The following is a 56,014-nucleotide window of genomic DNA, read 5'->3' on the forward strand; positions in this document are numbered from 1 at the left end:
GACACCGCGAACGGGTCCGGCGGCGAACCGGACGGCGACGACGGCGCCGGGCTGGGGCAGTACGGATCGCCACCCGACCCCTGAGGCGGGATCGCTACGACCCCCGGCGGTAGAGCTCGTCGAGCTCGCGATGTGCTGCGAAGAAATGTCCGAGTTCGGCATGGCGATGCCGGACGATGGCCACGATCTTGATCACGGACAGGCCGCAGACGAGGAACACGATCACGGTCACCCCGAGCAGCAGCGCGAAGTCGTCGCCGTCCACGGGGCGCTCACCGACCACGCCGACGAGGTGATGCGCGAGGAGGAGGATGGTGACCGCGCCGGACAGCACGGCGAGTGCTACCTGGCGGGAGAGCAGCTTCGCCCACTGCCGCTTGCGCTCCCGTGCCCGTTCGATGACTTCGGGGTCCAGCGGGTCGTAGCCGAGCTTGCGCTTCAGCTTGGCCGCTCGTTTCACCACGGTGGCGCTGCCCCGTAGCTCGGGCGGGGGCGTGCCTTCCGGGATGGGGAACGAGTCGTTGTCCGGCACTGTCGGTGCTCCTGCGCCCGTGGGTGTCGTGGAGTTCCGATCCTAGCCGCGTTGATCGTCATGGCGTGCGTCCTGACGTCCTGCCACGGCAGAGGTAGCGAGGACACGAGCGCGATCGCCACCGTGCGCGCTGCCGCGGCGGAAAGCATGCCCTCGATCGTGCCTGGAAGTCTCCGTACGCCGTGTCGAGCCGCTCGGTGCCGATCGTCCCGGTGGGGTGTGGCGGGATCGGTGAGGATCAGGCCGAGGGGGTGGTGGAGTTCTTCCGGCGCCGGATGCCCTTGCGCGGCTTACGCAAGGCATCGAAGTCGATGGCGACTGCGCCGACCGCCATGGCTATCAGGATGGCGATACCGAGTAGAGCCCCCACCCACGTCGCGACAGTGGTGAACATTCATGTGCTCCCTGCGCTTGGGGTATGTCAGTCCCAGGCTGACCGCGACGGGTTCGCGGTGCCATAGGCCAACTGGTTGGAACTGCCGCGCTCGCGTCACTCGAATGGAACAATGACACGGAGGTAATCTAGTCAAACCGTACATTCCACTACGAGGTTGCGCTTTGCGCGAGTTCACGCACAGTCTGGACGACCGCGGTTCCGTGGAGCAACACGCGGTCGTTGTGGTCGGCGCCGCCGACCACGACCGGTTCGGTACCGGCAGCCTCGGCGACCGCGCGGCTCTGCTCGGGAGGGATGATCGAGTCGGCGTCTCCGTACACGACGCGCACAGGTGTAGCGGACAGCGCACGAACGTTGTCCACCACCGGGTAGCGATCCTTGAGCAGCGTTCGCACCGGCAGGAACGGGTAGTGGTGCGCGGCAGTCTCGGCCAGCTCGCTGAACGGGGAGCGCAGCACCATCCCCGCCGGCGGGTGTTCGGTGGCCAGCTCGCTGACCACACCACAGCCCAGGCTCTCACCGAAGTACAGCAGCCGGTCCTGGCGCACTCGCGCCTGCTCGACCAGGTACCCGCGCGCCGCCCGTACGTCCCGCGCCAGGCCGTCCTCGCTCGGTTTGCCCTCGTTGGCCGCGTAGCCGCGGTAGTCCATCAGCAACACCGACATACCGCGCCGGGTCAGCTGCTCGGCGAGTGGGACGCGCATCGACCGGTTACCGCCGTTGCCGGGAGCGACCAGGACGGCGGGAGCTTGCGGATCGTGGTCCTGCCTGCCACCCGCCGGGAAGAACCACGCCGACAGCTCCAACCCGTCGGCGGTGTGCAGCGTGACATCCTGCCCGCCGGGGAGCACGTCGGACGCGGCAGGCAGGGGACCGGGAGTGGGGAGGTAGATGAGGTTGCGTTGAAACACGTAGCCGGCTCCCACGGCGAGTCCGAGCACGGTCGCGCCCACGATGGCAATGCTGAACACAGTCCGCATCCTGCCTCACCCGGTCAACGCTGAATGACGCTTTCACTCCTTACGGGTGGTTGAATGACGCTTTCGGTCCCGCTGGTGGACTGACGGCGTCATTCAGCCCGACCTTAGAGCTTGCGGAGGCGGACGCGGTTGATCGAGTGGTCCGAGTCCTTGCGTAGCACCAGGGTGGCGCGCGGCCGGGTGGGCAGGATGTTGTCCACCAGGTTGGGCTCGTTGATCGTCGACCACAGGTGCTGCGCCTCGGATCGGGCGTCCTCGTCGCTGAGCCCGGCCAGGTGATGGAAGTGCGACTCGGGATCGGCGAAGGCGGTGTCGCGCAGCGTGAGGAACCGCTCGATGTACCAGCGCCGGATGTCCTCGGTATGCGCGTCCACATAGATCGAGAAGTCGAACAGGTCCGACACCGCCAGCCGGGGATGCGGCTGCAGGACGTTCAGCCCCTCGAGGATCAGGATGTCCGGCTGGCGCACCACGTGCTCCTCGCCCTCGACGCGGTCGTAGAGCTTGTGCGAGTAGACCGGGGCACTGACCTCGTTCGCGCCGGACTTCACGTCGGTGATGAAACGCAGCAGCGCACGGCGGTCGTAGCTTTCCGGAAAGCCCTTCCGGTGCATGATCCCGCGGCGGATCAGTTCTTCCCTCGGGTAGAGGAAGCCGTCCGTGGTCACCAGGTCCACGCTCGGATGGTCCGGCCACCGCGCGAGCAGCGTGCGCAGGATCCGCGCCGTTGTCGACTTGCCAACCGCCACGCTGCCCGCGATACCGATGACGAACGGCACCTTGGTGCCGCGCGTGTACTCGCCGAGGAATGTCGTGGTCACCTCGTAGAGTTGCTGACGCGCGGCGACCTGGAGATTGATCAGCCGCGACAGCGGAAGGTACACGTCGGCGACTTCGGCGAGGTCGATCTGCTCACCGAGACCGCGGAGCCGCACGAGCTCCTCTGCGGTCAGCGGCAGTGGCGTCGACCTGCGTAGCTCCCGCCACTGCTCACGCGCGAGCTCGACATACGGGGTGAGTTCCCGGACCTTCGCCATCGCTTGACTCCTCAGGTCCAAGGTGCAGGACGGGCAATAGCCACGAAATAAGATGTAAACAGTAAGCGGCGCCGTGTGGGCATGCGCTGTGACCTAATCCACCGACATTTCTAGTTTCCGCCGGCCCCGCCCGCACCGCCAGCGGGTTCGGGCGCCGCCGATCACTGCTCCTCCCCGTTCTCGTCCCGGTCGGAGTCGTCACCGAGCGGGCCCGGCAGGTCGGTGCCCCGGTAGCGCAGCACGATCAGGGTGCCCGCTGCCAGGATCGCAGCGGCCAGCACCGTGAGCACGGTGGCGGTCACCACACCGAACCGGTCGAGGATCCACTCGGCGATCTGCCTGCTGCCCGAGGTGGGGTCGGTGAGGACGACGGCGACGAAGGCCGCGGCGAGCACGGTGACCGCCGTGAAGACGATCCTGCGTGGCCACGTGGTCAACTGGGCCTTCTCGTGCAGCACTCGGCCCGCCCGCAGGATCCGGCCGACGCGCAGGATGCGCAGCGCGCCGATGGCCAGGATCACCCGCAGGATCTGCACGGGGCCGATCACGAAGATGACGGCCGGGACGGTCAGTAACGTGATCCCCACGGTCCACTTGTGGTTACGAACCCAGTCGAGGATGTCCCCGCTGAGCAGCATCAGAATCAGTGACTCGCCGACGAGCACGCACATCGACGCCCAGTTGAGAACGGTGCCGACCTGGGCGGTGAGTCCGTCACCCATGGCCAGGAACACGGCCGGGACCGACACCACGGCTGCGAGGACCACAGGCAGCGCGAGCTGCCGTTCGACCCGTTCTGCCCGGGTCTTGCGTGCCGATCGTCCGGACGTCGTCATCGACAGCATCCTAAGCGGGCCGGACATGGTGTGCCCGCAGTGTAGGTGTGTCAGGCGGAGCGCTGCCCGAAGCAGTCACTCCAGGCCGCGGAGACGTGCCGGGCACAGTTGAGCGGCTCCACCCCGCCGACGCCGGTTCCGAGCCCCGGCATAGCGATGACGTCGATGGCTTCGCGCGCCGGGACATCGAGCTCGACGTCGCCGGTGCGCCAGAACTCGAACACGGCACGCGCTGCCAGGTACGGGTGGACCGTGTCCGTGGGCAGCTGCTCACCGGGCTCGCGCACGGTCGGTGCGCAGATCAGCCACTTGGGCATCGGTTCGCCGGTCTGCGCGGCGACAGCCTGGCCGACCGGGAGCTCACCGCCGTGATAGCTGAGGATCGCATTGCGTACGTGCTGCTCGACGCCGGGAAACGCGCGAGCGTAGACACTGTCGATGCCGCCGCGCATCCATCCGTAGGAGTTCGCGGGACTGACCACGGCGTCGGCATGCACGTCGAGCACGGAACCGTGGTGCACCCGGACGCTGTCACCTGCTGATTCGGCGACCGTGTGCCATGCCTCGGTGAGAGCATCATCCACCGAACACAGCACCACTTCCGGCGTGTGCTGCGTCGTCGGCGCCGTCGAGCCACTGCGGGCTGTACCCGATTCGGTGGTCACATCCTTAGTGTGACAAAGAAGCCAGAGTAGGTTAACCGACGCGCCCATCCGGCATCTGAGTGAAATCGATAACAGGATGCAGCCCGGCGTGCACTGGGGGTGTTCGGTAGTGACGTGGACCACGTGTGCCGCGAGCAGGGACGATTGCGTACTCTGCTGTCGTGTACAGGATTGCATACTTCGGTCCGGAAGGGACCTTCACCGAGCAGGCGGCACGTTACCTGGCCGGCGGCGACACCCACGCCGAGCTCGTACCGTACGAGACGATCGCGCAGGCCATGGCGGCAGTCCGTGACGGTGAGACGTCCGCGGCGTGTGTTCCTGTGGAGAACTCCGTCGAGGGGCCGGTAACGGCGACGCTGGACGAGCTGGCCGAGGACGAGCCCCTTGTGGCCACGGCCGAAGCCCTGCTGCCCATCCATTTCACCGTCCTCGCGGGCAGCGGTGTCCGGGCGGAGGAGATCGGTACCGTCGCCAGCCATCCCCATGCCTTGGCGCAGGTACGGCACTGGCTGGACGTGAACCTGCCGTCCGCCCGGCATGTCGCGACATCGTCGACCGCCGCGGCCGCGCTGGCGGTGCAGCAGGGCGAGTACGACGCCGCGGTGGCTGCCCCGGTAGCCGCGGAACGCTACGGCTTACCCAGCATCGCCACCGAGGTCGCCGACGTCGAGGACGCCCGCACCCGCTTCCTGCTGCTCACCCGGCCAGGTACGCTGCCGGAGCCGACCGGTTGCGACCGCACGTCGGTCGTGGCCGCGGCAGCGAACCGGACGGGAGCGCTGTCCGAGCTGCTGACCGAGCTGGCCTTCCGTGGCATCAACCTGACCAGGCTGGACGCGCGGCCGATCAAGGGTGGCTTCGGCGAGTACCGGTTCTTCATCGACTTCGAGGGCCACGTCGCCGAGCCGCGCATCGGGGACGCTCTCGCCGCCTTGCGCAGGCGATGTGCGGTCCGGTTCCTGGGGTCGCACCCGCGTGCGGACGGGGTGCGCGCGAGCATCCAGCCGTCCGCGGGGAACGAGGACTTCGTCAGCGCGGCGGACTGGGTGGAGTCGGTCCGGCGCGGCGACACGGCCTGAGCTGCGTGCCTTTCCTGCGGGAGACCGGCCGGCGCGTTCACGTAGTGAAACGGTGCGGGGCCCGGTAGCGACGTTACGGCAGAGTGGAACCAGTGGCGTATCCACGTGGCCGGTACGCGGCTGGACGCTCGGGCCTGGGGTCGTCCTGACAGAGATTGGACAGTTGACGTGAAATTGAAACTCGTTCGGCACGCGGAGAGTACCGCCAATGTGCGGAAGGCGATCAGTACGAAGCTTCCGGGCCCGCCGCTGAGTGATGTGGGCAGGCAGCAGGCCGACGAGCTCGCCGCTCGGCTGCGTGCCGACCCTGTTGTGGCCGTGTACAGCTCGTTGGCCACACGCGCCCAGCAGACCGCGACGCCGGTGGCGGCGGCACACGGGGTGGATCTTCAGGTCATCGACGGGGTGCACGAGGTGTTCGTCGGTGAGCTGGAGGACCGCACCGACCGGGAAGGGATCGAGGCCTACGCGCAGGTGTTCTTCCCGTGGATTCAGGGCGAGCTGCACCATGCGATGCCGGGTGGGGAGAGCGGCATCGAGGTTCGCGACCGGTTCGTGGCCGCGATCTCCGAGGTCAGGGCCAAGCATGAGGAGGAGGACCCGGACGGCACCGTCGTCATGGTCAGTCACGGCGGCGTGATGCGTCTCGGTGTGGAGTTGCTCGCCGACAACGTTCCACGGTCGGCCCGGCTGTCCGGGTTGATCGCCAACACCGGAGCCGTGGTGCTGGAGGCGCATCGCGACGGTCGATGGCGGTGTGTCGCCTGGGACGGTGTCGAGCTGCCCCGTCACGGTTGATCGTTGCCGGGCCGCTCGGCCTGTGCCTGGGCCTGCGGCCGCTCATGCACGGTCGGCGCTGGGGTCGGTGCCTGCCGCGTCCACCTCGGGACGGAAACGGCGCAGCATGAGCACTACGGCGGCGGCAAGGAGCAGCTGGCTGCAGCCGGAGACGACGAACGTCATGCTCGGGCTGTCCAGCAGCTTGGTGAGAACACCACCGATCATCGCGCCAGCCGGGATGGAGCCCCACACCAGCGTGCGCCATACACCGATGATCCTGCCGAGCACGCCGTCGGGTACCAGTAGTGCGCGCAGTGTGGCCAGGATGACGTTGACCGTCACCACCGCGGCCGCGAACAGGCCGAACAGCATGGCCCCCACGACGGGGTCGCTCGTGAGGCCCATGGCGGCGAAACCGGTACCGGCGGCGGCGACACCACCGACGAGCACGGGTACGCGACGGAATCGCCGGATCATCCTCGGGGCGATCGCCGCTCCGCCGAGCCCACCGAGCCCACCGATGAAGGCGAACATCCCGAATGCGGCCTCGCTGAGCTCGAGGTCTTCCAGCGCGTACAGCACGAGCTGCGCCTGGGCGAGCTCGGCGAGCAGGTTCAGTGCCGTGGCGATGAGGACGAGCCGCAGCATCAAGGGGCTGCCCAACAGCCAGCGCATACCGTTGCCGAGCTCACTGCGCAGGCGAGCGCGGGGCCCGTCTTGCCCGGATCCGTCGTGCTGGTCCGCTCCGGCCGCGCGCTGCGGGTGGTAGGAACCGAGCAGTCCGAGCAGCAGCACAGCCGCGATGCCGTAGGCGATCGAGTTGAGCAGGAACGGGAAGGCAGCGAACAGCGCGAACGTCAGGCTGCCGACGGGTCCGCCGGCGAAGGTCTGCCCGACGATCTCCACGGACTGCAGCTTGCTGTTGGCGCCTTCCAGCTTCTTGCGGGGCACGACCGCGGGGATCAGCACGTTGCTCGCGGTGTCGGCTACGGTCTCGGCGGCGCCGATCAGCAGCGCGGCCGCGTACACCGTCCAGATGGAGATGGCGTCGACGTAGACGAACCCTGCCGTGAGCCCCACGACGAGCGCGCGGGTCACGTTGGCGATGATCATCGCCTTCTTGCGGTCGACCCGGTCGAGGACCGTGCCTGCGAGTACCCCGAACAGGAGCCACGGGAGGAACTGCGTGGCCGCCAGACCCGCGATGAGCAGGGGGTCGCGAGTGAGAGTGGCTGCCAGCAGCGGGAAGGCCACCTTGCCTATGCCGTCACCCAACTGGGAGAGCGTGCTCGAAGACAGCAGCCAGTTGAGCCGGTTGTCGCGCTTACCACTCATTGCCGTGTGGCCAGCCTGAAACGACAGGTCTGCCTCCCTCTCCAACAGTCAATCTCATCATCGTGTCACGACGAGGGGTGATTGTGCACCGTCGGAACGTAGCGACGCTAAGGCTTCACTAGAGGCGCCCGCACGGCCAAACGGGGACCTATCGTTCGTAGCTTTCCGTGGGGGAGCTCTCGCCGATCACCGGAGGGACGATGGGGTTGCCGGTGTCCGGGTCGCGCTCGATGTCCCCGTCGTGCGTGGTCTCGAAGAGATGCTCGTTCTTGAGGATCTCGGCCGCCCCGCGTTCGGTGCTGTCGTCCTTGCCTGCGCCACGGCCGGCCCCGCCACCAGCCATTCCTCCGGCGCGCGACCCGCCGGCGGCCTGCTGCGCGGCCGCGGCACCACCGCGGGTGACACCGTCGCCCCGGGCCGGTGCCCCCTGGCCGCTGGCCTGTCCTGCGGCGCGGCCGGACGCGCCGCTCCCGGGGCGACCCCCCGCGGTCTGCCCCCCGGAACCCCCCGAGACCCGTTGCCCCGCATAGCCACCGCGCGGGGTCCCGGCACGTGGCCCGCCTCGGGTGCGATCCCCGTCTCCGCCGCTGGTGCCCGCACCTCCGAGCGGCATACCCCCCATGGCACCCGGGCGTGCGGCCCCCGGTGCACCCGAGCCGGTACCGGCGCCCTGACCGGTACCGGAACCGGCGAGGTGGCTCGCGGCCGACTGCGCACCCGGGGCCGGTGCCGCACCTGCGCCGCCTGCCCCCGACGCGACACCCGCACCGGGCGCCGGCACGTTCCCACCGGCCGCGGTCGGCACGCCCCCGCCCGCGGTGCCGCCCGCGAAGCTGGAGTGGGTGGCTCCGTCCGTGCCTCCCGCCAGGTCCGGTGGGGCGGTGAAGGCCGGTTGTTGCGCCGCGGCCGCCTGGTACCCGCTGTCCAGCTCGTGCATCACCCGTGCCGCCTCGGCGTGCTTCTCCTGCGCCTCTTCCTGCTTGCGCTGCAGTTCCAGGTAGCGGGTCGCCGCGCCGACGGCGTCGCCCGCGCTCGCCTGCTCCCGCACCGCGGAGAGCTCCGCGCTCTGGTCGAATCCCGTCGGCTCCGGCATCGCGTTCTTCCCGGTTGATGCCGCCTCGGCCTCCTCGGCCAGCCGGTTGGACCCCAGATGTATGCCTTGCGCGGTTGTGTCGCTCCACGTCGCCGCGGAGCGGAAGAACCCGTGCGCGGCGTCGGCGGCCTCACCCTGCCACAGGCCCTGCTCGGCGTTGGCGGCGTCACTCAATGCTTGTGCGACGTCGCTGAGCCAGTTGCCGAACTCGTTTGCCACGCGCCCCTTCTCGTGTATGTCCTCCGGGGACATGTTGTGGTGCGCGAACTGGTACAGCTGCTCGTGGGAGTAGCCCTGGTAGTCCGACCCGGCGTACGGTGCGTCGTCCCGGGTGTCCTGGCCCTGCGCCAGGGACCGTTCCTGCTCGTCGCGGTACCGAGCGGCTTCCCGCTGCGCCAGGTGCTCGGCGATGACGGGGCCGCCGAAGGAGGGGCTTTCCTCCAGGGCTTCGTCGTGGGCCTGCTCCTGCACATCCGCCTCGTACTCGCGCGGACCCGGCTCCTGCTCACCCATCAGCACTCACCCCTACCGCGTCCCTTCGGGCAGCAACGGCTCGAGCCGTTCGGCCAGCTCCTCGACGAAGCCGCAGGCGTCGTCCGTGTCACCGTGCCGCATGTTCGCCCCGACGATCGCACGGGAGTCAGGCTCGATCTCCATGGAGACGTCGCAGCTGCGGCCGGCATCTAATGCGTCCCGAATTTGCACTGCTCGACGTTGATTAACCTCACCAGGAAAAATCTTGTCCGAGTCATAGGTGAACTCGTCGTATTGGTACTCGGCTTGGAGGTTGACACTGACTGAACCGAAGCCCTGTTTTGTTGATTGGCACGCATTCTTTCCGCCCGCGGAGGATTTCTCACCCGGTGGGAAGTCCTCGTCGTCGAGGATGTCGTCGAGCAGGTCGCAGGCTGCCAGATCGGTGAACGGGTCGTTCGGTTCGCCCGCATCGGAGGGCTGGTGCTGCTGGGTCGGGTCTGGCTGTGGGGTGCCCTCGCTGTGCTGGGTGCAGGCGGCAAGGGTCGACGAGAGCACGGTTGCTGTTACCAGTGACGCCAGTCGCGTCCACGTCCTTCGCATCAGCCCAGCCCCAGGTTCCGGAAGGCCATGCTGTGCGCTTCCTCGGTCTCGTCGTAGTTGCGGCGCGCGGACATCAGCGCCTCTCGGGCGTCCTCGAAGGCCGCCCTCATCTTTCGCAAGTTCGGGATCAGTGACTTCTCGTCCCCATCGATTACCCGCAGATTGTGCTCGGCGACGGTGTGGGCGAACGGGCTCGAACCGAGCTTTGCCCTCTGCGTTAGCTCGTAAAGGTTGCGCATCTGCTCGTGGTACCCATCCAGGAACAGGTCGATGGCCTTGAGGTAGTGCCGCATGCCTTCCTCGTTGATCGCGAACTGCCCACCGGCCGCCATCTCCTTCAGCCGGGTGGCGCCCGACTCGAAGCGTTCCACCTGTTCGCTGTCGGTGACATCGGTGGTGAACCCCGAGGTCAGGAAATCGGCACCCGCGCTACTGCCGGAAGCCGCGCTCCCGCTCCCGGCAAGCGACTCGTCGGCGAAGCTCGCCCCGTCCGCCATGAACCGTCACCTTCCCGGACACAACACGAACCGTGCCCCGGCCGGGTCGCTACGCTGCGCGACCAGCCGGGCAAACTCCGTCACTACTGTAATGGCTCCGGGGTGTCCCTTGGGAGGATTCGCCGAACTCGCCCGGTCAGCCCCAGCCCAGCTCGTGCAGGCGCTCGTCGTCGATGCCGAAGTGGTGCGCGATCTCGTGCACGACGGTGACGACGACCTCGCGGACGACCTCGTCCTCGGAGTCGCACATGGCGAGGATGGGGTCCCGGTAGATCGAGATCCGGTCCGGAAGGAACCCCCCGTAGTCGTGCATACGCTCGGTGAGCGCCACACCGTGGTACAGGCCGAGGATGTCCGGCTCCTCCTCGTTGCGCTCCTCCACGAGCACCACCACGTTGTCCATCGCCTCGGCGAACTCGCGCGGCACCCGGTCTAGCGCCTCGGACACCAGCTCCTCGAAGCGGCTTCGCGGCATGTCGACCGGCATGGGTGTTACCGGGCCATCGGCACGTAGCGGGCCGGCTGGTCACTCATCGCCGGACTCACCATCCTCATCGGACTCGTCGCCCTCGCTCTCCTCGCTGCTCTCGCTGTCCTCGGCGACGCTACCGGTTACCGGCGCCAGGCCGGAGCCGTCGTCGAGGACCGCCCCCACCTTGCAGTTGACCAGGTGCGATCCTACGTCCCAGCTTTCCTCCTCGCGGGTGTCCCAGGCGACGATCAGGTCGTTGTCCTCGAGATCCTTCCCGCCCGTGTAGTCGTCGGCCCGGTCGGCGCAGACGGTGTCGAGCCATTCCATCTGCTCGTCCTCGCTCGGGTACTCGTCGAACTCCTCGGACAGATCGACGACGGCGATCATCTCGTAGGCATGCTGCTCGGAGCAGTCGATCGGGTCACCCACGGCCTTGTCGTCGAGCGCGAGGCATGTCCCTTCTTCCCACACGTCGGACTGGTCCTGTGACGCGATGGACTCCGTCAGGTCCTGCAGCTCCCCGCCCGGGGCGGGCCGCCACAGGCCGCAGTGCACCTTCCGCTGACCGGCCTTCCAGTCGGCTTCGTTCGGGAAGATCGCGCTGACCTGGAACTTGCCGAACGGGTCCAGCCCGCTTTCCATGTACTCGTCCGCGGGCCCCGTGCATCGCTCGTCGACGATGTCCTGCCACTCCTCCAGATCGGGGGGTGGGCTCGACTTCGGGTAATCGGTCGATACGTCGATCACCGCGGTAACCTGGAACTGGTGGGGTTCGTCACACTGCACGGTTTCCATATCACGCGCGTCACCGGCCGACCACGCCACGCAGCTTCCCGGATGGGCGGAGAACTCCGCCGGGACGTGTGTGCCGTCTTCGTCAGGTTCGCCGCCCGCCCCGGGGTGGGGTTGATCGGGGGCCGGGGACTCGGGTTCGAAAGGCGCGCTGAACACGAAGGTCGAGGTCAGGGCAAGCATCGCCCCGAGAGTCGCGCCGACCATCAACAGCCGGGCGTACGTCAGCCGGTTCCGCGCCTGGAACCGATCGGTCCCGGTCCACATCGCTTCCATCATGCCTCACGCCTCGGTCATGCACCTGCACATGCGCGGATCGGACTCGGATGCGCGCACGGTGTGGTAGCTCCGGCATTCCCGCTAGCCTGAGGAAATGCGCTCAGTAAGAACTCCCGCCGCGCGGTTCGCCGACCTGCCCGACTTCTCGTACGCACCACGCTACGCGGGGGTCGCCGATGGCGAGGGTGGTTCGTTGCGCATCGCATATGTCGAGGCGGGTCCCGCGGACGGTCCGCCTGTCCTGCTGCTGCACGGTGAACCAACCTGGTCGTACCTGTACCGCAAGATGATCCCGATTCTCGCCGAGGCGGGCCTGCGGGTGATCGCTCCCGACCTGGTGGGTTTCGGTCGCTCGGACAAGCCGACCGAGGTGAGCGACCACAGCTATGCCCGGCACGTCGAGTGGGTGCGAGAGCTGATCTTCGACCACCTCGATCTCCGCCAGGTCACGCTGGTCGGGCAGGACTGGGGTGGGCTGATCGGGCTGCGCCTCGTCGCGGAGCACCCGGACCGGTTCGCTCGCGTCGTTGCGGCGAACACCGGCCTGCCCACCGGGGATCACGGCATGCCCGACGTCTGGTGGGCGTTCCGGGATGCCGTGGCCGGGGCCGAGACACTCGATATCGGCACGTTCGTGCAGTCCGGCTGCCAGACGGCACTTCCGGACGACGTGCGAGCGGCGTATGACGCCCCGTTCCCCGACGAGAGCTACAAGGCAGGCCCCCGTGCGATGCCGATGCTGGTGCCGACCAGCACCGACGACCCGGCTACGCAGGCCAATCGCGCCGCGTGGCGCACCCTGTCGCGCTGGCCGGGCCCGGTGCTCTGTGCTTTCTCCGACGGGGACCCGATCACCGGCGCGATGGCCCCCATACTGCGCCGCAAGCTCTCCGGTGCGGTCGGCCGCGAGCACCCCACCATCACCGGCGCCGGACACTTCCTCCAGGAGGACGCGGGTGAGCGCCTCGCCAAGTCGGTGGTGAATTTCGTGCGCGGGCGCTGACGGGTGGCATCGCGCACCTGCCTGTGACGGGGCCGACGGCCCGGGCGTATCCGGGCGGTACCGCCCGGATACGCTGCACACCGTGATCGATCCACGGATTCTGCGCGAGGAGCCGGAGACCGTGCGCGCCTCGCAGCGCGCGCGGGGTGAGGACGAGAGCATCGTCGACCAGCTGATCGAGCTGGACGAACGCAGGAGATCGGCGATCGCGCGCGCGGACTCGCTGCGTGCCGAGCAGAAGCAGCTCGGCAAGAGCATCGGCAAGGCCGACGGTGACGAACGCGAGACGCTGCTTGCGCAGGGCAAGGATCTGGCCGCTCAGGTCAAGAGCGCGGAGTCCGAGCAGTCGGCCGCCGAGGAGTCCTTCGGTGAGCTGCACGCCAAGCTGCCGAACGTGGTGCACCCGGAGGCACCGCCGGGCGGCGAGGACGACTTCGTGACGCTCAAGCATGCCGGGACCCCCCGCGAGTTCGACTTCACACCTGCCGACCATCTCGATCTCGGCGAGCGGCTGGGCGCGCTGTCCACAGAGCGGGGCGCGAAGGTGTCCGGCGCGCGCTTCTACTTCCTCACCGGCGTCGGCGCGCAGCTGCAACTGGCCCTGCTGAACCTCGCGGCGGCGCAGGCTGTCGAGAACGGCTTCCAGCTGATGATCCCGCCGGTGCTGGTGCGTCCGGAGATCATGGCCGGTACCGGCTTTCTCGGGGAGCACGCGAGCGAGGTGTACCGGCTGGAGCAGGACGACCTGTACCTGGTGGGTACCTCCGAGGTGTCACTGGCGGGCTACCACTCCGAGGAGATCATCGACCTGTCCGCGGGTCCTGTCCGGTACGCGGGCTGGTCGACGTGCTTCCGGCGGGAAGCCGGTTCCTACGGTAAGGACACCCGCGGCATCATCCGGGTGCACCAGTTCGACAAGGTCGAGATGTTCGTGTTCTGCCGTCCCGAGGAGGCCGAGGCCGAGCACGCCCGGTTGCTCGCCTGGGAGGAGGAGATGCTCGGCAAGGTCGAGCTGCCGTACCGCGTCATCGACGTGGCCGCGGGCGACCTGGGCACCTCGGCTGCCCGCAAGTACGACTGCGAGGCATGGGTGCCGACCCAAGGTGCTTACCGGGAGATGACGTCCACGTCGAACTGCACGACGTTCCAGGCGAGGCGGTTGAACACCCGCTACCGGGACGCGGACGGCAAGCCGCAGCTCGCCGCGACGTTGAACGGGACGCTGGCGACCACCCGGTGGATCGTCGCCATCCTGGAGAACCACCAGCAGGACGACGGGTCCGTACGCGTGCCCGCGGCGCTGCGCCCCTATCTCGGGGGTAAGGAACTTCTCCAGCCCGTCTCCTGAGAGCCTGCTCCGCCACTGGCCGCCGGGCGCACAGCCGGCTCGGAGACGCGGACCGGGCTATTGCTGTCACGCAACGGAGTGATGCTTTGACACTGCGGAGTGATAGCGCGCATACCGCCCGCGTTGGCCGCCTAACCTGGGGTGACGGGGAGCACGGGTCCGACGGTCAAGGGTATGGAGGCAGCGATGCGGCGACTGTCCGGTGTCACGGCAGCGGTGCTGAGCGTGGTGGCGCTCGGCATCCTCGGTTCGACGGCTCCTGCCGCGGCGTCCCCGGTGCCTGCAGCCTCCTCGGACGGCTCGTTGACGTGCGGCTACACGGTGAACTCCAAGGCGGGCACGGTCTCGGGCAGCTGCTCGGGCACCACCAGCGCCGGCTCGGCCAGCGGCTCGTTCACCGGACACCTGCGGCCGGGTGGCCTGGCCACCGGCAGCTTCACGCTGCGTACCCCGCTCGGCGAGCTCGACGGCACGTTCCGGGGATCGCCGTTCGGGCCAGGGCACGGCCCGCCGTCGAAGGCCACGGGTGAGTGGTCCGTTTCCGGCGGTACGACGCAGCTGTCCGGCACGTTCGTCGCCACGCTGCGCTGAGCGGCAGTGCGGTAGCGCCGCGCGTCACCGCGACGTGGCGAGCGAGTCGCAGACGTGCTCGGCGATCTGCAGCGCGCACGTCGCGGCCGGTGATGGCGCGTTGAGCACGTGCACCTGGTGCCGAGCGCGTTCGATCAGGAAGTCGTCGACGAGGGAGCCGTCCGGCAACAGCGCCTGCGCGCGGACACCGGATCCGAGTGGGACGATGTCTGCCGGTCGGATGGCAGGCACCAGTCGCGCGAGGCTCGCGGCGAACCGCCTGACGGACAGCGACCGGCGCACCTCGTCGAGCCCGGTCGGTAACGCGTACTGTCGCGCGAGCCGCCACAGCCCCGGGTAGCGGGCGATCTCGGCGAGGTCCCGCATCGAGACGTCCCGCCACCGGTAGCCCTCCCTGCGCAGCGCGAGCACCGCGTTGGGCCCGGCGTGCACGCTGCCGTCGAGCATGCGTGTCAGGTGTACACCCAGGAACGGCAGGCTCGGGTCGGGAACCGGGTAGATGAGCCCGCGCACCAGGTTCCGCCGCTGCGGCCGCAGCTCGTAGTACTCGCCGCGGAACGGCACGATCCGCGCGCTCGGTGTCACGCCCGCGAGCCGCGCCACCCGGTCGGCATGCAGGCCGGCACAGTTGACCAGCCCGTCGGCGCGCAGCGTCCCGGATGCGGTCGTTACCTCCACGCCGCCGGATGCGCGGCTGTGGATACCCAGCACCCGCGTGTCGAGCCGCAGGTCGGCACCGCCATCGATCAGCTCGGCGACCATGGCCCGGCAGACGGCGGCGAAGTCGATGATCGCCGTCGACTCCACCCGCAGGGCTCGCAGGCAGGACACCTCCGGCTCGTAGTCCCGTGCGCGCTCCGGTCCGATGACACTGGCAGGCACCCCGTTGGCGTGCGCGCGCTCGGCAAGCACCCGCAGGGCGTCCAGCTCACGCTCGGAGGTCGCGACCACCAGCTTGCCGCAGACCTCGACGGGAACCCCGTGCTCGCGGGCGTAGGCGATGATCGACCGGTTTCCTGCCACCGACATGCGGGCCTTGAACGATCCGGGTCTGTAGTACAGGCCCGCGTGCACGACGTTGGAGTTGTGGCCGGTCTGATGCGCCGCCCAGTGTGGTTCCTTCTCCAGCACGGTGACGTGTGTTCCGCGCCGGGTCAGCTCGCGCGCCACGGAGAGCCCGAGAATGCCGCCACCGATCACCACAACACTCCGCACAGCCAGCAGGGTAACGAACCGTGTCGCACTGGACCCCGAGAGTGAGTTACTCCGGATGGCCGAATACGCTGTGACCGACCCACCCGCGGTGGGCCGATGCGACAGGAGGGCCATGTCGGATCCTGCTCCGCACGTCGGCGGCGAGACGCCGATCGCGCTCGGCCGGCCCACGGTCGGGGATGCCGAGCTGGCTGCGGTCGCCGAGGTGTTCCGCTCCGGATGGCTCGCGGGGGCGGGACCGGCCTGCGAGCGGTTCGAGGAGCGGTTCGCGCGTACCAGCGGTGTACGGCACGCGCTGGCCACGAGCAGCTGCGGGGCGGCGCTGCAGCTGGGCCTGCGGGTACTCGGCGTCGAACCGGGGGACGAGGTCGTCGTCGCCGACTACACGTTCCCGGCCACGGGCCACGCGGTCGTGCGAGCGGGCGCGACCCCGGTGTTCGCCGATGTACGCGCCGACACCGCCACCGTCGACCCCGCCGCGGTGGACGCGGCGCTGACCCGGCGCACGGTGGGCATCCTCGCGGTGGACGTGGCAGGCCAGCCCGCCGACTACGACGATCTCGCGGCGATCGCCCGGCGGCACGGGCTGTGGCTGTTCGAGGACGCAGCCTGCGCGGCGGGGGCGACGTACCGCTCGCGCCCCGCGGGCAGCCTCGCCGATCTCGCGGCGTTCTCCTTCCACGGGCGCAAGGGCATCACGGCGGGAGAGGGCGGGGCACTGGTGTCCGACCGGTCCGAGCTGATCGAGCACGCGCGCAAGCTGCACACCTACGGCATCAGCCCGGCGACCGTCAGGGAGGGCCGGGCCGAGCTCGCGGTGCCGTGCTTCGACGAGGTCGGCGACAACCACCGGTTGTCCGACGTGCAGGCGGCGATCATGCTCGCGCAGCTGGACAGGCTGCCGGAGCTGCTGGCGGCGCGCAGGCGGGTCGCGGAACGTTACCGCGCGGCGTTCGGCGGGCTGGACGGTGTCGCTTCCGCGGTGGAGCTGCCGGACCGTACGCACGCGTGGCAGGCCTACCACCTCACCGTTACCGGTGACCTCGATCGCGACCGCGTCGCATCCCGGTTGCGGGAACGCGGGATCGGCTGCGGGTTCGGCACGTACGCGTCCCACCTGCAACCGGCCTACGGCCGGCAACCGCACCTGCCGGTATCGGCCGAGCAGTTCGCCACCCGGCTGTCGCTGCCCATGCACGCCAACCTGACCGACCGCGAGGTGCATCGCGTGATCGACACGGTGCGCGATGCCGTGCGTGCGAGCGCCTGATCGGCGTGGAAGGAGATTGACCGAGAACATGTCCGAGAAGAGGGTCTTCTTCGCAGGTGGTGCGGGGTTCATCGCCTCGCACACGATCCCGATCCTGCTCGAGCGCGGGTACTCGATCCGGATCTTCGACAACATGCGGCGCGGTGACCGCGCGCGGACCGAGCGGTTCGTCGCCGAGTCCGGTGGCCGGGTCGAGCTGGTGGAGAAGGACGTGACCAACGGTGGACCGGTGCGGGAACACATGGCCGGATGCACCCACGTGATCCATTTCCCGACGATGTCGATCAACAAGTCGGTCGCCGACCCGCACGAGTCCGTGTACCTCAACATGATCGGAAGCAACAACGTCTTCGCCGCCGCTGCCGACGAGGGGGTGCGGCGGCTGGTGTTCGCCTCGACGGCCTCGGTGTACGGCAACCCGGCGAAACTGCCGATGCACGAGGACGACGAGCTCGCCCCGCTGACGCCCTACTGCATCAGCAAGCGGGCCTGCGAGGACCTCCTCGGGTTCTACCAGCGGGAGAAGGGCCTGTCGTGGCACGCGCTGCGGTTCTTCAACGTCTACGGGCCTGGTCAGCGGGTCGAGGCGTACTACACCTCGGTGATCAACCACTTCCTGCAGCGCCTGCGCGCGGGCGAGCCTCCGGTCATCGACGGCAAGGGCGAGCAGTCGATGGACTTCGTGCACGTGCACGACATCGCGCGGGCCGTCGTCGCCGCGTTGGAGAGCGAGCGGGGCTGCGCGCCGATCAACATCGGTACCGGAATCGACACGTCCGTCGCGACCCTTGCCACGTTGCTGATCGACGCGGTCGGTGCCGATGTCGAGCCGCGGTTCAACCCGCGTGACGTGCTGGTCGCCCGGCGAGCAGCGGACATCGGCCGGGCGCGCGAGATGCTCGGCTGGGAGCCGACGATCACGGTCGAGCGGGGCATGGCCGAGCTGGTCGCCGCTACCGAGCCCGTGGCGGTGGGCAGTGTGTGAGGCGTGTGACCCGGCCACGCGGGACGGGTTCTCCGCGGCGTTCCACGCCGCGCACGGCATCCCGCCGAACCCGTACAACGCGCACGCGCGGATCACCGGTGAACCGGTGATCGGTGAGGGCACCTGGATCGGGGCGTTCACGGTCCTCGACGGCGGTGGTGGGTTGCTGCGCATCGGGGACGGCTGCGACATCGCGGCCGGCGCGCAGATCTACACGCACAGCTCGATGAGGCGGTGCGTGTCGGGCCGGGCCTACGGCGCCGTGGACAGGGAAGCGGTCAGTATCGGGAACCACGTGTTCGTCGGGCCGCACGTCACGATCATGCCCGGGGTGTCGGTGGGGGACTCGGCCGCGATCCTCGCGGGCTCGGTGGTCACACGGGACGTGGCCGCGAGGTCGCTCGTCGCGGGTGTGCCTGCCAGGCCGATCGGGCACCTGGATATCGACGGCGCCGAGGTGCGGGTGGTCTACCACCGGGCCGAGCAGGACCCGGGCACGGCGGTGTGACGGGGATGCGGATCGCGGTCGTCAACAACTTCTACCCACCTCGCGTGGGCGGCAGCGCGCACCTGTCCGAGTCGCTGGCCAAGGGCTATGCCGCCCGCGGGCACGAGGTGCTGGTGATCACGGCGGCGCACGCCGGGGCCCCGGCGCTCGAGGATGTGGACGGCATCCGGGTGGTGCGGCTGCCTGCGGTGACCCTTCCCCGGACCAGGCTCGCGGTGAATTTCGACATCGCCTTCTGCGCGCGACCGTCGCTGCCCCGCCGGGTCGGCGAGCTACTGGACGCGTTCCGCCCGGACGTCCTGCACCAGCACGGCCAGTTCTTCGACCTGACCTGGGCCACCGGCCTGTGGGCGCGGGACAACGGGGTCCCGGCCATGCTCAGCGTGCACACCAGGCTGGAGAGCCCGAGCAGGGCCTACCAGGCGGCGTTCACCTTGCTCGACAGGTTCGTGGTCGCGCCGTTCATGCGCCGGTACAAGCCGACCTTCGTGGTGATGGACGTGCAGATGCGTGACTACATCGCCGAGAAGTACCGGGGTGGGATATCGGGAACGGTGCACACCCCGGTCGGTATCGAACCCGCACGCGTCCGGGGCGGGGACGGCCGCCTGGTGCGGGAGCGGCACGGGATCGGGGACGCGCCGATGATCCTGTCGACCGGACACGTGATCTCGCTGCGCGACCGGTTGACCCTCGTGGAGGCGATGCCTGCGGTGCTGGCGGCGCTGCCGGACGCGCGGCTCGTCGTGGTGGGCGGCATCTACTACGACGCGTTCCTGCGGCGCGCCCGCGAGCTCGGGGTGGAGCACGCGATACTCGCGACGGGGTCGGTACCGAGAACGGATATCCCGCACTACCTGGCCGCCGCCGACATCGAGTGCCACGACCTGCGTGGCTACGGGTTCGGCACGGCCAGCCTGGAGTGCATGGCCGCGGGCCTGCCGGTGGTCTCCGCCGTGCGGGAGGACAACTTCGGCGACATCAAGCTCATCGACAGGGGCAACGTGCACCTGGTGCCGGAGGAGGACCCGGTCGCGCTGGCCCGCAGGCTGGTGGATGCACTGCGTGACCCGGAGGAGGCGCGGGCCATCGCCAGGGCCGGTGCCGAGCTGGTCGACGAGAACTTCTCCATGGAGGCGGTGCTCGACAAGCACCTCGACGCGCTCCACCGGCTGACCGGCCAGAGCTAAGGTGTGTCTCCCGATCCCCGCGCAGCAGGTACGCGGGATCGGGAGACACACCCCAGGGCACCCACGGGCCATCGCGTCCCTACAGGCAGTCCTCGATGGACCCGTCCCCGTCCGGGTCGTCGGCGTCCTCGTCCATCGGTGGCAGCGGGATGTGCGAGGTACCCGCCTCCAGCGACGGCCCCGGCAGGTTCAGGTCGCCCCCGTCCAGCGCGTACAGCCCGATGGTGACGTCGGTGAACGTCAGCCACGGGAAGCTGGCCGGTGGCGGGTTCTCCGGCGAGTAGTCCACCTCGTAGGTGAGCAACCCGTCGGTGAGCTTCCCCTTCAGGCGCCGCAGGTACAGCGTGGTGCGCTCGCCCAGGTCGGTGTCGACCTCCACGAGCGGGCCCTCGATCCGCGTTGCCGGACCGTCCGGCAACGACAGCGTCACGTCATCGAGATCCACACTGCTCGCCTCGAACTTGAGCGCGGGAACGAGCCCGTCCACGGTGGGGACCTCGACGACGCCGTCGTAGCACAGCCCGGACAGCGTCAGCTCCGAGGCCAGGATCGTGGTGGGGGTCTCCGGAACCACCGGTGCCGAACTGTCCTGCGCCATGAGGCGTTGCTGCACGGCGGGCGCCTGCCCGGGCAGCAACGTGGTGAGGACCACGCCGATGAACGCTGCCGCGAGCAGGCGCCCGCCGCCTGCCCGTGCCGTGCTCACGCCGCCGGTGACATCTCGGTTTCGGTGGTCGTGCCCGCCGGAGCCGGTTCGGCGACCGCGGGCACCTCACGGTCCGCACGAGCCGCCGCCCGGCCGGGCACCCACGAGAGCGCGAGCGTGGCCGAGAGCAACCCGCAGACCAGCCCGATCCCGAAGCCACCGAAATTGGCGGTGACCAGGGACGTCAGCGAGGCGACCATGGTCAGCACACCGCACGGGATACGCAGCTGCGGCCGCACCCACAGGGCGACAGCGCAGCAGGCGATCACGGTGCTGAGCACGATCGAGGACACCCCGCCGACGGTGGCGATCGTGAGCATCACATCGCCGATGTTCACCGACAGCACCGGCGGCCCGAAGATGGCGATGGCGGCGAGGATGCCGAACACGCCCGCCCAGAACGGGCGGCTGCGCCGCCAGTCCCGGAAGCCGCGCCAGGCGCGAACAAGCCTGTGAGCCATGGTCTCCTCCTTCACTCCCCTCGAGCGGCTCAGCCGCAGGTGTTGTTGGTTCCCTGGCGCGCGGACAGGTCCAAGCCGTGTGCCGTCAGCGTGCCCGCGGTGATCGCCCAGGAGTCGCCGTCGAGGTCGGTGGCCGACAACCCCGCGGCGTCGAGCCCGGCACTGCCCGGCTGGCCGGTCGCCCCGTCCGGACCGCTGGTGACCTGGGAGGCGTCGATGCCGAGGCGAGCGTCTTCGAGCGTCAGGCTGCTCGCCTGCAGGTCGCTGACATCGATGATCAGGTTGTCACCGTCGACACCGCCCGGGATGTCCAGCTTGACCGACACGGCGTCCAGCAGCGGCAGGTCGTTGACCACGAAGGCGGTGCAGAAGCTGTCGATCTGCGTGCTGCGCAGGCCCATGGTCGCCGCGGCCTTGGCCCCGTCGCTGCTGTCGACCTCGCTGCCGTAGAGCACGAGGCCGTTGCCGCTGAGGCTGTCAGCGTTGATCTTGAAGGTTGTCCCGGCCACGGCGAACGATGCCGCCATGGCGCCCTGTGTCATGGCGGTTACCAGCAGGCCGGCCGCCACCCCACCCACGCCGAACACCGCGACGAACCGGCGCCACCTGGTGTGCCCGGAGCCACGGCGGCGCTCACGCCGGTCGCGGAGCCGGTCGCGGATGCGGGACACGGGGCCCCGAAGGAAGTGCTGCTTTGTACTCACTGACTCCACCCTCCGTGTGAATGTACACAACCGATCATGCGCGTTCCGTGACATGGATTACGCACGGCTCGCAATTCTTGCGAAACGACGCCGGGGTAAGGCCACACGATCGGATGCATTGTTACCGCAGAGTTATAGCGCACAATCTAGAACTTGTTGCTGAATGTCATTCATGTCATGAATATTCTTCGTGTGATCATGGAATACTCGAAATATTTTCCTGTCCGCTCGTGTGATCCTCAGCACCCTGCTTGGGTGAGGACGTTCGAGACCACGAGGTGTGACGGCAAAATCGAGTTACGTTCCGTGTCCGGATCTCCTGAGCCTTCGACGAGGTCCAGGAAGCGGTCGAGCTGGGAAGCCAGCGGCTCGCGGACGGTCAGTAGCTCGGGAATCTCGATCACGGTTTGCTGGCGGTAGCCGCGGCCCCCGTCCGACACTCCCTCGTGGGAGACGTGGCGGTAGATGGTGACGTCCCTGCGCAGCAGGTCGATCTCGATCAAGCGGTCCAGCTCCGACACCGTCAGGGTGCGGATCTTGCGCTGCCCGATCCGGGACGCGGACACCGACGCGAGCCCCCTGTCGAACGACAGCAGGGCCTCGAGCGTGTCCTCGGCGCCCGCCAGGGACTGCGGGTGGAAGTAGCCCGCCGCGGCCGTCGTGTCGCGCGGTGTCGTCCCGCCGAACAGCTGGATGGCCAGATCCACATCGTGCACCAGCAGATCCCAGGCGACCCCGGTCCTGATCCGCGCGGCGTACGGTCCGTGCCGCGCGCTGCGAACATGAACGGGCTCGCCGAGCAGCGCGCGAGCGGTCAGCACCGCCGGGTTGTACCGTTCGAGCAGCCCGCACATCAGCGGTACTTCCCGTGCGGCTGATACGTCGAGGATGTTCCTGACCTCCGTGAGGTCGTTCGCCACGGGCTTCTCGATGAGTAGTGGTTTGCCCTCGTGCAGCACGTCCAGTGCCAGCTCGTGGTGCATCTCCGTCGGTGCCGAGAGCACAACTGCATCCACATCGGACAACGAGTCGATCTCGGGTGTCCAGTCCACAGAGAACCGTGTCGCGACATCCCGCCCAGCTTCGGCGCGCGGGTCGATCACCCGGACCAGCTCGGCACGCTCGCTCTGCGAGATCACGCGCGCGTGCAACGCACCCATGGAGCCGGTGCCGACGAGCGCCAGCCTGTGCGTCATGCGTGGAGGGCCTCTCGTACCACGGCGACGATCGTATCCAGTTGCTCGCCGGTGAGGGCGGCGTGCACGGGCAGGGAGAGCACCTCCCGCGCCGCCCTGGCCGCGACGGGCACGTCCTCGGGTGACGTGGGGGCGACGAGCGGGTGACCGGTGTAGCAGTCGTAGTCGAAGACCACGCGCGGGTAGTACACGCCGGTGCCGATACCGCGCCCGGCCAGGGCGGCGGCCAGCTCGTCCCTGGACAGGGCCGCGCCGGGTCCGACCCGCACGGTGTACTGGTGCCAGACGTGCGTACGCCCCGGCCGCTCCTCCGGTACCGACAAACCCGGTATGCCCGCCAGCCCCTCGGACAGCCACCCCGCGTTGCGCCGCCGGGCCTCGGTCATCTCGGACAGCCGCGCGAGCTGCGGAATGCCGAGCGCGGCATGCAGGTCGGTCATCCGGTAGTTGTGCCCAGGCATCTCGTAGGAGTACCGGCTGCGCATGCCGTGGTTGCGGAGCATCCGCAACCGGTCGGCGAGCGCGTCGTCCTCGGTGGTGATCATCCCACCTTCGGCCGTGGTGACGTTCTTGGTGGCATACAGGGAGAAACAGCCGAGCCCGTACGAGCCTGCCTGCCTGCCCGCGAACGTCGCCCCGACCGCTTGGGCCGCGTCCTCCACGACGTGCAGGTCGTACTCGCGTGCGATCGCTGCCAGCTCGTCCATGCGCGCCATCTGCCCGTACAGGTGCACCGGCAGCAGCGCGCGGGTACGACCGGTGACGGCCGCGGCGGCGCGTTCCGGGTCGAGGGTGAGGTCCGCGGCGTCGACGTCGGCGAACCGTACGGTCGCCCCGGCCTGGATCGCCGCGTTGAGCGTGGCGACGAAGGTGAACGGGGATGTCACGACCTCGTCGCCGGGGCGCAGGTCGAGCGCCTGGAGGGAGGCGGCGAGCGCGGTCGTCCCGCTGTTGACGGCAACGGCGTGCCTGGTTCCCGCGATCTCCGCGAAACCCTGCTCGAGGCGCCGTACCATCGGCCCCTGTACCAGAGCCCCGGACCGGATGACCTCGGTGACCAGCGGTTCCGCGTCACTGACGTCCACGGCGGTTATCGGGATCATCCGTTCTCGCTCTCTCAAGCTGGGCGTAGGGCCGTGCGGAGAGGCCGGGTGCGGTCCGGTTCGCGATGGCAGCCGATGACACGGACGCGAGTCACGATACCGTGCCGGTACGCGCGCGCCGGGAACCCGCGTCGCGGCGCACGTCCGTCGCGGGTGGTGAGTGCCGGGTGATGCTTCCCCTGTTCCCGGCGTATGCCCCGACCGAGGAACGAGACCCCTTGTGCAGAGACGGATCCGACCGCCGTGTCCAATCACATCCATGACACCGCTGTGATCGCCGACGGCGTGGAGCTCGGCGACGGCAACGTCGTCGGCCCCTACGCCGTCCTCCTGGGTCCCGCGGTGATCGGCGATCACAACTGGATCGGCCCGCACGTGACGATCGGAGCCCCCGCCTCGGACGCGGCGGCGCCACACCCCCGGGTCTGGGAACACGGCCCGGCGGGCGATCCGGAGCTCGACGGGTACGGCGTCGCCATCGGCGACGGCAACCGGATCCGGGAGTATGCCAGCGTGCACCAGGGCACCTGGCGCACGACCCGGCTGGGCAGCGAGGGGTATTACCTGCGCGGGGTACACGTCGCGCACGACTGCGTGGTCGGGGACGGTGTGGTGCTGGGGTCGAACACCGTGCTGGGTGGTCACTGCGAGGTGTGGTCGGAAGCCAACCTGGGCCTGGGCGTGCTGGCGCACCAGCGCGCCCGTGTTGGCCCCGGTGCGATGGTGGGTATGGGCGCGGTCGTGTTGCGCGAGGTCGGGCCGTTCGCGGTAAGCGCGGGTGTACCCGCCCGCTTCACCGGCATCAATACCGTCGGGCTGACGCGGGCCGGGCTCGGTGAGGAGGAGATCGCCACGCTGCGGCCGTACCTGCTCGGCGAGCGCGCGCTACCGGACGGGGGTGTGCCCGCCGGGGTGGCGGCGCGGCTGACCGCGTGGGACTCCCGCACGGAGCGGGGGCAGCGATGAGCCCGGCCGTGCCGCGAGCAAGCTCCGCCGCGGAGATGGAGGTCGAGCGGCCCCGGCAGGGCGGCTCGCGCGGGGCGCGCGTCGTCAACGCGCTGCGCTCGCTCGCGGTGGTCGTGGTCGTCGCCTTCGCCTGCTACTACCTGACCCGTAACTGGGGCGAGTTCTGGGCGACGATCTCCGGCATCGCGTGGCAGTCCTCCGCACTCTCGCTGCTGGTGCTGTGCATGGCCATCGCGGTCACCACCTACGGCTGGCGGGTCATCGTCGACGACATCGGTCCGCCGGTCGGTTACCGGAAGGCCGCCCAGGTCTTCCTTGTCGGTCAGCTTGGCAAGTACGCGCCGGGTTCGGTGTGGCTGTACCTGCTGCAGATGGAGCTGGGCAAGAAGGCCGGTCTGTCCCGCGCCAGGGTCTTCACCGCCGCGCTGGTGCACACGGGTATCGGGCTCGTGATCGGGATGCTGGTCGGGGTGGTCGCGCTGCCGGTCATCTTCGACTCCAGCCCCGCCGCCCGGTGGGTGCTGGTGCTGCTGCCCGTAGGCCTGGTCGCGATGCACCCCGGGATCCTGACCTGGATGACCTCGCTGGTGTTACGGGTGCTGCGCAAGCGCGGGTTGGATCACCGGCTGCGGATGCCGACCATAGGCAGGATCATCGGTGCCTCGGGGGTGGCCAAGCTCCTGCAGGGGCTGCACCTGTGGCTGCTGGCGAACTCGGTCGGCACGCCCGGCTTGCTGGGGTTGCTGCTGTGCGCGGGCGCCATGTCGCTGGGCATGGCGGCGGGCACGGCCGCGCCGGTCTTCCCGGCGGGGGTGGGTGCGCGCGAGGGAGTCATCGTGGCGGTCCTCGTGGTCAGCGGTATCGGCGCGGCGCAGGCCGCGGCGTTCGCGGCGGCGTCGCGGGTGATGTTCATCCTCGCCGACCTGGTCACCGCGGCGGGCTCGGCCGCGCTCGCCCGGACCGCGTACCGGCCGGGACGGGAGCGGGCCGGTCGGCCGCGGTAGTGATCTCGTAGATCGCGGCGGCCTCGTTGCGGAACGCCCGCTCGAGGAACGGCAGCGTGTCCAGCTCGGTGAGGCCGGGTTGGCGATGATCGCCAGGTGGCAGCGCGAGGTGCCCGTGGGTGCCGACGATGACCCACCGGACACCGAGCTCGCGTACGGCCCGGCGCACGCGCGGGTCGGTCTCGTAGTCGCGGAAGTGCTCGGCGAGCAGCCGCGCCCTCGGTGGCTGCAGGGAGTCGTCGAAGTGCCCCGCGACCGTACGGACCCCGGTGAAGGCGTAGGTCCACACCGTGCCGTCATGCCGGTTGTTCAGTGCCCACTCGCCGGGCTCCGCGAGCTCACCGAGCTTGCGCATGGCCTCGACCTCGGCGGCGCTGACCGTCATGTTCACCGGGTTCTCCGGCGGCGGGTTGCCGTAACGCGGCCCGATCAGCGCGGCGTTGGAGTGCGCGTACAGGCCATGGGTGAGCACGGCGAACCCGCACAGCAGCGCGGCGCCGAGCGTGCCGGAGCGGGTGGTGCGCGTCCCGGCGAACGAGCGCGCGCTCGCGTCCCGCAGCACGGCCTGCAGCTCGGCGAGCCCGTGTGCGGCGAGCACCGTCATCGGTATCGCCGCGATGGCCATGAACCGGAAGGGGTCGTTCCACCATGGCCGGGTCAGCTCGAGAACCAGCGGATGGTCCGAGGTGGCCACCACGAGCCAGGCGAGCCCGGTCAGCAGGGCCGCACCCCCGATCCAGCGCAGGTTGTGCAGCCGGAGGAGGAACACCAGGCCTGCGAGCAGTGCGGCGGACAGCCACACCTGCGCCGTGCCGTCGGAGTGCGGGGACGGGATCAGCTGGAACGTCAGCAGCGCACCGACCGCGCCGCTGAAGTCGAACGGAGCGGGCCACCCCTCGTAGGGGAAGCCGCTCTCCGTGCGCAGGACGGCGGCCACCAGGTGCGGAGCGGTCAGTAGGCCCCCTGCGAGGGCGGCCCCGAGGATCGCGGCGCACTCCGTGCCCACCGAGCGTGCGCGCGCCCGGGCGGGGAGTGCCCCCGACCGCACGTGACTCCCGCCTGCCCGCGCGATGCGGAACCAGCGCTGCGCCAGCATCGGGGCCGCGAACAGCATCGCCGCGAGCAGCGTCCCCGGATGGATCACCAGGAGGCCGCAGGCGACCAGCGCGGTGACCAGTCCGGTGTCCCAGCGCACGCGTTCGACGAACCGGTGGAGCGCGACCACCGCGACGGGGGTGAGCGACAGGCCGAGGAGGAACGGGAGCAGCGGGCCGCGAGCCATGGACACGTACAGCAGCGTCGCCGGGGCGACCGAGATCACCGCGACCATCCCGGCCAGCGTCGCGCGGCCGTGGAACGACCGCACCAGGGTCGCCAGGGACAGCGCGAGCAGGGCGGGCAGCAGGACCGTGTTGGCGTTGAGTACCCCCGGTACGGCCACCCCGGTGATCGGATGGGCGAGCGTGTAGGCCAGCGCGCCGATCAGGTGATAGGCGTGCGGGTAGAACAGCTCGTTCGCGTCGCCGAACCGGTTGACCGTGGTCATGCCGGTCGCGCTGCCGTCATGGGTGTCGTGGATGTAGCGGATGCCGTTTGCGTGGAAGGCCGCGTCGTAGCCCTGCGAGACGGCCGTCAACGAGCCGAGCCCGTGCAGCACGGTGCAGACCCCGACCACCGCTGCCGCGACGACACACGCCAGGACGGCGAGATGGGCGGTACGGCTCCAGTCCGGGCCGCGCGCCCCGGTGAACGGGTGCCGGTTCTCTCGCCGGGCCGCCCGCCGGTCGCTCAGCCGCCGCGCCGACGCCGCGAGCGTGACGGCGACCGCGGTCGCGGCGAGGAAGCTCGCCGCGGTGAACCCAAGGCCGGCCACCGCCAGCCACGGTCCGCCGAGTCCCGCCACGGCGAAGGTCAGTAGCGGTGCCGTCCCGGCGAGGACCCAGCCGCGTAGCCCTGCGGCCCACCCGGTGGCCAGCCCGGGCGCGACCATCAGCACCAGGTAGATCGCGATGGTGCCTGCCGTTGCGGTCGCGGTCATGGTGAGCGGCACGGAGTTGCTTCCTCGGCTACGCGCTGGGTGAGGGCGCCTGCCGGATGAGCCGAACGCCAGTAGGGCTGCTCCGGTGGACGCAGTGATGCTACTCCATATCGAGCAGTGCCCGATGATCTGACTCGCGCACGCGCGGTCCGGGTGGAGTGCGCCGCCCCGCTTACCTACGGTCCCGTAACCTCACGAACCTACGCTCGCGTAACCTGGTGCCATGGCAGAACTCGTGTACCCACCGGTGGTGGCGGCGTGCAAGACGATGTTCCGGGTGCTTGACCTGAAGACACGCCTTGTGGACACCGAGCACATCCCGCGTACCGGGGGCGCGGTCATCGCGTGCAATCACGTGAGCTACCTGGACTTCATCTTCTGCGGGCTGGGCGCGCTACCCGCCGACCGGTACGTCCGGTTCATGGCCAAGCAGCAGATCTTCGAGCACCGCATCGCCGGTCCACTGATGCGCGGCATGCACCACATCCCCGTGGACCGGGAGGCGGGCCAGGCCTCCTACGACGAGGCCGTGGACCGGCTGCGCGCCGGCCAGGTGGTCGGGGTCTTCCCTGAGGCGACGATCAGTCGCTCCTTCACCGTCAAGGGCCTCAAGACCGGCGCCGTACGCATGGCAGCCGACGCCGGAGTGCCGCTCGTACCGATGGCGCTGTGGGGCACGCAGCGGCTGTGGACGAAGGGCAGGCCACGCAAGCTGGCGCAGCGGCACGTGCCGGTGGAGATACATGTCGGGGCGGCGAGCTATCCGGACCAGGGTGACGACGTGGCCAAGGACACGGCTGACCTGCGGGTTCGTATGCAATCACTACTGGACGAGGCGCAGCGCGCCTACCCGGACGCCCCCGGCGAGGGGGAGGAACCGTGGTGGCTTCCCGCGCATCTCGGCGGCGCCGCCCCACTGCCGGAGTCGGGCACGCCCTAGAACCAGCGTTCGAGTACCTGGGCGACACCGTCCTCGGTATTCGGCGCGGTGATCTCGTCGGCAACGGCATGCACGTGCGGGTGGGCGTTCGCCACGGCCACGCCGTGCCCGGCCCACTCCAGCATCGCGATGTCGTTGGGCATGTCGCCGAACGCGAGCACGCCGGCGGGGTCGATGTCGTACCAGCTCGCGACCTCGGCCAGGCCGCTTGCCTTGGTGACCGCGACGGCAGAGATCTCGATGAGCCCGGCGTTGCTCGAGTAGGTGACCGCGACGGCATCGTCGAGCACGGCTCGCGCGGCCTCGGCCATCTCGTCCGAGGTCATTCGCTCGTCACTGGCGAGTAGCTTGATCGCCGGGTGACCGAGCACCTCGCCCCGTGTCACGAACGTTCCGCCGGTGTCGTCGCCCCAGGGGTTGTGGAACTCGCTCTCGATGACCACCTGGGACACGCTGGTGTCGTAGGCGCCTGCGCCCGCTCGCTCGGCACCGAAACGGGCGCGGGGCAGGACCTGTGCGAGGGCGTCGGCGACATCGTGGAGCAGTACGGGGTCGAGGCCACGCGTGCGCAGAACCCGGTCGGCGCCGATGTCGTAGAGCACGGCGCCGTTGGCGCAGACGGCGTAGCCGGTTACCCCGCCGGGTCCGGCGATCGCGGGGATCCACCGCGGTGGGCGCCCGCTGACCAGCACGAACGGGACGTCCTCCTGGTGGACGTTGCGCAGCGCGGCCTTCGTACGGGGGGTGAACGTCTGCAGCGGCGTGATCAGGGTGCCGTCCACGTCGGAGGCGATCAGCTGGGGTCGGTGCACAGTGTGTGGCCCTCGCGGGTGACTCGTGGGACTCTCCGGATGTTCACGGTACCGCCGGTTGGGGGCCGCATCGGGTGCTGTGGCGAACGTCGCAGCTCAGAGCGTCGATCTCGGGTAACGGCGAGGCGGGGGTCACCCTGATGAGGCAGAGACGATACTGTGCCAGCCGTGCGGGCCGGCATTGTGATCTTGACTGAGGACAGGTGGTGGTCTGGCGAGCCCAAATGGCGAGCAGCCGAAGAGTTGGGTTTCGACCACGCCTGGACCTATGACCATCTCGGGTGGCGTTCGCTCGTCGACGGGCCGTGGTTCTCCGCGATCCCCACCCTGACAGCAGCGGCGATGGTCACCGAGCAGATCGAGCTCGGCACGTTCGTCGCCTCGCCCAACTTCCGGCATCCGGTCCCGTTCGCCCGGGAGCTGATGACCCTGGACGACATCTGCGACGGGCGGCTGCTGTGCGGCGTCGGCGCCGGTGGCCAGGGTTACGACCGGGCCGTGTTCGGGGAGAGCGAGATGCCACCCGCTCAGCGGGTGGACCGATTCACCGAGTTCGTTGAAGCGCTCGACGGCCTGCTGACGCGGGACGGATTCGACTACTCGGGCGAGTACTACACCGCTGTGGGGGCCAGGAACCTGCCGGGATGCGTGCGGCATCCGAGAGTTCCATTCGTGGTCGCCGCGAACAACCCGCGCTCGTTGCGCCTGGCCGCCCGGTTCGGAGGGGGGTGGGTCACCACGGGGCATCCCAGCGAAGACCTGGACGGTTGGTGGCGCGGAGTCGCCGACATCGCAGGCGAGTTCAACCGTGCCGCCGAGCAGGTCGACAGGGATCCGGGAGAGGTTCGTCGCTATCTGAGCCTTGACGCGGCTCCCGTGTATTCGCTTACCTGTGTGGATACGTTCACGGAGGCTGCAGAGAAAGCACACAAGCTGGGGTTTACCGATGTCGTCGTGCATTGGCCGCGGTCCGCCGAGCCGTACGCTGGGCGGGAAGCGGTCCTCGAGCGCGTCGCCGACGAAGTACTCGAGGAGGTCCGGGATCTGTGAATGAAGCGACAATCGCCAAGGACAGCGACATGCGTGCACCTGTATCCGGCACTGTAGATCGAGCCGACGGGGCGCAGTTGCGATGGTGGCGAGTCGGTCACGGCGAGCCGGTGGTGCTTGTGCACGGCTCGTTCGACGATCATCAGAGCTGGTCTCCGCTGGTATCGCAGCTTTCCGGGCGCGCCGACCTGACCAGCTACGACCGGCGTGGACACAGCGCCAGCAGCGAACCACGCGGCCAGGGAAGTATCCGGGCGGACGCCGAGGACCTTCTCGCCGTGCTGGATACCGTGGTCGGTGGGCCCGCGCACCTGGTGGGGCATTCGTACGGAGCATCGGTGGTCTTGCTGGCCGCGGTGTTGCGCAGGGATGCGGTACGCAGTGTGGCGGCCTACGAGCCGCCGTTGTACGGGCTGCTGGACCACAACCCGGTGGCGAAGGTGTTCGGCGCGGAGACCGGGGTGTGGATGGCACACGCCGCTGAGCTGATCCGCTCGGGCAACCCGGGCCAGGGGGCGCGGGTGTACGTGGAGAAGGTCGGTATCGGCAAGGGCAGCTGGGAAGGCCTGTTCACCAGGGAGCAGCGCATGACCATGGTGTCCAACGCCTACACCTGGCTGGACCAGTACAACGACCCCAGCGGGCGGTCGGTGGATATCGGGACGCTCTCCTGGGCGCGCTTCCCGATTACGCTGGTCGCCGGCGAGCGCAGCTGGGAGCTGAACAAGCTGGTGATCTCGGAGCTCGCGGAGCGGCTGCCGCTGGCCCGCAACGTCACGCTGCCCGGCGCGGGGCACGCGGGGCACCTCACCCATCCGGCCGAGCTCGCGGCGGCCCTCGCTCCTCAGCTCCGCGCCTGATGCCCTCGGTGGCCACCGGCAGTGGATTCCGCGGGGCCCCTGCGGGCCGTGCGGGGACCGGGTAGCGCGGGGTGCGGGCGGCCGGGTAGCTCGTTCGTGTAAGCGGTGCGCCGGTACTCTAGCGCCCTGTGACACCGCACACGAACGCTGCCCGCGTTACTGGCGCCGACCTCGCGGATGTCGATCTGGTTGTCGTCGGATCGGGCTTCTTCGGGCTCACCATCGCCGAGCGGGCCGCCCGCGAGTTGGATAGCCGCGTGCTCGTCCTGGAGCGGCGCCCGCACATCGGCGGGAACGCCTACTCGGAGCCGGACCCGGACACCGGCATCGAGGTCCACCGGTACGGTGCCCACCTGTTCCACACGTCCAACGAACGCGTGTGGGACTACGCCAACCGGTTCACCCGGTTCACCAACTACCAGCACCGGGTGTTCTGTACCCACCGCGGGCAGGCCTACAGCTTCCCGCTGAACCTCGGGCTCATCAACCAGTTCTTCGGGCGGTCACACAGTCCCGACGAGGCGCGGGCGTTGATCGCGGAGCAGGCCGCCGAGATCGACACCTCGCAGGCGCGCAACCTGGAGGAGAAGGCGATCTCCCTGATCGGGCGGCCACTGTACGAGGCGTTCGTCAAGGGGTACACGGCCAAGCAGTGGCAGACCGACCCGACCGAGCTCTCCCCGTCGATCATCACCCGCCTCCCGGTGCGTTACACCTTCGACAACCGGTACTTCACCGACACCCACGAGGGCCTGCCCGTGGACGGTTACACCGCGTGGCTCGAGCGGATGGCCGAGCACCCGAACATCGAGGTGCGGCTGTCCACCGACTACTTCGCGGTACGCGCGAGCATCCCCGCAGGCACCCCCACGGTGTACACCGGGCCGATCGATCACTACTTCGACTACTCGGCGGGCAGGCTCGGGTGGCGCACCCTCGACTTCGAGCGGGAGGTCGTGCCCACGGGCGACTTCCAGGGGACCGCGGTGATGAACTACAGCGACGAGGACGTCCCGTACACCCGGATCCACGAGTTCCGGCACTTCCACCCCGAGCGCGAGGACCGGCACCCCAGGGACAGGACCGTGATCGTGCGGGAGTACTCCCGGTTCGCCTCCGAGGACGACGAGCCGTACTACCCGATCAACACCCGGGAGGACCGGGAGAAACTGGAGAAGTACCGTGAGCTCGCCGGGCGGGAGGCCCGGGAGCGCAACGTGCTCTTCGGCGGCAGGCTGGGTACGTACCAGTACCTGGACATGCACATGGCGATCGGCTCAGCGTTGTCTACATTCGACAACAAGGTGGCGCCGCATCTGACCGCCGGCGCCCCGCTGGACGGTTCGATCGACCCATGATGGGCATCCCGGCACCCCGTGTCGGGCGACACGGCACGCCATGTTGGGCGCGAGGACACTGTGGATGACGAAAGTGGGGTATCCCCGGGGCATACTCGCCTTCTGGCTACACGAGTGAGTGACCACGACAATTACGCATGGTGACGGCGTGTTGCCAAGTGTGATGCCCGTGACTCGCGCGAATGCGCGAGATGTACGTTATCCGCATTACGGCACAGCGAACCGCCGGAGGAACAGCGTGATGCAGAAGTACATCGAGCGCGGGCAGCTGCTCGCGCAGCGTGGGCTCTACGCGGGGCCGTCCGATGTGGTGAGCAGGGACCTCTACGGCGAAGTCACATGCGGGCGGGCGCTGCGCAGGCGTGACAGCGTCACCCTCCAGCCGGGCACGTGCGTGTCCGCCAATACGTACTTCGGGCGGTTTCCCGCCACCTTCTGGCAGCGCTGGACCGGGGTTCGCGAGGTCCGGGTCGAGCTGGTGGCCAGCGGCAGCGGCCGTATCTTCGTGGACGCCTCGGACTTCGTCGCCGAGCCCCGTACCGTGGCGGCTCGCCCCGTGGAGGACGCGGTGGCCGAGACCATCACGATGTGCGTGCCGATCGACCGGTTCTACGACGGCGGGGCCATGTGGCTGCGGTTGGAGACCGAAGGGGCGCAGGAGCTCACCGTGGAGCGGGTGCGCTGGTTGGTCGACGCGCCGGAGGTCGTGCGCCCGACCGCGATCACGATCTGCACCATGAACCGGGCGGACGACTGTATGGCGACGCTGCAGACGCTGGCCGCCGAGCTGGACGAGCTCGAGACGGTCAGCACGGTCTACGTGGCGGACCAGGGCACGGACACCGTGGAGAGCCGCGACGGTTTCGAGCAGGTCGGCAAGGACCTCGGAGGCATGCTGCGCTATATCAGGCAGCCGAACCTCGGCGGGTCCGGCGGGTTCACCCGGGGCTTGTTCGAAACCGTCGGCGAGGACGACGGCGCGCGCACGGGCGTGCTGTTCATGGACGACGACGTGCTGCTGGAACCGGACATGGTGGTGCGGCTGACGGCGTTCGCCAACCGCACGCATGACCCGATCATCGTCGGTGGGCAGATGCTCAACCTCCTGCACCCGCACCAGCTGCACGTCGGCGCGGAATGGGCGAGCCTCAACACTCTCGAACCCGGTATCCCGTCGCGACACAGCCATGCCACGGCCGACCTGCTCGGTCTGCGGCCCGGGATGGACCGGCCGGACCGGCAGGATCGCAGGGTCGACTCCGGGTACAACGGCTGGTGGTCCTGCTTGATCCCCGCCGAGGTGGTCGACGAGGTCGGCTACCCGATGCCGTTCTTCTTCCAGTGGGACGACGCGGAGTACTCCTACCGCGCCGCCGCGCACGGCATCCGCACAGTCACCCTGCCGGGGGCGGGCGTGTGGCACGCCGACTTCGGCTGGAAGGACTGGGACGAGTGGCACCGGTACTTCAACCTGCGCAACTCGATGATCACCGCGGCGCTGCACAGCCCGTTCGACCGTACGGTGCTGACGCGGGTGCTGCTCGCCCAGTTCGTGCGCTACCTGCTTGGTAACCAGTACGGGTTGGCAGCCACGCTGATCAAGGCGGTCGAGGACTTCCTCGAGGGGCCCGAGACGCTGCACGACGGCGGGGTGGCCGCGATGCGGGAGGTCCGCCGGATCAGGGCGCAGTACCCGGAGACGCAGCGGCAGCAGCCGCACGAGATTCCCGGCATCGCCTCCAACGACATCGGCATCGTCAACGCGGGCCCCCGGCCGAGCAAGGAGCGGTTGGTGCTGATCAAACGGATCCTGTGGCGGGTCCTCGGTAAGCATACGTACGCGCTGGGTGCGATCCCGGCCGACGAGGCGCACTGGTGGCACGTGTCGCTGTTCCACACCGCCGTGGTTACCGACGCCTCGCAGGAAGGTGTGCGGGTGCGCACGTACGATCGTGGACGCATGATGGGGCTGGCGCGCCGCGCAGCGAGTACACTCCTGCGGCTGCGCAAGGAGGGGCCCCGGGTGCGCGAGGCGTACCGGAGCGCCCTTCCCGAGCTCACCAGCAGGCAGAACTGGGCACGTTTGTACGGCAAGTAGCCGTCGTCACGGGCGCTGGCGCAGCCCGAAACCCGCTCCCGCCGTGTGGTTGTCGTCGACGTAGGCGACGGCGACGTGCCCGAAGTTCACCAGCACGGTGGAGTGGTCGCGGGTGGCGACGCTTTCCACTCCGCCGCGTTCGAGCATCTCCGGCAGGCGCTGGGCCAGTGTCTCCGTTTGCTCGGGCTCGAGCGTGAACGTCAGCGGTGTGCTCGACGACGCCAAATGCAGGACAAGGGATACTCTCTCGTCGGCCATGGACGCAGCACACCACCGGGTGTATGTGCCGGGCAAGGTGGTTCGCTCTGGGCGATGCGTGGTGCGCTGCCATGCAGGCTGCCCACCGGCTTATGCGGAACCCTCCGGGTACCGGTGGAAACGTTCCCGGCGGCCCTGGCGCGCGAGGCGTAGCCACTGCAGGAACTCGCGCGGGCTGCGCTTGCACGCGACGAAGTACAGTCCGAAGCGGACGATCTCCAGCGCGCCGATCTTGCGCATCCCCGGCTGGGACAGCAGGTACCCGCGGTTGCGGTAGGTGTAGTAGCGCTTGGCCGCGCCCGCGGGGTCCTGGGCGTGCAGCCTGCCGCCGAGCATAGGCCTGAACTCGGCGGTCCCGTTCGGGTGCAGGTAGGCGGTGCGGGTGGTGGTGCCGAACGCCAGCCCGGACCGCACCAGCCTGCGGTGGATCTCCACCTCGTCGCCGCGCAGGAACAGGCGCAGGTCGGGAACCCCCACCACCTCGAGGGTGGTGGCACGGAACAGGGCCCCGTTGAACAGCGACGCGATGCCGGGCAGGAAGCCGTCGCCCAGCTCGGCAAGCGAACGCTTCCAGGTCAGTCCCCTGCGCAGCGGGAAAGCGAGGGTGTCGGGGTGGTCGATATCGACTACGGCGGGTGAGACCGCGTCGAGACCGCGGGAGTCGGCCTCCTGCCGGAGTACGGCGAGTACGTCCTCGTCGGCCGGGCAGCCGTCGTCGTCGGCGAGCCAGACCCAGCCCGCCCCGAGCGCGAGCGCGTGCAGCATGCCGAGCGCGAAACCGCCTGCCCCGCCCAGGTTGCGGCGCGAGTGCAGGTAGGTGTGCGGCAGCTGGCAGTCGCCGACCACGTCGCGCGCGAGCTCGGTGGGATCGTTATCTACCACGATCAGGTGATTCACGGGGTGTGACTGGGCCGCGATGGCCTTCAGCGAGTGTGCGAGGGATTCGTGCCGGTCCCGGGTGACGACGACCGCGACCACCGGGTCGGTGGCCGCTTCGGGTGTACCGGCCGCGCCGCTCGCCGTCCCCGTCACGATACTGCCTCGTTCACGATGTGTAGCCGCTTCCGACGGGTGTGGAGGATCTGATGCCGAGACGCTTCGCCGCCTCGGCGCCGATGGACTCGTACGGGTCCTTGCCCTTGTACGCGGTGAGTACCTCACGCAGCGAGCCCTGCTGGCGCACGTGCCCCTCGTCCAGCCACACGGCCGAGGTGCACAACTCCAACAGTAGCTCGTCCTGGTGCGAGGCGAACACAAGCGCGCCGGAGCGCTTGACCAGATCCACCAGCCGGTTGCGGGCCTTGTTCATGAACGCGCTGTCCACCGCGCCGATGCCTTCGTCGAGCAGCAGGATCTCCGGGTTGATCGAGGTGACCACGCCGAGGGCCAGCCGTACCCGCATCCCCGTGGAGTAGGCGCGCAGCGGCATCTGCAGGTAGTTGCCGAGCTCGGTGAACTCGGCGATGTCGTCCACTCGCTTCTGCATCTGCTTGCGCGTCATACCGAGGTAGAGACCGCGGATCATGATGTTCTCGTAGCCCGAGATCTCGTTGTCCATACCGATGCCCAGGTCGAAGACCGGCGCCACACGGCCGACGATGCGGGAGGACCCGCGGGTGGGCTCGTAGATCCCGGACAGCAGGCGAAGCAGCGTGGACTTGCCCGATCCGTTGTGGCCGACCAGCCCGACCCGGTCGCCCTCGCGTATCGACATCGTGATGTCCTGCAGCGCCTCGATGATCGGCACCTTGCTCTCGGTGCCGATCTTGCCGCCGACCTTGCCGAGCACCTTCTTCTTCAACGAACGGGTCTTGGCGTCGAAGATCGGGAAGTCGACGTAGGCGTTGCGCACGTCAATGCTGACCATAGTTCACACCCAGTAGGAGACTCGGGAACGGTAGTTGCGCATGACCACGATGGTCAGCAGCCAGCCGACGACCGTGAAGCCGCCGACCACGAACCAGTGGTGCAGGGACTGCACATTGCCGATCATCGGGGCGCGGATGATCTCGAGGAAGTGATACACGGGGTTGAACTCGTAGAGGTACTGCCGCCAACCACCACCCGTTTCGGGGAATTTCGCGGCCAGGATATCGATAGACCACACGATCGGGGTCATGAAGAACAGCAGGCTGCTTATGGCCGCGATCACCTGGGGGACGTCTCGGAACCGGGTGCTGGTTATCCCGAGGAGCAGGACGACCCAGAGCCCGTTGAGCGCCAGGGCGCCGAACGCCGGGAAGGCCATCAGGGCGGTGACGTTCAACCCGGGCTGCGGGATGCCGCCTTCCTCGATGATGGTGTAACCCGGCTGGGCGAGGGCGGGGAAGAAGATCGCCAGGATGACGGCGTAGACGATCAGGTTGTGTACGAACATGATCATCAGCCGCCAGACCGTACGCAGCGCGTACACGGTGAGCGGGGCGGGCAGGTGCTTGATCATGTCCTCGTTCTCGATGAACGCGTTGGAGCCCTCCTGCAGGCACCCGATGAGGAAATGCCAGGTGATCAGCCCGACGGTGATGTAGGGCAGGAAAGTGGCGATGTCGGCCTGGAACAGCTGGGAGTAGAGCAGGCCGAGCGCGAACGCGGTGACCGCCATGCTGATCGTGATCCACAGCGGCCCGAGAACCGACCTGCGGTAACGCTGCTTGATGTCCTGCCACCCCAGGTGACTCCACAGCTCGCGGGCGGCCACACCCGCCCGGAGGTCGTCGAAGGCGCGCCGGAAGCTGCGGCTCGCGGGTAGACGGCCGGAAGGTACCGCGCCCGGCTCCTCCGGCTGGTCCGATGTGAGCGTGCTGATGGTGTGCACGAATGAGCAGGGTACCGGCCGCCGCCCGCGCCTCGTGAGGGAGCCGAAGGTGACAGCCGGCTCCTTCTATGGAACCGCTGTCACCTTCGGCTCGTCCGGCTCAGGTCAACCGGACGACGATCTGGCGGTCCCGGTAGGTGTAGGCCTCGTAGCGGAACCCGATGCCGGTCCGGTCGACGAACTCCCGCCAAGCCCGGTACTCGTGCCGCTGCCAGCCGGGGTAGTTGAAGAACTCGTCGAACACGATGACGCTCCCCGGCCCGAGCCGCGGTTCGAGCTGCTCGAGCACCGTCGCGGCGGCGCTGTAGAGGTCGCTGTCGATGTGCACGAAGTCGACGGAGCCGGAGTGCTCGGAGAGGAACCCGGGAAGCGTGTCACCGAACAGGCCCACCACGAGTTCGGCGCCGGGGACGTCGGGCGGCTCGTCCCTGGCGAACGTCCCTTCGGCGATGCCGGGCAGCCAGGCTTCCGGCAAGCCTGCGAAGGAATCGAACCCGTACACCCTGCCGTCATCCCGTGCCTCGGCGATCTGACGCAGCGTGGTGCCGGTGGCGACCCCGAACTCCAGCGCCATCCCGCCACGCGGTGCCAGCGAGAGGCCGTGGCGGAGGGTTTCGGCCGGGTGCGCGAACGCAGGGCATCCGACGAGGTGTTCCTCGGCGAACCGGCTGCTCTCCAGCGCGGCCGCGCGGTCGCCAGCGTAGAACGTGTCCCGCCGTGCGCGCACCTCGAAGTCGCCGATGCGGTCGATCGTCCGGTTCGCTGCACCTTCGATATCGGCACCGAGCTCGGCCCGCATCTTGTCGAGGTGTTGTTCGGTCACCTCCCGCAGGTGGGTCACCTCGTCCCGCAGGCGCGTGACATCGTCCCGCAGCCGTTCGGTTTCGGCGCGCTGCGGTTCCGTCAGCCGGTCGGCGAGCCGGTGCGCCGTAGCCGCGAGCTTGGCGCGCGCCACCCGGCGCAGTCGCTGGACCATCGAAGCCTCCTACCGCTCATGAGCACGGTGCGCCCGCGAACGGGGACACGTTCGAACAGGGCGATGCCTGCCACCGTATCGGGCCGCGCCGCGCCTATCATGGTCCGATGCCCAGCAGCCCAGCCGACGTGCCAGTCGAGCACGAACCCCGCTCCCCGGTGTACTACCTGGTCGCGCCCGTGGGAACACCCAACTACGGTGATGAACTCATCGCGGCGGGCTGGCTGCGCTACCTGGCCGAGCATGCTCCCGGTGCGACAGTGTGGCTGGACACCCATTCGCCCGGTCCCGCGCAGGTGCTGTTCGCGGGAATGCACCCAGGCCTGCGGGTCACGGACACGCTGTGGCGGTTGTGCGGTGCCGCGCCGTCCGAGGAGCCGTGGCAGGTCAGCTCCTGGGTGCAGGCCGCCGTGCACAGTCCGGGCATGACCCCGCACCTGCATCACGGGATCGGGCTGCTGCACAGGGCGGACGTGCTGCACGTGCTCGGGGGCGGGTATGTCAACGCGTTGTGGCCCAGGCACATCGGCCTGCTCGCCGGGGTGCTCGCGGCAGCGCGGGTCAGCGGGGCCCGCACCGCGATGACCGGGCACGGGCTGCTGCCGCCCGCGGCCGGGGTGACGACGTTGCTGCACGCTCTGGTGGGGCGTTTCGACGTGGTGGATGCGCGGGACCGGCCGTCCGCGGAACTGCTGGGGCTCGAGCGCGGTGTGGACGACGCGTTCCTGGCGCTCGGCGCGGAGGGTCACTCTGGTGCGGACGCGTGCTGGCCGGGACAGGAGCCGCCCGAGGTACTGCTGTGCGTGCAGTCCGACATGGTGGGCGAGAGCGTGACCGAGCTGGCGGCGACGGTGCTCTCCACGCTGCGCGCGTGGCACGTGCCGCCGCATCGGGTGTGTTTCGTGGAAGGCATTCCCCGGGTCGATCGGGAGGTGTTCGAGCTGCTCGAGCACGAGCTTCCCGGGGCGCGGTTCTACCCGTTCGCCGATGTCTGGGACCGGGGGCTGCCCGCGCGGGCCGGGCAGGTGTGGATCTCCACACGCTTCCATGTGCACCTTGTCGCTTCCGCTGCGGGAGCGTCGGGGGTGGCGCTGCCGGTCAGTGAGGATTACTACGCGGTGAAGCATCGCTCGCTCGCCGAGCTCGGCTCCGGCTGGCACGTCGCCGAGGGGCCGGCGGGCCCACTACCGTGGCCGTCCGGGGGAGGGTTCGACCCGGCCGAACTGGCGCGGCTGACCCGGGAGAAGCGCGACATCGCCAAAGGGATCTATGCCCCGGAGGCGGAGCCGCACGGCGACGGGTAGCACGGGCGAGGGTGATCCGCCCGGCACGCTGTGCGGGTATGGCCTCGTCAGGAATGATGGCGGTGAGGCTCCGACCGACGAAAGGAGCACCGATGACCGCAGCACGTGATACGGCGACACAACCGTCCTCGTTCGCCAAGTCCCTGTTCGCCGGCGCGTTGCCGGACGACATGGTCTTCCCGTACCCGAGGCTGGAGAAGGAGGAGTCCCGTACGGTTCAGCGGCTGATCTCGTCGGCGCACGACTTCCTGGACGACAACTACGACTCGGACACGGTCGAGGAGCAGCGCTGGGTCGGGGACGAGATCATCAGAGGTCTCGGCGAGCGGGGGCTGCTCGGCTTGTACGTCGCGCCCGAGTACGGCGGCCAAGGGCTGTCCCAGACCGGGTACTGCCGGGTGATGGAGGAGTTCGGCGGGTACGACGCCAGCCTGTCCGTGGTGATGGGGGTGCACCAGTCGATTGGGATGAAGCCGATCCACATGTTCGGCACCGAGGACCAGAAGGCGCGATTCCTGCCCGACCTGGCCTCCGGCCGCAAGCTGGCCGGGTTCGGGTTGACCGAGCCGAGTGCGGGCTCGGACGCCTACAACGTGGCGAGCTACGCCGAGCAGCAGGCCGACGGGTCGTTCGTGCTCAACGGGGAGAAGCGCTGGATCGGCAACGGCGCCAAGGACGTGGTCGTGGTCTTCGCGCGCTGCGAGTCGGGGCATGTCGCGCTGATCGTCGAGCGCGGCATGGACGGGTTCGAAGCGCCGCACCGCTTCGACACGCTCGGCCTGCTCGGCAACGATCTCCGCAAGTTGACGTTCAACGATGTGCGCGTGCCCAAGGAGAACGTGCTCGGCGAGCCGGGAGACGGTTTCCGGATCGCGATGTCGACGCTGAACAACGGGCGGATGTCGCTCGGCACCGGCGTGGTCGGCGCGACGAAGAAGCTGATCGAGCAAGCGATCGAGTACACCACTCACCGCGAGCAGTTCGGCATGTCGCTGTCGGAGTTCGAGCTGGTCCAGGACAAGGTCGGCTGGATGGTGTCCTATCTGTATGGATTGGAGTCCATGGCGTACCTGACGACCGGCCTCGTCGACTCCGGAGTCGACGACTACTCAATCGAGTCGGCTATGTCCAAAGTGTCCTCGACCGAGTTCATCTGGTACGCCGTCAACAGGGTATTCCAGCTCATGGGCGGTACCGCGTACATGGCGGACTCGCCGATCGCAAGGACGTTGCGCGACACCCGGATCTTCCCGATCTTCGAGGGCGCCAACGACGTCCTGCGGGCGTTCATCGCGCTGTCGGGGATGAAGGTGATCGCCGACGAGTTCGAGGATCTACGCAAGGTCGAGCTCAGCGACCCGATCAGGACGATGGGCACGATCGCCGACTTCGTGCGGGGTCGCGTGTCACGCACCCTGAACCCCGCCCAGCTGGAGACCGCGCATCCGGCTCTCGACAAGCACGCCGACGCGGTGGCCGACCAGACCAAGCGGCTGCGCGGCTCGGTCGAGAAGTTGTTGCGGGCGCACGGCAAGGACGTCAAGTTCCGGCAGCGGCACCAGAAGCGGCTGGCCGATGCCAGCACCGACATCTTCGCGCAGGTCGCCACGATCTCGCGTACGACCGCGCTGTTCGCCGACCAGGGGGTGGAGGCTTCCGGCCAGGAGCACTACATCGCCGACTCGTTCTGCAACCGTGCCGCCGCTCGCGTGCGTAGCCAGCTGAACCTCGTCGAGGACAACGACGACCAGCAGATCCACTCGATCGCCAGGGCCGCCTACAACCACGGCGGCTACGGCCCCAAGCTGCACTGACCCGCCCCACCCGCCGGGCAGGTGGGAGCCGAAGGTGACAGCGGGCTCCTTCTACGGAACCGCTGTCACCTTCGGCTCCCCGTGGCGCCGCGCGCGGTGGCCGGGCGTCAGAGGTACTGGCCGGTGCCGGTGACGCCGTGCTGGGGCGGGTCGATGCCCTCGCCGGTAGCGCCGGCACCGCTGCCGGCGGGCAGCCCCTTGCGCATCTGCTCGAGCTGCACCCGTGCTGCCATCTGCTGGGCGAACAGTGCGGTCTGGATCCCGTGGAACAACCCCTCTAGCCACCCGACGAGCTGGGCCTGGGCGACCCGCAGCTCGGCATCGGAAGGTGTCGTGTCCTCCGTGAACGGGGCGACCAGACGCTCGAGCTCCTCGCGCAGCTCCGGCGCGAGCGCTTGCTCGAGTTCCTTGATGGATGTCTCGTGGATCTCGCGGAGGCGGTTCCGGCTGGCGTCGTCGAGCGGAGCGGCGCGCACCTCTTCGAGGAGCTGCTTGATCATGGTCCCGATCCGCATGACCTTGGCTGGTTCCTCGACGAGGTCGCCGACCCCTTCGCGCTGGTCCCCCTCGGCTTCGGACGGGACACGCGCCTCGCCGACCGGTGAGCCGTCCGGGCCGACCACGACGACACGCTGCGACTGCTCGCCGTTGCCGGAACCCTGGTCGGGCTGCTGGGAGGATTGCGGCTCAGTCATCTGCTTCCATCCTGTTTCCTGTCGCGACGCGAATGCTCCCTATCGAGAGTAGCCGGACCCGCGCGGGGTTATGCATCCCGTCGGTGCCGTCGGCCACCGGAGGCGGTACACCGCCTGCGCCCGGTAGACGCCGGGCCTGCGCGCGCCGCTGGGCCGCACGGGAGTCGGCGTGGTGAGCGGTCTCGCGCTAGTCGTACGAGTGCGCGGCGAGCAGGATCTTGCCGAACACCCCGCCGTCGTCGAGCGCGTTGTGCGCGTCCGCGGCATCGGGCAGCGGGTAGACCTCATGGACGACCGGTGCCACGGTCCCTTGCTCGACCAGCGGCCACAGGTGTTCGCGCACCTCGGACACGATCTCGCCCTTCTCGGCGACCGGCCGGGCACGCAGTGTCGTTGCCAGGATGGTGGCACGTTTGCCGAGCATCCTGCCGATGTCCACCTCGCCCTTGCGCCCGCCCTGCATGCCGATGATGGCGAGCCTGCCTCCGGTGCGCAGCGCGGAGATGTTCCTGTCGACGTAGGCAGCGCCCATGAGGTCGAGGATCACGTCGGCCCCGCCGGTCGCGTCCTTGATCTCGGAGACGAAGTCCTGCTCGCGGTAGTTGATGAGGATGTCCGCGCCGAGCTGCCCGCACCGTTCGAGGCGCGTGGCGTCGCCCGCGGTGACCGCGACGGTGGTGCCGAGCGCCTTGGCCACCTGGATGGCGTGCGTGCCCACACCGCCAGCGCCGCCGTGTACGAGGATCACTTCGCCGTCGGTGAGCCTGGCACCCATCACCACGTTGGACCACACGGTGCATGCCACCTCGGGCAGCGCGGCGGCGGAGAGGAGCTCCACCTCGCCGGGTACCGGGAGCAGCTGCACGGCTGGTACGGCGACCTTCTCGGCGTAGCCACCGCCGGAGAGCAGGGCGCAGACCTCGTCGCCGATTCGCCAGCCGGTGACGTCCTCGGCCATTTCGGCGATGGTGCCGGAGCATTCCAGTCCCGGGTACTCGCTCGCGCCGGCCGGTGGCGGGTAGTAGCCACGCCGCTGCAGAATGTCGGCCCGGTTCACCGCGGTAGCCGCGACGTCGACGAGTACCTCGCCGGGGCCGAGCTCGGGCTCGGGTACCTCGGACCAGTTCAGTACCTCGGGGCCGCCTGCTTCGCTGATGGTGATAGCACGCATGAAGATCCACCCTACTTGCCTCGCGGAGGTGTGGCACTACTCCGCGTGCTCCGCGTGCTCCGGGGCGAACCCGGTCGGGGAGAACCTACGAGTGGACCCTTGACCGTGCGGGCTCGGGGCGTAAGGCTGTGCGATTACCGGACGCGCAGGCCGGGACGCACTCGGTGAGCCCCGGCCGGAACGCAGCAACGAACCAGGGGAGTTCTTCGATGCCACGTTTACGGAAGGCGATCGCGGTCCCGACCGCGATCGTGGCCAGTGCGGCCCTGGCGGTTACCACCGGCCCGGCCGCGCTGGCCGGTTCGGGCAGTGATGCGGCCGAACTGCCGAACGAGCTGGCCGACTCGATCAAGCTCGGTGAGGTCAACCGGCACCTGACCGCGTTCCAGCGCATAGCTGCGACCTCGGACGGTGACCGGGCCTCTGGCACGGAAGGCTATGACCGGTCGGCCGAGTACGTGGCCGGCAAGCTGTCCGACGCCGGGTTCATCGTGTCGCGCCAGGAGTTCCCGTTCGTCTACTTCGAGACGCTCGCCGAGGAGCTGGCCAGCGGGGGCGAGGACTACGAGATCAACATCATGCGGTACAGCCCGTCCACACCGGAGGGTGGTCTGAGCGCTCCGACCGTCGCGGTGCCGGAAAGTGACGAGCCGGGGTGCGAAGTCGGTGCCTACGACGGTGTCGATGCCGATGGGAAGATCGCGCTCATCCAGCGGGGTGCGTGCACGTTCGCGGCGAAGCAGGAAGCCGCGACCGAGGCCGGGGCTGTCGCCGCGGTGGTCTACAACAACGGGGAAGGCCCGTTGCACGGCACCCTCGGCGCCCCGTCCGGCACCGGGATCCCCATCGGCGGTGTCAGTGACTCCGCGGGCGCCGAGCTGGTCGCGGCAGCCGGCGAGGAGGCCACGCTGGATCTGCGCGCGATCACCGAGGAGCGCACCACCTACAACGTGGTCGCCGAGACGAGGACGGGTGCGACGGACAACGTGGTGATGGCCGGTGCGCACCTGGACAGCGTCGTGGAGGGCGCAGGCGTCAATGACAACGGCACCGGTTCGGCGGCGCTGTTGCAGACGGCGTTGGAGATGGGTAGCCAGCCCGACGTGAACAACGCGGTTCGGTTCGCGTGGTGGGGTGCCGAGGAGGTCGGCCTGGTCGGCTCGACCCACTACGTACAGAGCCTGAGCTTCGAGGAGCAGCTCGACATCGCGATGTACCTGAACTTCGACATGGTGGGATCGCCGAACGGCGGGCACTTCGTGTACGACGGCGACGGTGACGAGTTCGAGCAGCCCGGGCCACCCGGATCGGAGGCGATCGAACGAAGCTTCGTGGATCGGCTGTCCGAGCAGGACGTGGCGAGCGAACCGTCGGAGCTGAACATGCGCTCGGACTACGCCGAGTTCATGGCCCAGGGCATCCCGGTCGGCGGGTTGTTCACCGGAGCCGAGGGCACCAAGACCGAGGAGCAGGCGGACAAGTGGGGCGGTCAGGCCGGTGAGGCCTACGACCCCTGCTACCACACCGAGTGCGACCACATCGGGAACGTGAACCGCGGGATTCTCATGGACAACGTGGCAGCGATCGCGTTCGTGGTCGGTTCGTACGGCCTGAGCACCGAGGACGTGAACGGCCTTGCCGCGGGGGAGTCCGCCTCTCACACGGAACGTGCTCAGCAGCGTGCCGTCCAGCTCCGTTCCACCAAGCAGGACCGGGCCGGCTCCGCCCACACCGAACCGGCCGTCAGCTAGCCACCGGGTTGAGCTGAATGACGCGTTCAGTCCGTCACGTGGACTGAACGCGTCATTCAGCGCGCCCTGAGGCGCCGGTCGGTTCCGTGGGTGAACCAGCTAGGCTGGGAAGCAGCGTGCGCGCTGCGGGGAGGCGTGGCAGAGCGGCCGATTGCACTCGCCTTGAAAGCGAGCGACCCGAGAGGGTCCGGGGGTTCGAATCCCCCCGCCTCCGCTCCGAGAACCGCCGACGCGACCGGCCGGTGACGTGATCACCGGGCCCCGACGTCGAGCAGCCGTGCGGTCCGGACGGCGAGGGCCAGCTCGAAGCGGTGGCGCGGGTCGGTCAGCCTGCTACCGAAGAGCTTGTCCAGCTGGCGCATGCGGTAGCGCACCGTCTGCGGGTGGATCCGTAGCTGCGCCGCGATCGAGGCGACCTGACCGCGGGAGCTCAGCCACGCGTGCAGCGTGTCGAGCATCCGGTCCCGCTGGTGCCTGGTCAGCTCACGGAGCGGGGCCAGATGCGAGTCGACGAGCATGCGGCCGAGCGAGTCGTCGGCAAGCAGCATCAGGGTGGTCTCGTGCTCGGTGCAGTCGATGACCTGCGAGTCCGGTAGTAGCTGGCGCAGGCTGAGGTCGAGCGCGCGCCGTGCGACACGCAGTGACTGGTGTGTCCCGTCCGGGCGGGCCGGTGGCCCGACGGCGGCTCGCCAACCGGGCAGTGCGCTGGTCAGCTGGCGCAACAACGGGTCGTCCGCCGCGGCGATCAGGCACGGTTCCGCGCTGTCCAGGTCGACAAGCACGCCGGTGCCGAGGTCCGCGGGAGGTGCGTGGTCGGCTTCGCGCGGCCGCTGGAGCGCGACCGCGCTGACGGTGTCGGGTAGCTCCCAGCCGGCCTCGGTGGCGGCGGTGACGAGGTCCTGCTCACCCGCGGGCGGCGTGGTGACGAGCAGCTCCAGTAGCCGCGCGCGCTCGCGCTCGCCGGTACGCGTGGCGGTCGAGCGAGCGTGTTCGTAGCCTTCGGTGGCCGCCGTGGTCAGCTTGCTGCTCTGGACGGCGATCGTGTCGGCGTACAGGCGCACGGTGTCGGCGGGCACCCCCCGGTGCTTCGCGTAGCTGGTCACGTGCCGCGCCGCGATCCGCGTGCCGATCCGGCACGCCGCCTGCATCGTCTCTACCGGGCGACCGGCGCGGAACTCCATCTCTCCGATCCCGCGGAACATCGCCGTCCAGTCGTCCCGCGAGACGTTCGGTTCGACGATGGCGTCGATGCCCCGCAGGATCACCGCGCGCACCGACGTCAGGACGATCTCCCCGTAGACCTCGTCGAGCGGACCGGCGTACGCGGGGACGTGCTGGCGCACGCCGTTGATCACGGCTCGTGCCAGCCGGCTGGCGTACGGGCGGAAGTCCTGGGCGAGCTCGCTCAGCGACGGGTTCGGCGAGGTCTCGCTGGGGTGCTCACCGGTGGTTCTCGGGCGGGGCTGGGCGCACGGCGGGCTCGGACGGTCGGTCACCGAATATGTCATGACGCTCGCTCACGGGAGGGACGGTCTGCGGTCCGGTAAGGCGTGTGGCGCCGCCTACGTCCACCATCCCGTTACTGTCGGGTACGGCACATCGTGCGAAATACGTAGCTGTCTATCGCCGCACCCGCTTCACCCGTTCGTGGTTACGCCGTGAGTGCTCACCCGTTCGCCGGTGGACGTTCCACGAGCTGGCTGAGGTAGAGCTGCTCGCCCAGCGTGTCCATCATGTCGAGCTGGGTCTGCAGGTAGTCGATGTGGTGCTCCTCGTCCCGCAGGATCGTCTCGAAGAGGTTCGCGGTGGTGATGTCGCCCTTCTCGCGACAGGTCGCGATGCCCGGGACGATGCGCTCGAGCACTTCCTCCTCGATGGCCAGGTCGGAGCGGAACTGTTCCTTGATGCTCTGGCCGACGCGCAGGTTGAACAGGCGCTGGTAGTTCGGCAACCCGCCGAGGTAGAGGATCCGGTCGGTGATCCACTCGGCGTGGTGCATCTCCTCGATGGACTCTTCCCGGGATTTCTCGGCGAGCTTGGTGAAACCCCAGTCGGCCTGCATCTTCGAGTGCAGGAAGTACTGATTGATCGCGGTGAGCTCGCTGGTCAGTTGCTCGTTCAGCAGCGAGATAACGTCTTCGTCCCCACGCATGGCTCCGCCTTTCGATTGCCGATAGGCAGGACGGTATCGCCGGTGTGGGGTGTGTTCAACTCGGGAAGGTCAGGCGCTGCGGGACAGTTCCTCGTCGGCCCGCGTATGCGGCTCGGCCTCGGCGAGCAGGCACTGGAGCCGCTCTACGCAGCTACCGCAGCCGGTTCCGGCTCCGCAGCGATCACCGATGCTGTCGACCGTGCGCGCCCCGGAGAGGATGGCGGCATGCACCTGCTGCGTGGTAGCGGCGGCACAGATGCATACGTACACGGATTCTTCCTTCCTCCGAGTGATCGTAAGGTAAGCCTAACCAAATAGGCCCAGCAGCGCAAGGCGTCGGCTCCGGTTGATAGCCCGTACCGCGGGGTGGCGTACCTCACGTGACCAGCCAGGTCGCGGTGTTCGCTGTGCCACGCCGGCGTCGCGAGTGATCACCAAGGGGCTTAGTCTGCCCGGGTGATGAGCGGATGACGTGGTGGCACGCAGTCGTGATCGTCCTGGCTGGGACCTGGGCGGGCACGATCAACACCGTGGTCGGCTCGGGAACGCTGGTCACCTTTCCGGTGCTGGTCGCGCTGGGGTACCCGCCCGTAACGGCGACGACGTCGAACGCCATCGGGCTGGCGCCGGGGGCGATCAGCGGCTCCGTCGGCTACCGCAGGGAACTCGCAGGCCAGCGCGATCGCGTGCTGCGCTTCGCGGTCTTCTCGGTGATCGGTGCCGGGGTCGGCACGGTCCTGCTGCTGTCCCTGCCGGAGAAGGCGTTCGAGACGATCGTTCCGTGGCTCATCGGGCTGGCGGTGGTGCTGGTGCTCGTCCAGCCGAAGGTGAGCGCCTGGGTCCTGCGCACCTCGAGCGGCGACGCCCCGCGCGGCGGCCTGCTGGTCTTGCCCCTGATCTTCGTGATCGGCATCTACGGCGGGTACTTCACGGCAGCACAGGGTGTGCTGCTGATGGGGGTGCTCGGCATCCTCGTGCGGGACTCCCTGCAACGGCTCAACGCGCTCAAGAACGTGCTCGCTGCCGCGGTGAACGTCGTGGCGGGCACGGTCTACGCGTTCCTCGCCCCGGTGAGCTGGCCGGTGATCGCGTTACTCGCGATCAGCTCCACGCTCGGCGGGCTGCTCGGAGCCAAGATCGGCAGGAGACTCCCGCCGAGCGTGCTGCGGGCCACCATCGTCGTGATCGGCGTGGCCGCGATCGCCAACTTCCTCCTGTCCTGACCCGGCGGGTCAGAACGTGCGGGTCGCCTCGAGCAGCGTGTCGTTCTCCTCCGGGGTGCCGATGGTGACGCGGACGCCGTCCCCGGCGAACGGGCGGACGACCACCTTGTTGGCCAGCGCGTGCTCGGCGAAGTCCGCGGCGCGGTCGCCGAGCGGCAGCCACACGAAGTTCGCCATCGACTCGGGAACGGCGTAACCCTGTTCCAGCAACGCCGCGCGCACCCGGTCCCGCTCGCGGGAGATGTCCGCGCAGCGGGAGAGAAGTTCGTCCGCCGCGTCCAGTGAGGCTACGGCGGCGGCCTGTGCCAGCGCGTTGACGCTGAACGGGATGCACGTCTTGCGTACGGCCTCGACGATCGTGGGTTGGCCGACGAGGTAGCCCACACGCAGACCCGCCAGGCCGTAGGCCTTGGAGAAGGTGCGGCACACCGCGACGTTGTCGCGCTCGGCGACAAGCCGCAAGCCGTCGGGGACATCGGGGTCGGTGACGAACTCCGCGTACGCCTCGTCGAGCACGACAAGGACGTGCGCGGGCACCGCGTCGAGGAACCGTTCGAGTGCCGCGGTGTGCACGACCGTGCCGGTCGGGTTGTTCGGGTTGCACACGAACACCACCCGGGTCTCGGGGGTGATCGCGGCGAGCATCGCGTCCAGGTCGTGCACGTGGTGCTCGTCCAGCGGGACCGTCCGCTGCCGTACCCCGACGACCTGGGCGAGGATCGGGTAGGCCTCGAAGGATCGCCAGGCGAACAGCACCTCGTCGCCGCTGTCGCACATCGCCTGCACGACCTGCTGGCACAGCGATACCGACCCGCAACCGACCGCGATCTGCTGCTGCGGGACGCCCAGGCCGGTGGACAGCCGTTCGAGCAGCGCGTGCGAACCCATGTCCGGGTACCGGTTCACCGAGTTCGTCGCTTGCGCGATCGTGTCGGCCACGCTGGGCAGCGGTGCGAGCGGTACCTCGTTGCTCGCGAGTTTGATGGCTCCCGGTACGGACTTGCCGGGGACGTACGGGGGAAGCGAGTCGAGGTCGGCGCGAGGCGACGCGGGCATGTTCGGCTCCTTGCTGTGCGCTCGGCTGTCGGGTCGGTGTGCCCTCCGACACTAGCGGCCCGCACTGAAACCGGACACACGACCGGGCGGCAGCGGGTAGCCTTCCCCCGGACCACACGTGTACGACGACGAGGGACCCATGACAGAGCCAGCCTCGAACCAGCCGCCGGAGTGGCAGCAGCCGCCGCAACCGCCGCAGCCGGGTGTCCCACCGCAGTATTACTACCCGCATCCCGCCCCGGCCCAGACCAACGGTATGGCGATCGCGTCGCTCGTGCTCGGCATCCTGTGGTTGTACTGGCTCGGTTCGGTTCTCGCCGTGATCTTCGGTCATGTGGCGCTGCGGCAGACCGCGGAGCGCGGGGACGGGGGACGTGGACTGGCGATCGCCGGCCTCGTACTCGGCTATGTGGGGCTCGGTGTTCTCGTGGCTGGGCTGGTAATCGTCACCGTGGCTGTCGGTTTCTCCGTGTAGCGGAGGGCCGGGTTCCGTGCACGGTTCGGAGTGCCGGTGACGTGTGTCGGCACCCTGGCGGAGCGCGCCCGGCGTGAGCTAGGAAGGGTGCATGACATCCCAGACCCGATCCCCCGCTGACGCTCCCGAAGTGCTGTGGCGGCCCGACCCCGCCGAGGTGGCCGACACGCGCATGGCACGTTTCCGCGAGTGGTTGCGCACGAACCGCGCCGTCGATGTGGATGACTACGACCAGCTGTGGGAGTGGTCGGTGGCCGACATCGACGAGTTCTGGTCGGCGTGCGCCGACTACCTCGGCTTGCGCTGGCACGACCGGCCGGAGCGGGTGCGCGACGGCGACCGGATGCCCGGGGTGCGCTGGTTCCCCGGCGGCACGCTGAACTACGCGGAGCACGCCCTCGCCCCGGGTGTTGGCGGGGCGGCCAAGGCCGACGACGAGCTGGCGGTGATCTTCCACCGTGAGGACGGGCTGGCCGAGCAGGTCACCTACGGGCAGCTGCGCTCCCGGGTGGCCGCGGCGCGTGCGGCCCTGCGTGAGATGGGGGTCGGCCGGGGAGATCGGGTGGTGGCGCTGGCGCCGAACTGCCCGGAGATCCTGGTGGCGTTCCTGGCCGCGGCGAGCCTCGGCGCGGTCTGGTCGTCGTGCTCGCCGGACTTCGGGGTGCGCGCGATCGCCGACCGGTTCGTGCAGATCGAGCCGAAGGTGCTGGTCACCACCAACGGCTACGCCTACAACGGCCGGACGTTCGACGTGCGGGACACGGTGGCCACGCTGACCTCGGAGATCGGCACGTTGACCGATGTCGTGGCGATCGACTACGTCGATGTCGGCCCGGTCGCCGGTGCGCACGACTGGTCCGGGCTGCTTGCGCGGCACGAGGGTGCCGAGCTGGATTTCGAGCCGGTGCCGTTCGAGCATCCGCTGTGGGTGTTGTACTCCTCGGGCACCACCGGGTTGCCCAAGGGCATCGTGCACGGCCACGGGGGCATCACCCTGGAGCACCTGAAGTCGCTGGCGCTGCACCTCGACCTCGGCCCCGGTGAGCGGTTCTTCTGGTTCACCACCACGGGCTGGATGATGTGGAACTTCGTCATCTCCGGGCTGCTGGTCGGGGCGGCGGTCGTGCTGTACGACGGCAGCCCCGGATACCCGGACCTGCGGGCACTCTGGCGGCTGGCCGAGCAGCACCGCGCCACGTACTTCGGCACCTCGGCGCCGTTCGTGCACACCTGCATGAAGCAGCACCTTGACCCCGCAGGCGAGTACGACCTGTCCGCGTTGCGGGCCGTGGGCACCACCGGCGCGCCGCTGAACTCGGAAGGGTTCCGGTGGATCGTCGACTCGCTCGGTCGCGACGCGAAGGGTCGTCCGGTGCAGATCTGCTCGGTGTCCGGCGGTACGGACATGTGCACGGCGTTCCTCGGAGCCTCTCCCGACGTGCCGGTCTGGCAGGGTGAGCTGTCCTGCCGCGCGCTCGGAGCGGCCGTGGCCGCCTACGACGAGGACGGCAACGAGGTGGTCGACGACGTGGGCGAGCTCGTGATCACCAAGCCGATGCCGTCCATGCCGGTGTTCTTCTGGAACGACGAGGACGGCTCGCGGCTGCGCGCGGCCTACTTCGAGGACTTCCCCGGGGTGTGGCGGCACGGCGACTGGGTGCGCATCACCCCGCGCGGCTCTGCGGTGATCTACGGTCGCAGCGACTCCACGCTCAACCGCGGCGGGGTGCGGATGGGCACATCCGAGTTCTACCGCGTGGTGGAAGGCGACGAGCAGGTGCTCGACTCCCTGGTGATCGACACGACACGCGCAGGCGAGGAGGAAGGCAAGCTGCTGTGCTTCGTCGTGCTGGCCGAGGGAGCCGACCTGGCGGAGGTGCAACCGAGGTTGCGCACCGAGCTGCGTTCGGAACTGTCCCCACGGCACGTGCCGGACGAGTTCATCCCCGTCGACGACGTGCCGCGCACGTTGAACGGCAAGAAGTGCGAGGTTCCTGTGAAGAAGATCCTGGCGGGCGCCGCACCGGAGAAGGCCGTCAGCGCGGACGCGCTGGCCAACCCGGACGCGCTCGGGTCGTTCATCGCCCGCGCCGGTCACGGCTGACCTCAGCCGGAGGTGGCGGGGGCGCTTTGTCGGCAGTGTGAGCTGGCCTGTAACCTGTCTGGGCAGTGGCCGTTGGTCCTGGGAGGCTTCGCCTAGTTGGTCTATGGCGCCGCACTGCTAATGCGGTTGGGGTTTACGCCCCTCGCGGGTTCGAATCCCGCAGCCTCCGCCACCCGGTTGCGGCAGCGATCGGAGCACCGGTTAGGCTGACTAGCCGGATAACAAAACAGGCGCCCGTAGCTCAACGGATAGAGCATCTGACTACGGATCAGAAGGTTTGGGGTTCGAATCCCTACGGGCGCGCCCAGGTCAGAAGCCCCGACGGATCATTCCGCCGGGGCTTTCGACGACAGTCTTGACGACAATGGTCAGCCACTTGCCGAGCCATCGTCGGTTCCGGTGTCGAACCCGAACAGGGTGTCCATGCCTGCTACGGCGTCACGCTGCACCTGCTCGATGACCTCCACATAGGTGCCGGTGGTGACGGTGATCGAGCTGTGTCGAAGGATCCGCTGCACGGTCGCGGCATCCACACCCATGGAGAACAGCAACGTCGCGCACGAGTGGCGCAGGTCATGCAGTCGGATCGGCCGTACATTGGCGCGCCGACACAGCGCGGCGAACGCCCGGTTGACGTTGCGTGGTTCCAGCGGGGTTCCGTTGCGGGTCGTGAACACGAGGCCGTGCTCGTTGGTGCTCGATTGCCGCAAGTCCGCAAGCTGCTGGCGACGATGTTGCCGGAGGATCACGACGAGCTGCTCGGGCAGCGGGACCGACGCCGCAGACGACTCCGACTTGACCTGATCGAGCTTGAGTTCCTTGCTCACCCGGTACAGGGCTTGGCCGATGTTGATGCGGCCGGCATTGAGGTCGACGTCCGACCACCGCAGCCCGAGGGCCTCACCGCGGCGTAATCCAACAGCCAGAGCTACCGCCCACAGGGCGTACAGGCGATCGTGTTTCGCTGCTTCCAGGAACTGCCGCGCTTCCTCCACCGTCCACGGTTTGACCTTGCGAAGCGCACCCGTAGGCATGCTGACCTGCCGGGCTACGTTCCGCGCGAGCAAGTCCTCGTCAATGGCGTCCTGCAGGGCAGCGCGAAGGACCCGGAGCAGCGCGCGCAACGTACCGGTACCCGGGTACTGCTCACAACACTCCGCCGGCTGCTTGGCGCAGCAGCGCGCCTTGCCCTTGTCGGCCCGCGCGGCGTCCTTGCCTTGCGCACAGCATTGGCATGTCTTGCTGACCGAGTTCAACCAGGTTCGGACGTGCGCGGCCTGAAGTGCCGTCAACTTCCGCTTACCAAGGCCAGGCACGATATACAGGCGAGTCAGCAGCTCGTACGACGAGTAGGTTGTACGCCTCACCTTGGCCTGGGCGATGTCATAGAGCCAGTACGACATGTACTCGCCGACCGTGACTGTGCTGACCGCGACCGGGATTCCGCGCCGCTGCTGATCCTGCAGCCTGATCTTCTCGCTGTGGGCCTCCTCCCACGTATCGCCGTACACGCTGACGCGCTTGCGCAAGCCGTCCGGGGTATTCACGAACACCTTCGCTTCCCAGCGACCGTCCTTGCGCTGGTAGATGCTGCCCGCGCCGTTGGCGTTGCGCTTCCCCTTGCCACGACGGGAGTTCTCACCGTCGCCGGGCTCAGGGGACGCGAGCCCAGTTTTGGTAGCCATCACGCGGCCTCCTCAATCAGCCCGGCGATGTAGTTGTCGAGTGATTGCCGAACGATTCGACGGCAGCGACCGACGTGCACCGAGCTCAGCCGCCCATCCCAGATCAGCCGGTACACGCTCCAACGACTGACCGAGAGCTGGTCGGCCGCCGCCTGGACGGTGATCAGCTCTTGTCTACCCGTACTCATGGACTCCCCTTTCGTCATGCGGCTTGGTGGGTTGTTGCCGAAAGTTCGGTTACGGCGTTGTGGTATTGCTGGCGCCATCGGCGTTTTTGGGCGATGGCGTGCAGTAGGAGTTGTGTGCGGTCGGGTGGGTTGGGCCCGTCGTGCGGTAGGGGCACCCATCGGTAGCGGCCGGGCTCGTCGTCCGGCGGGGTAGCCATCTGCGGGGTGGTTCCGACGGCGCCGAGCGTTTTGAGGACGTGCTCGCGCCGCTGGTCTTTATGTTCGGACAAGGTGTGGCCGGACCATTTGCGGGAGACGAGGCAGCGGCGGCCGCGGTAGCCGAGGTGGGCTGGCCGGTGGGCTTTGCCGGAACACGCGCCGGGGGTCATGCCCTCGTGGGGGTGGTCGGGTTGGATGCCGTAGAGCAGCCAGTTGGGGCAGGTCTCCGAGCAGGGTTGGCGCTGCAGCTCGGCCGCCAACCGGTCCAGGTGGTCGCGTTCGGGGTCGGTGGTGGGCTCGTAGCAGGCGTCGAGGTCCTTGGTGAGGTATTTGACGAGGTAGCCCAGGCATTTGCCGGCTTTGTCGCTGCCGGCGGTGACGCCCTGGGCGTCGATGCCGTTGGGCCCGAACCGGGCCACGTGGGCGGGTTGCGCGTCGGGCTCGAGGGTGGCCTCGATCGCCTCGTCCCACGGGGTCAACGCTGTGCCGGTGTTGGGGTCGCGGTAGCACTCGTCCTCGCCGTCCCAGGCCGGCGGATGCTCCGGCGAATAGACGGGGTGATCATGCTGGGGCCACCACACTTGGTGGTAGGTCGCTTGGGTGACTTGGCGCAGTAGTGTGCGGGGGATGGTGCCGCGCACCGCGGCGTGCAGGTGCATCGCCAGCCGCTGTTGGGGTTCGACGGTGGCGAAGTACTGCACGTTCCAGCCGACCGCACGGCGCAGGTTCTGCCAGAACCGGTCGATGAGTTTGCCGAAGTGGATCGCATCCCGGGCCGCCCGGCGGTAGTCGTACGACGCCGGATCGACCGGCGTACCGACGATCCCCTCATCCTGGCGGTGCACCTGCCCGCAGCGGCACGGCTTGGGGTGCTGCGGCTTGGGGCTGG

57 protein-coding genes and 3 tRNA genes (2 of these 60 only partly in view) are annotated in these 56,014 nt (G+C 68.9%); 26 read left to right on the top strand and 34 right to left on the bottom strand.

What is annotated here, in order from left to right:
* Positions 1-84 carry the final stretch of a hypothetical protein gene (locus H0B56_RS01340; RefSeq protein WP_180891079.1) on the top strand. Its footprint begins 564 nt before the window's first position, so 84 of the gene's 648 nt are visible here — the last part of the coding sequence; its start codon lies off the left edge, out of view; the stop codon is at positions 82-84.
* A 10-nt stretch (positions 85-94) separates the two neighbouring features.
* On the opposite strand, the gene H0B56_RS01345 is transcribed toward H0B56_RS01340, so the two are convergent.
* From H0B56_RS01345 to H0B56_RS01370, 6 genes are all read right to left on the bottom strand, one after another.
* Entirely contained in the window at positions 95-532 is a 438-nt protein-coding gene (locus H0B56_RS01345; RefSeq protein WP_180891080.1) for a hypothetical protein, read from the bottom strand.
* Positions 533-770: 238 nt separating this feature from the next.
* A complete protein-coding gene (locus H0B56_RS01350) occupies positions 771-926 on the bottom strand; it encodes a hypothetical protein (protein WP_180891081.1) in 156 nt (51 codons plus the stop codon).
* A gap of 149 nt (positions 927-1,075) precedes the next feature.
* On the bottom strand, positions 1,076-1,909 hold the full coding sequence (locus H0B56_RS01355) for an alpha/beta hydrolase (RefSeq protein WP_180891082.1): 834 nt from the start codon (positions 1,907-1,909) through the stop codon (positions 1,076-1,078).
* Between the two features lie 104 nt (positions 1,910-2,013).
* Complete coding sequence (coaA, locus tag H0B56_RS01360) at positions 2,014-2,946, bottom strand: type I pantothenate kinase (RefSeq protein WP_089299590.1); 933 nt, start codon at positions 2,944-2,946, stop codon at positions 2,014-2,016.
* A gap of 161 nt (positions 2,947-3,107) precedes the next feature.
* The gene (locus H0B56_RS01365; protein ID WP_180891083.1) at positions 3,108-3,782 is read right to left on the bottom strand and encodes a hypothetical protein; all 675 of its coding nucleotides are present in this window, start codon (positions 3,780-3,782) and stop codon (positions 3,108-3,110) included.
* A 50-nt stretch (positions 3,783-3,832) separates the two neighbouring features.
* Positions 3,833-4,447, bottom strand: coding sequence for a macro domain-containing protein (locus H0B56_RS01370; RefSeq protein ID WP_343063707.1), 615 nt, complete (start codon positions 4,445-4,447; stop codon positions 3,833-3,835).
* Between the two features lie 161 nt (positions 4,448-4,608).
* On the opposite strand from H0B56_RS01370, the gene pheA reads away from it, so the two are divergent.
* Together pheA and H0B56_RS01380 are read left to right on the top strand one after the other, a co-directional pair.
* Positions 4,609-5,529 carry a prephenate dehydratase gene (gene pheA / locus H0B56_RS01375; RefSeq protein ID WP_180891085.1) on the top strand — a complete coding sequence of 307 codons (921 nt, stop codon included), beginning with the start codon at positions 4,609-4,611 and terminating at the stop codon, positions 5,527-5,529.
* A 168-nt stretch (positions 5,530-5,697) separates the two neighbouring features.
* A complete protein-coding gene (locus H0B56_RS01380) occupies positions 5,698-6,327 on the top strand; it encodes a histidine phosphatase family protein (protein ID WP_180891086.1) in 630 nt (209 codons plus the stop codon).
* Positions 6,328-6,369: 42 nt separating this feature from the next.
* Here H0B56_RS01380 and H0B56_RS01385 read toward each other — a convergent pair whose 3' ends face one another.
* From H0B56_RS01385 to H0B56_RS01410, 6 genes are all read right to left on the bottom strand, one after another.
* Positions 6,370-7,644, bottom strand: a complete 1,275-nt coding sequence (locus tag H0B56_RS01385; protein ID WP_180891087.1) for an MFS transporter — start codon at positions 7,642-7,644, stop codon at positions 6,370-6,372.
* 148 nt (positions 7,645-7,792) lie between these two features.
* On the bottom strand, positions 7,793-9,250 hold the full coding sequence (locus H0B56_RS01390; protein ID WP_180891088.1) for a hypothetical protein: 1,458 nt from the start codon (positions 9,248-9,250) through the stop codon (positions 7,793-7,795).
* A 12-nt stretch (positions 9,251-9,262) separates the two neighbouring features.
* Complete coding sequence (locus tag H0B56_RS01395; protein WP_180891089.1) at positions 9,263-9,769, bottom strand: DUF3558 family protein; 507 nt, start codon at positions 9,767-9,769, stop codon at positions 9,263-9,265.
* A gap of 44 nt (positions 9,770-9,813) precedes the next feature.
* A complete protein-coding gene (locus H0B56_RS01400) occupies positions 9,814-10,311 on the bottom strand; it encodes a hypothetical protein (RefSeq protein WP_180891090.1) in 498 nt (165 codons plus the stop codon).
* A gap of 136 nt (positions 10,312-10,447) precedes the next feature.
* Complete coding sequence (locus H0B56_RS01405) at positions 10,448-10,798, bottom strand: metallopeptidase family protein (RefSeq protein ID WP_180891091.1); 351 nt, start codon at positions 10,796-10,798, stop codon at positions 10,448-10,450.
* Between the two features lie 39 nt (positions 10,799-10,837).
* Entirely contained in the window at positions 10,838-11,842 is a 1,005-nt protein-coding gene (locus tag H0B56_RS01410) for a septum formation family protein (protein WP_180891092.1), read from the bottom strand.
* A 106-nt stretch (positions 11,843-11,948) separates the two neighbouring features.
* Between H0B56_RS01410 and H0B56_RS01415 the strand changes: the two genes are divergently transcribed.
* The 3 genes from H0B56_RS01415 to H0B56_RS01425 all read left to right on the top strand — a co-directional run bounded on the left by H0B56_RS01415 (position 11,949) and on the right by H0B56_RS01425 (position 14,796).
* On the top strand, positions 11,949-12,857 hold the full coding sequence (locus tag H0B56_RS01415; RefSeq protein ID WP_180891093.1) for a haloalkane dehalogenase: 909 nt from the start codon (positions 11,949-11,951) through the stop codon (positions 12,855-12,857).
* 82 nt (positions 12,858-12,939) lie between these two features.
* The gene (gene serS, locus H0B56_RS01420) at positions 12,940-14,205 is read left to right on the top strand and encodes a serine--tRNA ligase (RefSeq protein WP_180891094.1); all 1,266 of its coding nucleotides are present in this window, start codon (positions 12,940-12,942) and stop codon (positions 14,203-14,205) included.
* A gap of 186 nt (positions 14,206-14,391) precedes the next feature.
* Positions 14,392-14,796: a hypothetical protein gene (locus H0B56_RS01425; RefSeq protein WP_180891095.1), complete on the top strand. Its 405-nt coding sequence runs from the start codon at positions 14,392-14,394 to the stop codon at positions 14,794-14,796.
* 24 nt (positions 14,797-14,820) lie between these two features.
* Here H0B56_RS01425 and lhgO read toward each other — a convergent pair whose 3' ends face one another.
* Positions 14,821-16,011 (bottom strand): L-2-hydroxyglutarate oxidase, encoded by a 1,191-nt coding sequence (gene lhgO / locus H0B56_RS01430; protein WP_180891096.1) that lies wholly within the window; start codon positions 16,009-16,011, stop codon positions 14,821-14,823.
* A 112-nt stretch (positions 16,012-16,123) separates the two neighbouring features.
* On the opposite strand from lhgO, the gene H0B56_RS01435 reads away from it, so the two are divergent.
* Genes H0B56_RS01435 through H0B56_RS01450 form a run of 4 tightly spaced genes read left to right on the top strand, consistent with a single transcriptional unit; the run spans position 16,124 to position 19,964 of the window.
* Positions 16,124-17,281: a DegT/DnrJ/EryC1/StrS family aminotransferase gene (locus H0B56_RS01435; protein ID WP_180891097.1), complete on the top strand. Its 1,158-nt coding sequence runs from the start codon at positions 16,124-16,126 to the stop codon at positions 17,279-17,281.
* A 28-nt stretch (positions 17,282-17,309) separates the two neighbouring features.
* A complete protein-coding gene (locus tag H0B56_RS01440) occupies positions 17,310-18,266 on the top strand; it encodes an NAD-dependent epimerase/dehydratase family protein (protein WP_180891098.1) in 957 nt (318 codons plus the stop codon).
* Positions 18,259-18,774, top strand: coding sequence for an acyltransferase (locus tag H0B56_RS23380; protein ID WP_219632080.1), 516 nt, complete (start codon positions 18,259-18,261; stop codon positions 18,772-18,774). Before H0B56_RS01440 ends, H0B56_RS23380 begins: the two co-directional genes overlap by 8 nt.
* Positions 18,775-18,779: 5 nt before the next feature.
* On the top strand, positions 18,780-19,964 hold the full coding sequence (locus H0B56_RS01450) for a glycosyltransferase family 4 protein (RefSeq protein ID WP_180891099.1): 1,185 nt from the start codon (positions 18,780-18,782) through the stop codon (positions 19,962-19,964).
* A gap of 79 nt (positions 19,965-20,043) precedes the next feature.
* Here the strand turns inward: H0B56_RS01450 and H0B56_RS01455 are convergent, their stop codons facing one another.
* From H0B56_RS01455 to H0B56_RS01475, 5 genes are all read right to left on the bottom strand, one after another.
* A complete protein-coding gene (locus H0B56_RS01455; RefSeq protein WP_180891100.1) occupies positions 20,044-20,670 on the bottom strand; it encodes a hypothetical protein in 627 nt (208 codons plus the stop codon).
* Entirely contained in the window at positions 20,667-21,131 is a 465-nt protein-coding gene (locus tag H0B56_RS01460) for a DUF6114 domain-containing protein (RefSeq protein ID WP_180891101.1), read from the bottom strand. Before H0B56_RS01460 ends, H0B56_RS01455 begins: the two co-directional genes overlap by 4 nt.
* A gap of 29 nt (positions 21,132-21,160) precedes the next feature.
* Positions 21,161-21,835, bottom strand: a complete 675-nt coding sequence (locus H0B56_RS01465; RefSeq protein WP_180891102.1) for a DUF6230 family protein — start codon at positions 21,833-21,835, stop codon at positions 21,161-21,163.
* 239 nt (positions 21,836-22,074) lie between these two features.
* A complete protein-coding gene (locus tag H0B56_RS01470; protein ID WP_180891103.1) occupies positions 22,075-23,031 on the bottom strand; it encodes a Gfo/Idh/MocA family protein in 957 nt (318 codons plus the stop codon).
* Positions 23,028-24,134 carry a DegT/DnrJ/EryC1/StrS family aminotransferase gene (locus tag H0B56_RS01475; RefSeq protein ID WP_180891104.1) on the bottom strand — a complete coding sequence of 369 codons (1,107 nt, stop codon included), beginning with the start codon at positions 24,132-24,134 and terminating at the stop codon, positions 23,028-23,030. The genes H0B56_RS01470 and H0B56_RS01475 overlap by 4 nt, the downstream gene beginning before the upstream one ends.
* 243 nt (positions 24,135-24,377) lie before the next feature.
* Between H0B56_RS01475 and H0B56_RS01480 the strand changes: the two genes are divergently transcribed.
* Positions 24,378-25,100 (top strand): acyl-ACP--UDP-N-acetylglucosamine O-acyltransferase family protein, encoded by a 723-nt coding sequence (locus H0B56_RS01480; RefSeq protein ID WP_180891105.1) that lies wholly within the window; start codon positions 24,378-24,380, stop codon positions 25,098-25,100.
* A gap of 8 nt (positions 25,101-25,108) precedes the next feature.
* Positions 25,109-26,104 carry a lysylphosphatidylglycerol synthase domain-containing protein gene (locus H0B56_RS01485; protein WP_343063708.1) on the top strand — a complete coding sequence of 332 codons (996 nt, stop codon included), beginning with the start codon at positions 25,109-25,111 and terminating at the stop codon, positions 26,102-26,104.
* On the opposite strand, the gene H0B56_RS01490 is transcribed toward H0B56_RS01485, so the two are convergent.
* Positions 26,028-28,154: a DUF6541 family protein gene (locus tag H0B56_RS01490; protein WP_180891106.1), complete on the bottom strand. Its 2,127-nt coding sequence runs from the start codon at positions 28,152-28,154 to the stop codon at positions 26,028-26,030. The genes H0B56_RS01485 and H0B56_RS01490 overlap by 77 nt on opposite strands.
* Before the next feature lie 211 nt (positions 28,155-28,365).
* On the opposite strand from H0B56_RS01490, the gene H0B56_RS01495 reads away from it, so the two are divergent.
* Complete coding sequence (locus H0B56_RS01495; protein ID WP_180891107.1) at positions 28,366-29,082, top strand: lysophospholipid acyltransferase family protein; 717 nt, start codon at positions 28,366-28,368, stop codon at positions 29,080-29,082.
* On the opposite strand, the gene H0B56_RS01500 is transcribed toward H0B56_RS01495, so the two are convergent.
* A complete protein-coding gene (locus H0B56_RS01500; RefSeq protein ID WP_180891108.1) occupies positions 29,079-29,894 on the bottom strand; it encodes an HAD hydrolase family protein in 816 nt (271 codons plus the stop codon). The genes H0B56_RS01495 and H0B56_RS01500 overlap by 4 nt on opposite strands.
* A gap of 183 nt (positions 29,895-30,077) precedes the next feature.
* Between H0B56_RS01500 and H0B56_RS01505 the strand changes: the two genes are divergently transcribed.
* The 4 genes from H0B56_RS01505 (at position 30,078) to H0B56_RS01520 (ending at position 35,260) form a co-directional block, all read left to right on the top strand.
* Positions 30,078-30,944 (top strand): LLM class flavin-dependent oxidoreductase, encoded by an 867-nt coding sequence (locus H0B56_RS01505; protein ID WP_180891639.1) that lies wholly within the window; start codon positions 30,078-30,080, stop codon positions 30,942-30,944.
* Positions 30,941-31,804, top strand: a complete 864-nt coding sequence (locus H0B56_RS01510; RefSeq protein WP_180891109.1) for an alpha/beta fold hydrolase — start codon at positions 30,941-30,943, stop codon at positions 31,802-31,804. Before H0B56_RS01505 ends, H0B56_RS01510 begins: the two co-directional genes overlap by 4 nt.
* Before the next feature lie 128 nt (positions 31,805-31,932).
* Positions 31,933-33,162: a UDP-galactopyranose mutase gene (gene glf, locus H0B56_RS01515; RefSeq protein WP_180891110.1), complete on the top strand. Its 1,230-nt coding sequence runs from the start codon at positions 31,933-31,935 to the stop codon at positions 33,160-33,162.
* Positions 33,163-33,403: 241 nt separating this feature from the next.
* Entirely contained in the window at positions 33,404-35,260 is a 1,857-nt protein-coding gene (locus tag H0B56_RS01520) for a glycosyltransferase (RefSeq protein ID WP_246360770.1), read from the top strand.
* 6 nt (positions 35,261-35,266) lie between these two features.
* Here H0B56_RS01520 and H0B56_RS01525 read toward each other — a convergent pair whose 3' ends face one another.
* The 5 genes from H0B56_RS01525 to H0B56_RS01545 form a co-directional block, all read right to left on the bottom strand.
* Complete coding sequence (locus H0B56_RS01525) at positions 35,267-35,518, bottom strand: hypothetical protein (protein WP_180891111.1); 252 nt, start codon at positions 35,516-35,518, stop codon at positions 35,267-35,269.
* A gap of 90 nt (positions 35,519-35,608) precedes the next feature.
* Positions 35,609-36,550, bottom strand: coding sequence for a galactofuranosyltransferase GlfT1 (gene glfT1 / locus H0B56_RS01530; RefSeq protein WP_343063709.1), 942 nt, complete (start codon positions 36,548-36,550; stop codon positions 35,609-35,611).
* A 13-nt stretch (positions 36,551-36,563) separates the two neighbouring features.
* Positions 36,564-37,385: a galactan export ABC transporter ATP-binding subunit Wzt/RfbE gene (gene wzt / locus H0B56_RS01535; protein ID WP_180891112.1), complete on the bottom strand. Its 822-nt coding sequence runs from the start codon at positions 37,383-37,385 to the stop codon at positions 36,564-36,566.
* 3 nt (positions 37,386-37,388) lie between these two features.
* Complete coding sequence (wzm, locus tag H0B56_RS01540) at positions 37,389-38,333, bottom strand: galactan export ABC transporter permease subunit Wzm/RfbD (RefSeq protein WP_425484480.1); 945 nt, start codon at positions 38,331-38,333, stop codon at positions 37,389-37,391.
* A gap of 100 nt (positions 38,334-38,433) precedes the next feature.
* Positions 38,434-39,309 carry a class I SAM-dependent methyltransferase gene (locus H0B56_RS01545; RefSeq protein ID WP_180891113.1) on the bottom strand — a complete coding sequence of 292 codons (876 nt, stop codon included), beginning with the start codon at positions 39,307-39,309 and terminating at the stop codon, positions 38,434-38,436.
* Positions 39,310-39,416: 107 nt separating this feature from the next.
* On the opposite strand from H0B56_RS01545, the gene H0B56_RS01550 reads away from it, so the two are divergent.
* Complete coding sequence (locus H0B56_RS01550) at positions 39,417-40,613, top strand: polysaccharide pyruvyl transferase family protein (protein WP_180891114.1); 1,197 nt, start codon at positions 39,417-39,419, stop codon at positions 40,611-40,613.
* A 92-nt stretch (positions 40,614-40,705) separates the two neighbouring features.
* Positions 40,706-42,427 carry an acyl-CoA dehydrogenase family protein gene (locus tag H0B56_RS01555; protein ID WP_180891115.1) on the top strand — a complete coding sequence of 574 codons (1,722 nt, stop codon included), beginning with the start codon at positions 40,706-40,708 and terminating at the stop codon, positions 42,425-42,427.
* A 107-nt stretch (positions 42,428-42,534) separates the two neighbouring features.
* Here H0B56_RS01555 and H0B56_RS01560 read toward each other — a convergent pair whose 3' ends face one another.
* Both H0B56_RS01560 and H0B56_RS01565 read right to left on the bottom strand, forming a co-directional pair.
* Complete coding sequence (locus H0B56_RS01560) at positions 42,535-43,122, bottom strand: bacterial proteasome activator family protein (RefSeq protein ID WP_180891116.1); 588 nt, start codon at positions 43,120-43,122, stop codon at positions 42,535-42,537.
* A 187-nt stretch (positions 43,123-43,309) separates the two neighbouring features.
* Positions 43,310-44,293: an NAD(P)H-quinone oxidoreductase gene (locus tag H0B56_RS01565; protein ID WP_180891117.1), complete on the bottom strand. Its 984-nt coding sequence runs from the start codon at positions 44,291-44,293 to the stop codon at positions 43,310-43,312.
* Positions 44,294-44,502: 209 nt separating this feature from the next.
* Between H0B56_RS01565 and H0B56_RS01570 the strand changes: the two genes are divergently transcribed.
* Positions 44,503-46,044: a M28 family peptidase gene (locus H0B56_RS01570; protein WP_180891118.1), complete on the top strand. Its 1,542-nt coding sequence runs from the start codon at positions 44,503-44,505 to the stop codon at positions 46,042-46,044.
* 129 nt (positions 46,045-46,173) lie between these two features.
* A tRNA-Ser gene (locus H0B56_RS01575) sits at positions 46,174-46,258 on the top strand.
* A gap of 37 nt (positions 46,259-46,295) precedes the next feature.
* On the opposite strand, the gene H0B56_RS01580 is transcribed toward H0B56_RS01575, so the two are convergent.
* The 3 genes from H0B56_RS01580 to H0B56_RS01590 all read right to left on the bottom strand — a co-directional run bounded on the left by H0B56_RS01580 (position 46,296) and on the right by H0B56_RS01590 (position 48,466).
* Entirely contained in the window at positions 46,296-47,552 is a 1,257-nt protein-coding gene (locus tag H0B56_RS01580) for a PucR family transcriptional regulator (protein ID WP_180891119.1), read from the bottom strand.
* A 158-nt stretch (positions 47,553-47,710) separates the two neighbouring features.
* Complete coding sequence (gene bfr, locus H0B56_RS01585) at positions 47,711-48,196, bottom strand: bacterioferritin (protein WP_089303423.1); 486 nt, start codon at positions 48,194-48,196, stop codon at positions 47,711-47,713.
* A 69-nt stretch (positions 48,197-48,265) separates the two neighbouring features.
* Positions 48,266-48,466 (bottom strand): (2Fe-2S)-binding protein, encoded by a 201-nt coding sequence (locus H0B56_RS01590; protein WP_180891120.1) that lies wholly within the window; start codon positions 48,464-48,466, stop codon positions 48,266-48,268.
* A 197-nt stretch (positions 48,467-48,663) separates the two neighbouring features.
* On the opposite strand from H0B56_RS01590, the gene H0B56_RS01595 reads away from it, so the two are divergent.
* Positions 48,664-49,419 carry a sulfite exporter TauE/SafE family protein gene (locus H0B56_RS01595; protein ID WP_180891121.1) on the top strand — a complete coding sequence of 252 codons (756 nt, stop codon included), beginning with the start codon at positions 48,664-48,666 and terminating at the stop codon, positions 49,417-49,419.
* A 9-nt stretch (positions 49,420-49,428) separates the two neighbouring features.
* On the opposite strand, the gene hisC is transcribed toward H0B56_RS01595, so the two are convergent.
* A complete protein-coding gene (gene hisC, locus H0B56_RS01600) occupies positions 49,429-50,475 on the bottom strand; it encodes a histidinol-phosphate transaminase (protein ID WP_180891122.1) in 1,047 nt (348 codons plus the stop codon).
* 139 nt (positions 50,476-50,614) lie between these two features.
* On the opposite strand from hisC, the gene H0B56_RS01605 reads away from it, so the two are divergent.
* The 4 genes from H0B56_RS01605 (at position 50,615) to H0B56_RS01620 (ending at position 53,357) form a co-directional block, all read left to right on the top strand.
* On the top strand, positions 50,615-50,950 hold the full coding sequence (locus H0B56_RS01605) for a DUF4190 domain-containing protein (RefSeq protein WP_180891123.1): 336 nt from the start codon (positions 50,615-50,617) through the stop codon (positions 50,948-50,950).
* A gap of 91 nt (positions 50,951-51,041) precedes the next feature.
* Positions 51,042-53,054 (top strand): acetoacetate--CoA ligase, encoded by a 2,013-nt coding sequence (locus H0B56_RS01610; RefSeq protein ID WP_180891124.1) that lies wholly within the window; start codon positions 51,042-51,044, stop codon positions 53,052-53,054.
* A gap of 81 nt (positions 53,055-53,135) precedes the next feature.
* A tRNA-Ser gene (locus H0B56_RS01615) sits at positions 53,136-53,226 on the top strand.
* A gap of 58 nt (positions 53,227-53,284) precedes the next feature.
* Positions 53,285-53,357, top strand: a tRNA-Arg gene (locus H0B56_RS01620).
* A 65-nt stretch (positions 53,358-53,422) separates the two neighbouring features.
* On the opposite strand, the gene H0B56_RS01625 is transcribed toward H0B56_RS01620, so the two are convergent.
* The 3 genes in view from H0B56_RS01625 to H0B56_RS01635 are tightly spaced (at most 14 nt apart) and all read right to left on the bottom strand, a layout consistent with a single transcriptional unit that may run on beyond the window.
* Entirely contained in the window at positions 53,423-54,739 is a 1,317-nt protein-coding gene (locus tag H0B56_RS01625; RefSeq protein ID WP_180891125.1) for a tyrosine-type recombinase/integrase, read from the bottom strand.
* Positions 54,739-54,927: an excisionase family DNA-binding protein gene (locus tag H0B56_RS01630; protein WP_180891126.1), complete on the bottom strand. Its 189-nt coding sequence runs from the start codon at positions 54,925-54,927 to the stop codon at positions 54,739-54,741. Before H0B56_RS01630 ends, H0B56_RS01625 begins: the two co-directional genes overlap by 1 nt.
* Before the next feature lie 14 nt (positions 54,928-54,941).
* Positions 54,942-56,014 carry the 3' portion of a replication initiator gene (locus H0B56_RS01635; protein ID WP_180891127.1) on the bottom strand. 655 nt of this gene lie beyond the right edge of the window, so the window shows 1,073 of its 1,728 coding nt (coding positions 656-1,728); its start codon lies off the right edge, out of view — the gene reads right to left on this strand; its stop codon occupies positions 54,942-54,944.

The sequence above is a fragment of the Haloechinothrix aidingensis genome, from assembly GCF_013450155.1.
In the GTDB taxonomy this organism is placed as follows: Bacteria; Actinomycetota; Actinomycetes; order Mycobacteriales; family Pseudonocardiaceae; genus Haloechinothrix; species Haloechinothrix aidingensis.

Coding starts and splice junctions, on each gene's coding strand:
- H0B56_RS01425 (WP_180891095.1), top strand. CDS start 14,392: ATGCGGCGACTGTCCGGTGTCACGGCAGCGGTGCTGAGCGTGGTGGCG.
- H0B56_RS01405 (WP_180891091.1), bottom strand. CDS start 10,798: ATGCCGGTCGACATGCCGCGAAGCCGCTTCGAGGAGCTGGTGTCCGAG.
- H0B56_RS01470 (WP_180891103.1), bottom strand. CDS start 23,031: ATGACGCACAGGCTGGCGCTCGTCGGCACCGGCTCCATGGGTGCGTTG.
- H0B56_RS01580 (WP_180891119.1), bottom strand. CDS start 47,552: ATGACATATTCGGTGACCGACCGTCCGAGCCCGCCGTGCGCCCAGCCC.
- H0B56_RS01385 (WP_180891087.1), bottom strand. CDS start 7,644: ATGAGTGGTAAGCGCGACAACCGGCTCAACTGGCTGCTGTCTTCGAGC.
- H0B56_RS01475 (WP_180891104.1), bottom strand. CDS start 24,134: ATGATCCCGATAACCGCCGTGGACGTCAGTGACGCGGAACCGCTGGTC.
- H0B56_RS01415 (WP_180891093.1), top strand. CDS start 11,949: ATGCGCTCAGTAAGAACTCCCGCCGCGCGGTTCGCCGACCTGCCCGAC.
- H0B56_RS01460 (WP_180891101.1), bottom strand. CDS start 21,131: ATGGCTCACAGGCTTGTTCGCGCCTGGCGCGGCTTCCGGGACTGGCGG.
- H0B56_RS01400 (WP_180891090.1), bottom strand. CDS start 10,311: ATGGCGGACGGGGCGAGCTTCGCCGACGAGTCGCTTGCCGGGAGCGGG.
- H0B56_RS01390 (WP_180891088.1), bottom strand. CDS start 9,250: ATGGGTGAGCAGGAGCCGGGTCCGCGCGAGTACGAGGCGGATGTGCAG.
- H0B56_RS01605 (WP_180891123.1), top strand. CDS start 50,615: ATGACAGAGCCAGCCTCGAACCAGCCGCCGGAGTGGCAGCAGCCGCCG.
- H0B56_RS01525 (WP_180891111.1), bottom strand. CDS start 35,518: ATGGCCGACGAGAGAGTATCCCTTGTCCTGCATTTGGCGTCGTCGAGC.
- H0B56_RS01435 (WP_180891097.1), top strand. CDS start 16,124: ATGTCGGATCCTGCTCCGCACGTCGGCGGCGAGACGCCGATCGCGCTC.
- H0B56_RS01550 (WP_180891114.1), top strand. CDS start 39,417: ATGCCCAGCAGCCCAGCCGACGTGCCAGTCGAGCACGAACCCCGCTCC.
- hisC (WP_180891122.1), bottom strand. CDS start 50,475: ATGCCCGCGTCGCCTCGCGCCGACCTCGACTCGCTTCCCCCGTACGTC.
- H0B56_RS01350 (WP_180891081.1), bottom strand. CDS start 926: ATGTTCACCACTGTCGCGACGTGGGTGGGGGCTCTACTCGGTATCGCC.
- H0B56_RS01565 (WP_180891117.1), bottom strand. CDS start 44,293: ATGCGTGCTATCACCATCAGCGAAGCAGGCGGCCCCGAGGTACTGAAC.
- H0B56_RS01410 (WP_180891092.1), bottom strand. CDS start 11,842: ATGTGGACCGGGACCGATCGGTTCCAGGCGCGGAACCGGCTGACGTAC.
- H0B56_RS01355 (WP_180891082.1), bottom strand. CDS start 1,909: ATGCGGACTGTGTTCAGCATTGCCATCGTGGGCGCGACCGTGCTCGGA.
- H0B56_RS01630 (WP_180891126.1), bottom strand. CDS start 54,927: ATGAGTACGGGTAGACAAGAGCTGATCACCGTCCAGGCGGCGGCCGAC.
- bfr (WP_089303423.1), bottom strand. CDS start 48,196: ATGCGTGGGGACGAAGACGTTATCTCGCTGCTGAACGAGCAACTGACC.
- H0B56_RS01520 (WP_246360770.1), top strand. CDS start 33,404: ATGCAGAAGTACATCGAGCGCGGGCAGCTGCTCGCGCAGCGTGGGCTC.
- H0B56_RS01560 (WP_180891116.1), bottom strand. CDS start 43,122: ATGACTGAGCCGCAATCCTCCCAGCAGCCCGACCAGGGTTCCGGCAAC.
- H0B56_RS01495 (WP_180891107.1), top strand. CDS start 28,366: ATGGCAGAACTCGTGTACCCACCGGTGGTGGCGGCGTGCAAGACGATG.
- H0B56_RS01555 (WP_180891115.1), top strand. CDS start 40,706: ATGACCGCAGCACGTGATACGGCGACACAACCGTCCTCGTTCGCCAAG.
- coaA (WP_089299590.1), bottom strand. CDS start 2,946: ATGGCGAAGGTCCGGGAACTCACCCCGTATGTCGAGCTCGCGCGTGAG.
- H0B56_RS01365 (WP_180891083.1), bottom strand. CDS start 3,782: ATGACGACGTCCGGACGATCGGCACGCAAGACCCGGGCAGAACGGGTC.
- H0B56_RS01625 (WP_180891125.1), bottom strand. CDS start 54,739: ATGGCTACCAAAACTGGGCTCGCGTCCCCTGAGCCCGGCGACGGTGAG.
- H0B56_RS01440 (WP_180891098.1), top strand. CDS start 17,310: ATGTCCGAGAAGAGGGTCTTCTTCGCAGGTGGTGCGGGGTTCATCGCC.
- H0B56_RS01450 (WP_180891099.1), top strand. CDS start 18,780: ATGCGGATCGCGGTCGTCAACAACTTCTACCCACCTCGCGTGGGCGGC.
- H0B56_RS01570 (WP_180891118.1), top strand. CDS start 44,503: ATGCCACGTTTACGGAAGGCGATCGCGGTCCCGACCGCGATCGTGGCC.
- H0B56_RS01610 (WP_180891124.1), top strand. CDS start 51,042: ATGACATCCCAGACCCGATCCCCCGCTGACGCTCCCGAAGTGCTGTGG.
- H0B56_RS01545 (WP_180891113.1), bottom strand. CDS start 39,309: ATGGTCCAGCGACTGCGCCGGGTGGCGCGCGCCAAGCTCGCGGCTACG.
- H0B56_RS01595 (WP_180891121.1), top strand. CDS start 48,664: ATGACGTGGTGGCACGCAGTCGTGATCGTCCTGGCTGGGACCTGGGCG.
- wzt (WP_180891112.1), bottom strand. CDS start 37,385: ATGGTCAGCATTGACGTGCGCAACGCCTACGTCGACTTCCCGATCTTC.